Annotated in this window: 36 protein-coding genes; 18 read left to right on the top strand and 18 right to left on the bottom strand. The window is 75.7% G+C overall.

The genetic code is table 11. The features are described 5' to 3' along the window. Positions 1-811 precede the first annotated feature (811 nt). Together POF43_RS29070 and POF43_RS29065 are read right to left on the bottom strand one after the other, a co-directional pair. The gene (locus POF43_RS29070; protein WP_271324220.1) at positions 812-1543 is read right to left on the bottom strand and encodes a maleylpyruvate isomerase family mycothiol-dependent enzyme; all 732 of its coding nucleotides are present in this window, start codon (positions 1541-1543) and stop codon (positions 812-814) included. A gap of 272 nt (positions 1544-1815) precedes the next feature. Then, positions 1816-3111 carry an MFS transporter gene (locus POF43_RS29065; RefSeq protein WP_372516146.1) on the bottom strand — a complete coding sequence of 432 codons (1296 nt, stop codon included), beginning with the start codon at positions 3109-3111 and terminating at the stop codon, positions 1816-1818. A gap of 17 nt (positions 3112-3128) precedes the next feature. Between POF43_RS29065 and POF43_RS29060 the strand changes: the two genes are divergently transcribed. Next, on the top strand, positions 3129-4352 hold the full coding sequence (locus POF43_RS29060; protein ID WP_271314147.1) for an ROK family protein: 1224 nt from the start codon (positions 3129-3131) through the stop codon (positions 4350-4352). 371 nt (positions 4353-4723) lie between these two features. Here POF43_RS29060 and POF43_RS29055 read toward each other — a convergent pair whose 3' ends face one another. Beyond that, complete coding sequence (locus POF43_RS29055) at positions 4724-5242, bottom strand: ATP-binding protein (RefSeq protein WP_271324222.1); 519 nt, start codon at positions 5240-5242, stop codon at positions 4724-4726. A 275-nt stretch (positions 5243-5517) separates the two neighbouring features. Here POF43_RS29055 and POF43_RS29050 point away from each other — a divergent pair, with 275 nt between their 5' ends. Next, positions 5518-6666, top strand: coding sequence for a PLP-dependent cysteine synthase family protein (locus POF43_RS29050; RefSeq protein WP_271314146.1), 1149 nt, complete (start codon positions 5518-5520; stop codon positions 6664-6666). Between the two features lie 56 nt (positions 6667-6722). Here POF43_RS29050 and POF43_RS29045 read toward each other — a convergent pair whose 3' ends face one another. After that, positions 6723-7571, bottom strand: a complete 849-nt coding sequence (locus POF43_RS29045) for a DeoR/GlpR family DNA-binding transcription regulator (RefSeq protein ID WP_271314145.1) — start codon at positions 7569-7571, stop codon at positions 6723-6725. Positions 7572-7864: 293 nt separating this feature from the next. Between POF43_RS29045 and POF43_RS29040 the strand changes: the two genes are divergently transcribed. Continuing rightward, on the top strand, positions 7865-10651 hold the full coding sequence (locus tag POF43_RS29040; protein ID WP_282704840.1) for a hypothetical protein: 2787 nt from the start codon (positions 7865-7867) through the stop codon (positions 10649-10651). Here the strand turns inward: POF43_RS29040 and POF43_RS29035 are convergent. The 4 genes from POF43_RS29035 to POF43_RS29020 form a co-directional block, all read right to left on the bottom strand. Continuing rightward, positions 10621-13068 carry a right-handed parallel beta-helix repeat-containing protein gene (locus POF43_RS29035; RefSeq protein ID WP_271314143.1) on the bottom strand — a complete coding sequence of 816 codons (2448 nt, stop codon included), beginning with the start codon at positions 13066-13068 and terminating at the stop codon, positions 10621-10623. The genes POF43_RS29040 and POF43_RS29035 overlap by 31 nt on opposite strands. Before the next feature lie 230 nt (positions 13069-13298). Continuing rightward, a complete protein-coding gene (locus POF43_RS29030) occupies positions 13299-13901 on the bottom strand; it encodes an Rv1733c family protein (RefSeq protein WP_271324445.1) in 603 nt (200 codons plus the stop codon). A gap of 139 nt (positions 13902-14040) precedes the next feature. Beyond that, a complete protein-coding gene (locus POF43_RS29025; RefSeq protein WP_271314141.1) occupies positions 14041-14871 on the bottom strand; it encodes an MOSC domain-containing protein in 831 nt (276 codons plus the stop codon). 62 nt (positions 14872-14933) lie between these two features. Then, positions 14934-15434 (bottom strand): DUF6643 family protein, encoded by a 501-nt coding sequence (locus POF43_RS29020; RefSeq protein ID WP_271314140.1) that lies wholly within the window; start codon positions 15432-15434, stop codon positions 14934-14936. Positions 15435-15703: 269 nt separating this feature from the next. Between POF43_RS29020 and POF43_RS29015 the strand changes: the two genes are divergently transcribed. Then, complete coding sequence (locus POF43_RS29015; protein ID WP_271324444.1) at positions 15704-16993, top strand: TerD family protein; 1290 nt, start codon at positions 15704-15706, stop codon at positions 16991-16993. A 112-nt stretch (positions 16994-17105) separates the two neighbouring features. Here POF43_RS29015 and POF43_RS29010 read toward each other — a convergent pair whose 3' ends face one another. Beyond that, positions 17106-18314 carry a glycosyltransferase gene (locus tag POF43_RS29010; RefSeq protein WP_271323866.1) on the bottom strand — a complete coding sequence of 403 codons (1209 nt, stop codon included), beginning with the start codon at positions 18312-18314 and terminating at the stop codon, positions 17106-17108. A gap of 211 nt (positions 18315-18525) precedes the next feature. On the opposite strand from POF43_RS29010, the gene POF43_RS29005 reads away from it, so the two are divergent. The 3 genes from POF43_RS29005 (at position 18526) to POF43_RS28995 (ending at position 20790) form a co-directional block, all read left to right on the top strand. Further along, a complete protein-coding gene (locus POF43_RS29005) occupies positions 18526-19341 on the top strand; it encodes a glutamate racemase (RefSeq protein WP_271323867.1) in 816 nt (271 codons plus the stop codon). 169 nt (positions 19342-19510) lie between these two features. Beyond that, positions 19511-20083 (top strand): hypothetical protein, encoded by a 573-nt coding sequence (locus POF43_RS29000; protein WP_271316937.1) that lies wholly within the window; start codon positions 19511-19513, stop codon positions 20081-20083. A gap of 218 nt (positions 20084-20301) precedes the next feature. Further along, positions 20302-20790, top strand: a complete 489-nt coding sequence (locus POF43_RS28995) for an NUDIX hydrolase (protein ID WP_271316936.1) — start codon at positions 20302-20304, stop codon at positions 20788-20790. A gap of 3 nt (positions 20791-20793) precedes the next feature. Here POF43_RS28995 and POF43_RS28990 read toward each other — a convergent pair whose 3' ends face one another. The 3 genes from POF43_RS28990 to dhaK all read right to left on the bottom strand — a co-directional run bounded on the left by POF43_RS28990 (position 20794) and on the right by dhaK (position 22976). Continuing rightward, a complete protein-coding gene (locus tag POF43_RS28990) occupies positions 20794-21198 on the bottom strand; it encodes a PTS-dependent dihydroxyacetone kinase phosphotransferase subunit DhaM (RefSeq protein ID WP_271323868.1) in 405 nt (134 codons plus the stop codon). Then, on the bottom strand, positions 21195-21899 hold the full coding sequence (dhaL, locus tag POF43_RS28985; RefSeq protein ID WP_271323869.1) for a dihydroxyacetone kinase subunit DhaL: 705 nt from the start codon (positions 21897-21899) through the stop codon (positions 21195-21197). Before dhaL ends, POF43_RS28990 begins: the two co-directional genes overlap by 4 nt. Before the next feature lie 84 nt (positions 21900-21983). Beyond that, a complete protein-coding gene (dhaK, locus tag POF43_RS28980) occupies positions 21984-22976 on the bottom strand; it encodes a dihydroxyacetone kinase subunit DhaK (RefSeq protein WP_271316933.1) in 993 nt (330 codons plus the stop codon). 992 nt (positions 22977-23968) lie between these two features. Between dhaK and POF43_RS28975 the strand changes: the two genes are divergently transcribed. The 4 genes from POF43_RS28975 (at position 23969) to POF43_RS28960 (ending at position 28079) form a co-directional block, all read left to right on the top strand. After that, a complete protein-coding gene (locus POF43_RS28975) occupies positions 23969-26266 on the top strand; it encodes a serine/threonine-protein kinase (RefSeq protein ID WP_271323870.1) in 2298 nt (765 codons plus the stop codon). Positions 26267-26380: 114 nt separating this feature from the next. Beyond that, positions 26381-27106, top strand: coding sequence for a chorismate mutase (locus POF43_RS28970; protein ID WP_271323871.1), 726 nt, complete (start codon positions 26381-26383; stop codon positions 27104-27106). Positions 27107-27208: 102 nt separating this feature from the next. Then, the gene (locus tag POF43_RS28965; RefSeq protein ID WP_271318819.1) at positions 27209-27451 is read left to right on the top strand and encodes a DUF397 domain-containing protein; all 243 of its coding nucleotides are present in this window, start codon (positions 27209-27211) and stop codon (positions 27449-27451) included. Positions 27452-27581: 130 nt separating this feature from the next. Then, positions 27582-28079 carry a hypothetical protein gene (locus tag POF43_RS28960; RefSeq protein WP_271316216.1) on the top strand — a complete coding sequence of 166 codons (498 nt, stop codon included), beginning with the start codon at positions 27582-27584 and terminating at the stop codon, positions 28077-28079. A gap of 69 nt (positions 28080-28148) precedes the next feature. Here the strand turns inward: POF43_RS28960 and POF43_RS28955 are convergent, their stop codons facing one another. Then, positions 28149-29312, bottom strand: coding sequence for an aminoglycoside phosphotransferase family protein (locus POF43_RS28955; RefSeq protein WP_271324473.1), 1164 nt, complete (start codon positions 29310-29312; stop codon positions 28149-28151). Positions 29313-29733: 421 nt separating this feature from the next. Here POF43_RS28955 and POF43_RS28950 point away from each other — a divergent pair, with 421 nt between their 5' ends. Next, a complete protein-coding gene (locus tag POF43_RS28950) occupies positions 29734-31218 on the top strand; it encodes a DNA-binding protein NsdB (protein WP_271324472.1) in 1485 nt (494 codons plus the stop codon). A 126-nt stretch (positions 31219-31344) separates the two neighbouring features. Here POF43_RS28950 and POF43_RS28945 read toward each other — a convergent pair whose 3' ends face one another. Then, positions 31345-33096 (bottom strand): PP2C family protein-serine/threonine phosphatase, encoded by a 1752-nt coding sequence (locus POF43_RS28945; RefSeq protein ID WP_271324471.1) that lies wholly within the window; start codon positions 33094-33096, stop codon positions 31345-31347. 480 nt (positions 33097-33576) lie between these two features. On the opposite strand from POF43_RS28945, the gene POF43_RS28940 reads away from it, so the two are divergent. Beyond that, positions 33577-34995 carry a serine/threonine-protein kinase gene (locus POF43_RS28940; protein WP_271324470.1) on the top strand — a complete coding sequence of 473 codons (1419 nt, stop codon included), beginning with the start codon at positions 33577-33579 and terminating at the stop codon, positions 34993-34995. 133 nt (positions 34996-35128) lie between these two features. On the opposite strand, the gene POF43_RS28935 is transcribed toward POF43_RS28940, so the two are convergent. From POF43_RS28935 to POF43_RS28925, 3 genes are read right to left on the bottom strand one after another with little or no spacing between them, the layout of a single operon-like run. Next, positions 35129-36085, bottom strand: a complete 957-nt coding sequence (locus POF43_RS28935; RefSeq protein WP_282704839.1) for a 5-oxoprolinase subunit C family protein — start codon at positions 36083-36085, stop codon at positions 35129-35131. Then, on the bottom strand, positions 36082-36840 hold the full coding sequence (locus tag POF43_RS28930) for a 5-oxoprolinase subunit B family protein (RefSeq protein ID WP_271325452.1): 759 nt from the start codon (positions 36838-36840) through the stop codon (positions 36082-36084). The genes POF43_RS28935 and POF43_RS28930 overlap by 4 nt, the downstream gene beginning before the upstream one ends. Then, positions 36837-37589 carry a LamB/YcsF family protein gene (locus POF43_RS28925; protein WP_271325454.1) on the bottom strand — a complete coding sequence of 251 codons (753 nt, stop codon included), beginning with the start codon at positions 37587-37589 and terminating at the stop codon, positions 36837-36839. The genes POF43_RS28930 and POF43_RS28925 overlap by 4 nt, the downstream gene beginning before the upstream one ends. Before the next feature lie 363 nt (positions 37590-37952). Here POF43_RS28925 and pcp point away from each other — a divergent pair, with 363 nt between their 5' ends. The 4 genes from pcp to POF43_RS28905 all read left to right on the top strand — a co-directional run bounded on the left by pcp (position 37953) and on the right by POF43_RS28905 (position 46122). Continuing rightward, positions 37953-38597, top strand: a complete 645-nt coding sequence (pcp, locus tag POF43_RS28920; RefSeq protein ID WP_271325453.1) for a pyroglutamyl-peptidase I — start codon at positions 37953-37955, stop codon at positions 38595-38597. 73 nt (positions 38598-38670) lie between these two features. Further along, complete coding sequence (locus tag POF43_RS28915) at positions 38671-40404, top strand: hypothetical protein (protein ID WP_282704841.1); 1734 nt, start codon at positions 38671-38673, stop codon at positions 40402-40404. Next, positions 40401-41288, top strand: coding sequence for a hypothetical protein (locus POF43_RS28910; protein WP_271325739.1), 888 nt, complete (start codon positions 40401-40403; stop codon positions 41286-41288). The genes POF43_RS28915 and POF43_RS28910 overlap by 4 nt, the downstream gene beginning before the upstream one ends. 178 nt (positions 41289-41466) lie before the next feature. Beyond that, on the top strand, positions 41467-46122 hold the full coding sequence (locus POF43_RS28905; RefSeq protein ID WP_282704838.1) for a hypothetical protein: 4656 nt from the start codon (positions 41467-41469) through the stop codon (positions 46120-46122). Positions 46123-46561: 439 nt separating this feature from the next. Here the strand turns inward: POF43_RS28905 and POF43_RS28900 are convergent, their stop codons facing one another. After that, positions 46562-46969, bottom strand: a complete 408-nt coding sequence (locus tag POF43_RS28900; protein ID WP_271316742.1) for a hypothetical protein — start codon at positions 46967-46969, stop codon at positions 46562-46564. Positions 46970-47389: 420 nt separating this feature from the next. Between POF43_RS28900 and POF43_RS28895 the strand changes: the two genes are divergently transcribed. Then, positions 47390-49718 (top strand): sensor histidine kinase (locus POF43_RS28895; protein WP_308217777.1); only part of this gene is annotated, 2329 nt, incomplete at its 3' end.

Genomic DNA, 49718 nt, shown 5'->3' with positions numbered 1-49718 from the left:
CCGTCGTCGTGCGCGGCGCCGCCTGGGTCTGTCGGGCGGCTGCGTTCTCCGCCGGAGGGTGCCCCTTCTCCTCCGCCGGCCGACTGTCGGAGGCTCCGCCGTCCGCGATGTCCGGTGAGCCGCCCGGATCGCGGTGGCCGTGCTCTGCGGTGGGCTCCGGACGCGCGTGCAAGGGTTGCCGCCGCACTGGACGGCGACCCCGGACGATTGCCCGAGCAGGACGTCGCCACCGTGAGACGTCCGACCTCAACGGATCGCTCCGGCGGGCTCGTTGAGGCGGTGCGCCCCAACGAGCATTCGGCCGACGGAGGTTCGGACACCTGCCTACGACTGTCGCCGCGCTGAGGCGGGTTGACGCCAGTCGGCGTCACCTCTCCGGAGGTTGCCGTGCTCCGGGCAGGCGTCACCGTGCAGCCCGTTGACGCCGAGCGGCTTCACGGCGCGGAGGCTCGTCTCCGGTGAACGTCACGTCGAGCCCCGCCCCACGGAGGCCCCCGCCTCGACGGACGCTGCCCCGGAGCTTGTTGACGTCAGGCCCTGCCCCACCTCCGCAGGCCGCACTGTCACCGTCGAGCCCCACTCCCGCAGCCCCCCGTCAAGCCCCCTCCGCAGCGCAGCCCTCACCGGCGGACGTCGCCCCGCTTCCCGCAGCCCGTTGACGTCAGCCCGCCTCCGCTCCCGCAGCCCGCACCGTCAGCCCCGCCTCCGCCCCCGCGGCGCAGCCCCCTCCCTCGCCCCGACGCCCTCACCCCGCCCCCGCGACGCAGGCCCCTCCGTCGCCCTGACCTCGTCCCCGCAGCCCCCTCTGTCCTCAAACGGCCGCCAGCGTGGACCACTGATCGACCAGCGACGTGTCACCGGTGACGTCCAGCTCCTTGAAGCCCGAGCGGTTCCACAGGGCGGCGTAGAGGGCGTCGGCGGTGCCGCTCACCGTGCAGTCGGCGGGAGCGGGGTCGTCGTTGTGGACGCGCGGCGGATCGTTGGAGAGCCGCAGCAGCCAGGAACGGCCCCCGGCGTCGGTGGGCCGCACCCGTATCGCGTGCGGGGAGCCGGAGCGCAGGGTGCCCTGGGGGCGGCTGAGGGCGCCGTGCAGCAGTTCGTCGATGCCGTCGGCGGCGAAGGAGGCGCCGAACGGCAGGTGTTCCGCGCCGGCGGCCAACTCGGCGTCGATCCGGTGCACCGCCATCTCGTGGGCCTGGCGGCGCGTCCAGAAGGCGAGGGGCGAGGCGGCCGGTACGAACGTCCAGCACTCCAGGTCCGCCGGAGCGTTGCTGAGGGCGTCCACCAGCGCGGCGTGCCCCGCGCGGTACCAGCCGTCCAGCTCCGCGTCCGCCGGCGCCTCCCAGTCGCCGCGTACCGGCTCGGTCGCACCCGCCACGTAGAGCGCCACCCGCCGGTGCACGTTGCCGAGGTGCGCCACCAGATCCCGGGTGTGCCAGCCCGGGCAGGACGGCACCTCGGCGTCCCAGCCGGCCCGGTCCGCGAGGACGGCCAGCGTCTCGCCCTCGGTCCGCAGTACCTCGATGAACTCAGCAGTTTCCATAGCTGACATCGTGTCACCCGCCTCGGACAATCCGGCCCCGATCGCACGGTCGGCCCGTCGAGCGGTCGGCGTCGCGACCGCGAAGGCGATGAGGGCGGCTACTGCGGGCCGGCGCCGCGACTGTCGTCAGGGTCACCGGCATCCCGGCTCCCGCGCGGCGAAGCCGTTGGCGGTCCGCCCTCCGGCGTGCGGCCGGCGCCACCCCGCGGCCACCGCCGTCACCGTGGCCAGCACCACCGGCAGCCCACCCCCCGAGGCGGCCCCGATCGCGGTCAGCCCTCCGGCGTGCGCGCGGCGCCACCACCGCGGCCAACACCCCCACCACGGTCGGCGCCGCGTACCGCGAAGGCGATGAGGGCGGCCACCGCGGCCAGTGCCGCGACCGTGGTCAGGGCCACCGGAAGCCCGGCCCCCTGGGCGATGAAGCCGATCGCCGGCGGACCGAGCAGCATGCCGCCGTAGCCGAAGGTCGACGCGAGGGCGACGCCGTTCGCTCCGCCGAGGGTGCCGGCCCGGGCGATGGCGGCCGGGAATATGTTGGCGATGCCCAGGCCGGTGACGGCGTACCCGGCGATCACCAGCCAGGTCACCGGGGCGAGGGCGGCGACCAGCATGCCGGCCGACGCCGCCAGCGCGCCGACCACGAGGACCCGGGTGCGGCCGAAGCGTTCCAGGGCCGCGGAACCCGCCAGCCGGCCGATCGCCATCGCCAGCGCGAAAACCGCGTACCCGGCGGCCGCGAGACCCGCGCCGGCCCCCAGGTCGCCGCTGAGATGCAGCGTTCCCCAGTCCGCCATCGCGCCCTCGCCGTAGGAGTCGCACATCGCGACCAGTCCCAGCGTCACCACCAGCCACCGCACGTTCCGCCACGCCTCACCGCCATCGGTACGTGTACGCGGGCCGTCGGGGGCGGCGGCCGGCGCCGGACCGGCGGCAGGCAGCGGGTGCCGCAGCAGGACCCGGCCGGCGGCCACGGTGATCGCCAGCGCCACGGCGGCGAGCAGCAGCAGGTGCCGTTCCGGCGACAGGTGCGGCGCGAGCAGGCCGCCGAGCGCGGCGCCGGCCAGCCCGCCGAAGCTGTACGCGGCGTGGAACCCCGGCATCACCGGCCGCCGCAGCGCCACCACCAGGTCGACGGCGGCGGCGTTCATCGCGACGTTCAGCCCGCCGTATCCCGCCCCGAAGACCAGCAGGACGCAGCCCAGCGCTGCCGCCGAGTGGGTCAGCGGCGGCAGGGCCACGCCGAGGGCCAGGACCAGGCCGCAGCCGATGGTCACCGGATGGTTGCCGAAGCGCCGGCACAGCCGGCCCGTTACCGTCATCGTGGCGACCGCGCCGCCGGAGACACCCAGCAGCGCGAGTCCCAGCGCGGCCGGCGCGGCGCCGACCTGGGCCTTCACCTCGGGGATGCGGACCACCCAGCCGGCGAAGACGAAACCGTCCATCGCGAAGAAGGCGGTGACAGCGACACGCAGCACGGTCAGGGACCCCGCCGGCCCCGGTCCGCCGGGCCGGCGCCAGTCGGAGAAACGACTCCGTGCCGTCCGTATTTTGTTCATAGTCGGCACAAAGTGAGAATAGGACCGTGACGCAGACTCGGACAAGGCTTGAACGGGGACGGGGAGCGCTGGGCCCCGCGCTGACGCTCGTGCATACCGGGCGGGCGCCGACCCGGGCGGTGCTCACCTCCGGACTCGGGGTGACCCGCGCGACCGCGGGGGCGGTGGCCGCGGAACTGGAGGCCATGGGACTGATCCGGGTGGACACCCGGCCCACGGTGGTCACCGGCGCCCAGGGCCGCCCCTCGCACCGGCTCACCGTCGACCCGGACGGACCGGTCGTGCTGGCCGCCCAGGTGCACGCCGACGGCTTCCGCGCGGCCCTCGTCGGCCTCGGCGGCCGCATCGTCGCCACCACCCCCGCCTGCGTCACGGTCCCCGCGGACCCGGCCCAGGTGCTCGGCATGGTGGTCCGCGAGGGCGCCGAACTGCTCAAGGCCACCGGCCGGGTCTGCCTGGGCGCCGGCCTCGCGGTGCCCTCCTCGGTCGCCGAGCCGGACGGCACCGCGCTCAACCCGCTCCACCTGGCCTGGCCGGCCGGGGCCCCGGTGCGCGACGTGTTCGCCGAGCAGATCGCCGCCCACGGCATACGCGCCCCCGGCGGCGGACCGCCTGCCTCCTTCGTGGGCAACGACATCAACGTCGCCGCCCTCGCCGAACACCGGCACGGCGCCGGCCGCACGGCCCAGCACCTGCTGGTCGTCGCCACCGGCCACCGCGGCGTCGGCGGCGCGCTGGTGCTCGACGGCCGCCTGCACACCGGCAGTTCCGGGCTCGCCCTGGAGGTCGGCCACCTCACCGTCAACCCGGACGGGCGCCCGTGCCACTGCGGCAGCCGGGGCTGCCTGGACGTGGAGGTCGATCCGCTCGCCTTCCTCCAGGCGGCCGGCCGGCCCGCGGGGCCCGAGGTGGGGCTGCTGTCGCGGTGCGCGACGCTGCTGCGCGAGGAGTACGACGACCCCGCCGTGCGGACCGCGGCCCGCCTGCTGACCGACCGGCTCGGTCTCGGCCTGGCCGGACTGGTCAACGTCCTCAACCCCGACCGCATCGCGCTCGGCGGCCTGCACCGGTACCTGTTCGAGGCCGACCCGGAACGGCTGCGGGCGGTGGTGGCCGACCGCAGCCTGTGGGGGCGCAGCGGCTCGGTGCCGATCATGAGCTGCTCCCTGGACCACGGCAGCCTGGTCGGCGCGGCCGAACTCGCCTGGCAGCCGGTGCTCGACGACCCGATGGCCGTCCTGGAGTCCTGACCCGCCGCCCCGGCCGGTTCCGGGGGAGGGGGTCGGTCCCCGGGAAGCGGCCGGGAGCGCGCGGTGGGTACGACGGGCCTGCCGTTGATACGACGACGTGCCGGTGACGTTGATATGACGGCTGACCGGTGCCGTTGATACGACGTGCCGGTGAGGTGGCGTGGGGTGTGCGGCGTACCCGGAAGGGCCTGGCGCGTCGAGGGGCGGACGGCTGGGCGCCCCGCCAGGACTTCGGTACGCGTCCGGATGGCGGCCGGTCCGGATCGCCGGGGCGGGGGTCCGCCGTCCGGGTGACGTGACGTGCTGAGTCATCGTCGGTACGTGGCACATCGTGACGTAATACGTCACGATCCGCGGACCGCCGCAGGCCGTCAGGCGAAGGAGACGGCGACGGGCGGTGCGAGGTCGTCCAGGGTTATGGCGGGCACCGGGAGGACGTCGCGGGCCGGCGGATCGGCGGGGACCGCGGCGTCCACCAGGACGGCGGAGACCGGGCCCAGCAGGGTGAACCAGACGGCCTTGCCGGTGCCGTCCTCCGTCGGGCGGCAGCCCCAGCTGTCGCACAGCGCGGCGATCATGGCGAGCCCCCGGCCCCCGGTGTCGAGCGTGTCGGTCCGCAGGCCGACCAGGGCCGGCCGCGGGTCGTGGTCGGCGACCGAGACGGTCAGCAGCCCCGAGTCCAGCGACAGCGTCACCGTGCAGTTCTTGTCGGGTTCGGCGTGCCGGTGGACGTTGGTCAGCAGCTCGGTCACCCCGAGGATCGCGGTGTCGACCACCGGGTCGAGATTCCAGTAGCGAAGTTGAGCAGAAACGATTCTGCGGACCTGTCCGGCCCGGCTTGGCTGCGCTTCCAGTTCCAGGGCGCAGCGCCGGGGCTGTCGGGTCGGGATCACGGCTGCGACTCCCTCCGCGGTGGGGGCCGGCCTCAAGCGGGACCGGGCCCGTGCCGCTCGATTGGGAAAGCCTCTGGTGGCGACACACGGTGACACGATCGGTACTGCGTGTGTGTGACCAGGGTGACTCCGGTGCCCCGGTTCCGCAACTTCCGCCACCCGGGACGCCGAAACCGCAGGTCGCGGTCCGGCTCCGGTATACCGCTGCCTATGATCGGTGCCGTCCCGCCGCGACCGCGCCGGGACCGCGGACAGCACGGGAGGCCGAGCGTATGGACACCGCCGAACGGGACGACCGAGAGCACCGGGCGGCCCCGGCGGTACTGCCCACGGTGGACGTCGACCGCACCGACCCGCAGTACCGCGACTGGCTCAAGGAGGCCGTCCGCAAGGTCCAGGCCGACGCCAACCGCAGCGCCGATACCCACCTGCTGCGCTTCCCGCTCCCCGAGCACTGGGGCATCGACCTCTACCTCAAGGACGAGTCGACCCACCCCACCGGCTCCCTCAAGCACCGGCTGGCCCGCTCGCTGTTCCTCTACGGCCTGTGCAACGGCTGGATCCGCCCCGGCAAGCCCGTCATCGAGGCGTCCAGCGGCTCCACCGCCATCTCCGAGGCGTACTTCGCCCAGCTCATCGGCGTGCCGTTCATCGCCGTCATGCCGCGCACCACCAGCGCCGAGAAGCAGCGGCTGATCGAGTTCCACGGCGGCCGCTGTCACCTGGTGGCCGAGTCGCGGATGATCTACGAGGTCTCCGCCGGGCTGGCCCGGGAGAGCGGCGGCCACTACATGGACCAGTTCACCTACGCCGAACGGGCGACGGACTGGCGCGGCAACAACAACATCGCCGAGTCCATCTACCAGCAGATGCGCCGCGAGCGCTACCCGGAACCCGCCTGGATCGTGGCCACCGCCGGCACCGGCGGCACCTCGGCCACCATCGCCCGCTACGTCCACTACACCCAGTGCGACACCCGCATCTGCGTCGCCGACCCGGAGAACTCCTGCTTCTTCGACGGCTGGGTCGGCAACGACTCCGAGATGCGCTGCGAGTCCGGATCGCGGATCGAGGGCATCGGCCGGCCCCGGATGGAACCCAGTTTCGTGCCCGGCGCCGTCGACCGCATGATGAAGGTCCCCGACGCCGCCTCGGTGGCCGCCGTCCGCGCCCTGGAGAACGCCATCGGCCGCAAGGCCGGCGGTTCCACCGGCACCGGACTGTGGAGCGCCCTGCGGATCGTCGCCGAGATGCTGGCGGCCGGCCGCACCGGATCGGTCGTGACCCTGCTGTGCGACCCGGGCGACCGCTACCTCGACAAGTACTACTCCGACACCTGGCTCGCCGCCGAGGGGCTGGACATCACCCCGTACGCCGCCGCCATCGACACCTTCCTGGCCACCGGCAGCTGGCCGGCCTGACCGGCGCCTCCCGGCCGTCCGCGCGCCGGGAGGCGGTCCGTCGGCGCCCGCCCCGCTCAGGGGCGGTGGGCGGCCGGCGCCGGGTCGGCCACCATCAGGTCGGCGACGTGCTCGGTGATCTCCTCCCGCATGCCCGCCGGTATCCCGGCGTCGGTCACCAGCGTCGAGACCTCCGCCAGGGTGGCGAACGAACTCAGGCCCACCGTGCCCCACTTGGTGTGGTCCGCGATCACCACGACCCGCCGCGCCGACCGCACCAGCCGCCGGTTGGTCTCCGCCTCGGCCAGGTTGGGCGTCGACAGACCCGCCCGCGCCGATAGGCCGTGCACGCCGAGGAAGAGCAGGTCGTAGTGGAGCGACCGGATCGCCCGGTCCGCCACCGGCCCGACCAGCGCGTCCGACGGTGTGCGCACCCCGCCGGTCAGCACCACCGACGCCGCGCCCTCGCGGACCGTCGTGCGCCCGGCCGCGTCGGTGCGGTTGCGCCCGGCGTGGAAGACGTCGGCCACCCGCACCGAGTTGGTCACCACCGTCAGGTCCGCGACGTCCAGCAGCCGCTGGGCCAGCGCGTACGTCGTGGTGCCGCCGGACAGCGCGATGGCGCTGCCGGGCTGGACCAGTGAGGCCGCCGCCCCCGCGATCGCCTCCTTGGCCGACTGCTCAAGACCCGACTTCGCCTCGAACCCCGGCTCGTGGGTGCTGGGTTCGGCCACCGGCACCGCGCCGCCGTGCACCTTCTCCACCACACCCCGGTGGGCCAGCGCGTCCAGGTCCCGGCGGACCGTCATGTCGGACACGTTCAGCCGCCGGGTCAGTTCGTTGACCCGGACCCCGCCGCGCCGCCGGACCTCGTCGAGGATCAGCGCGCGCCGCTGCTCGGCCAGCAGATTCTGTTGATCGGCCACCCGTGCCCCGTCCCTTCCGTTGACCTGTCCCGTCCCCGACGCCCGGCGGTGCGCCCCGGCGACTGCACCCGGCCCCACCACCGCGTTCGCCGCCGGACCGGGCGGTGCGCACATCCTCCCACGTGGCGCCGACAGCGTGGGGCCCGCGGCCGGGCCCAGCGGCCGCGGGTCACGATTTCGGATGACGGCGGGAATGCGCAGGTGTGCCGAGGCGCTCACCGGACAGATCCTGAAAGAGGGTCAGCAACGCGTCCGGTACGGGAGATCGGGCACGGCACGGGGAGGCGGAGCCGATGGAGAACGTCCCGCAGGCGCCGGAGGCGCTGTCACCGCCCGGCGCCGTGGCGGCGGACGGCGCCGGACCGCCGCCCGCCCTGGAACTGCTCGTGCACGGCGTCGGCGGCGTCACCCCGCAGGAGATGCTCGACGACCCCCGGCTGGTGCGCGTCGCCGGTGACGCGACCGCCGGGCTCTACCGGCGCCCGGCCGACCTCGACGCCGAGAGCCGGCCCGCCGCCCGGTCCGGCCGACCGGTGCAGGAGGCGTACTCCTGGTCCGGGTTGACCTCGGGCAACGCCTCCCGCGCCCTGTGGCTGCTCCTGCTGCCGTTCATGATCGTCAACCTGGCGCACTGGATGCACCCGCCGGCGCCGCCGGTCCGCGACGGCGGTCCCGGCACGCGCGAACGCCTCTACGACGTCCTGGTGCGGCTGCTGGCGCTCAGCCTCACCGTGCTGTTCGTGGCCGGCGCCTGCGAGATCGCGATGGACCTGATCGCCTGGCAGTGCGGCGGCAGCCAGGTGTGCTCCGGCCACACCGCCTGGCTCGGCTTCCTGTCCGCCGGCCGGCACGGCTGGTGGAGCACGCCCGGCCGCCGGATCGCGGTCGCCGCCGTCGTACCGGCCGCGCTGGTCGGCCTGATGTGGCTGCTGTCGCACCGCACGTGGAGCGCCTACGAGTGCCAGATACCGCCCGGCACCAACCCGCCCGGCCACCCGCGGGGCGAACCGGCGCTGGCGATGCGCGGCTTCTGGTTCGGCCGCCGGTTCGTCGCGCGCCTTCAGTCCACCCACACGGCGTCCGCGTTCCTCACCGTCGCCACCGCCCTGCTGCTGCCCGCCCTGGACCGCGACCGCCGCACCGGCGCGGCCCTGGGCGTCCCCGGCTGGGCGCTGGCCGCCGCGATCACCGTGACCGCGCTGGTCGCCGTCGTCATCACCTGCCGCCACCGCCGCCACGAGACCGACCTGGACGGCACGCCGGAACACCGGACGGTCCGCGCCCTGCCGTACGTCTCCATGGCGCTCGTGGGCCTGTCCGCGCTGTACGCCGGCTGGCCCCGCCCCGGCTGGGACTCGCACGGCCGGCTGCCCGGCGCGGGCATGTTCGCCGACGTCACCCTGCTCCAGGGCGTCCTGCTGGCCGCCCTGGCCCTCACCGTGCACGGGATGCTCCGGGCGGGACGCGCGGCGGGGGCGCCGTCCGGCGCGGAGGCGGCGTACGGCGTGGGCGCGGCCGACGGGGACATGGCCGACGGGGGCGTGGCCGACGCGCGGACCCCGGCCACGCCGGCAGCGGACCCCGGCCCCGGCGCGGTTGCGGGGGAGGCCGAAGGCGGTGCCTACGCCCCCGGCGGTGCCCACGAACGCGGCGGTGCCCACGCCTCCGGTGCGGCTGCGGAAGCGCCCGAAAGCGGTGCCGAACCCAGCGGTGCCCACGCCCCCATCGGTGCTGACGCCTCCGGCGCAACCGCCACCGGTGCCCACGCCTCCGGCGACGACCACGCCCCCGGCGCAACCCCCACCCCCGGCGCACGCGCAACCCCCACCCCCGGCGCCGTCCCCAAGTCCGGTGGGCGGGTCGCCGCGCGCGGTTACGGGGGGCCGTTGGTCGCCGTGCTGGCCTGCTGGCTGGGCGGGGTCTTCACCGGCGGTACCGCGCAGCGCGTCGCGGACTGGCTCGACGGCGGCGGTACGCCCGGCGCCCGGCACGACGCCCTGCCCGGTCCGCCGGTGCTGCTGTCGTGGCAGGCGGCGGCGATCCCGGTGATCCTGCTGGTGCTGCTGGCGGTCGGGGTGGCCGGGGTGCTGCGGCTGCGGCGCGACAAGCGGGCCGACGCCGCCGAGGTGCGCGCCGCGCACCCCGGGCAGCCGGAGGACGACGCCCGGACCCGGCGGATAGCCGGGGCGCTGGCCATGGCCGGCCTGACCGACACCACGCCCGTCCTGGTGGCCGCGCTGGGCTGCGGCGCGTTCCTGCTGGGCGGGGCGGGGCTGGCCGGTGCCTGGGTGCTGGGCCGTTCACCGGTGGCCGCCGCGGCCGGGGCGCCGCATCCGGTGGCCGACCTCGCCGACACCGCGCAGGCGCTGGGGTCGTGGCTGCTGGGCGCCGCCGCGATGGCGCTGGTCGCCCTGGGCCGCAGCGCCTACGGCAGCCTGGCCGCCCGGCGTACCGTCGGCATCCTGTGGGACGTCGGCACCTACTGGCCGCGTGCCGCCCACCCGTTCGCACCGCCGTGCTACGCCGAACGCGCGGTGCCCGACCTGACCTGGCGGATCGCCACCTGGACCCGGGCGACCGGCGGGCGGCTGGTGCTGTCGGCGCACTCGCAGGGCACCGTGCTGGCCGCCTCCGCCGTCTGGCAGCTGGCCCCCGACACCCGGCGCCGCATCGCGCTGCTCACCTACGGCTCACCGCTGGAACGCCTCTACGGCCGCTGGTTCCCGGCGTACTTCGGACCGCCCGCACTGCTGGCCCTGCACCGCGAGGTGCACGCCTGGCGGAACCTGTGGCGGCGCACCGACCCGATCGGCGGCCCGGTCCGGCTCGAAGGACCGCACGGTGCCGACCGCGGCGTGGACGTCGGCCCGCTGCGGGACCCGGCCGCCTACGGCAGGGACACCGAACACCCGTTGCCCGCGCCGGTGCTGGCGCACTCGGACTACCAGGCCGATCCGGCCTTCGACGCCGAGCGCGCGCAGCTGCTGGCGCAGATCTCCGGCCCGCCCGGCGGCGGCACACCGGGTACCGCCGCGGTCCCCGGCCAGGGTCAGGGCAGGTCGGGCAGGTCCTCGGGGTAGAGCAGCTGGAGGTCCTCGTGGCTGGGGGACTCCAGCTGCGAGACGCGGCCGGCGTGCCGTTCCACCATGGCCTCGAAGGTGAGGCGGGCGGTGCGGCCGTTGCCGAACGAGGCGCCCTTGGGCAGGGCGGTGAAGTACTTCAGCAGCGCCTCGCCGGCGCCCTCGCCCAGCTGGTACTGCTGGTCGTCGGCCTGGGTGCCGACGATGCTCAGCAGTTCCTCCGGGTTGTAGTCGCCGAAGGTGATGGTGCGCGAGAAGCGCGAGGCCACGCCGGGGTTGGACGCCATGAAGCGTTCCATCTCGTTGGTGTAGCCGGCCACGATGACCACGACGGCGTCGCGATGGTCCTCCATCAGCTTCACCAGCGTGTCGATCGCCTCGCGGCCGAAGTCGCGGCCGGAGTCCTCCGGGGCCAGCGCGTAGGCCTCGTCGATGAACAGCAGGCCGCCGCGGGCGCGTTCGAACGCCTCCTGGGTCTTGATGGCCGTCGAGCCGATGTGCTCGCCGACCAGGTCGACCCGGGAGACCTCGACCAGGTGGCCGCTCTCCAGTACTCCGAGGCCGGCCAGGATCTCGCCGTACAGCCGGCCCACGGTCGTCTTGCCGGTACCGGGGGAGCCGGTGAAGACCAGGTGGCGGCGCAGGCCCGGCGCCTTCAGGCCGGCCTCCTGGCGGCGCCGGCCGACCGCGATCAGGTCGATCAGGGCGCGTACCTCGCGCTTGACGCTGTCCAGGCCGACCAGCGCGTCGAGTTCGCCCAGCACGTCCTCCGCCGACCGGACGGGTTCCGCCGCCGGTTCGGCCGGTGCCACCTTCGGTACGCCGCCGAGCAGACCGTAGGACTGGACGGCGGTGGCCCGGGCCGCGGCGGGCGCCGGGTGCGGCGGGAGTACGTCACCGCCGAGTCCGCCGCCGAACCCGCCGGCCGCGGAGACCGGGTCGGAACGGCGCTCGGCGCTGTCGTCGCCGGTGCAGTCGGTCACCAGCGGGCCGGGCTCGGCGAACTCGTAACCGCCGCGCGAGCAGCGCTCGGCGCGGCACTTGGTGAGCGTGGTACGGCAGCCGTCGATGACGTGGAAGCCGTAGCCGCGGCTGCCGGTGACCCGGCAGTTGGTGAAGGTGCCGCGCGCGCCGGCCGAGACGTAGAAGCCGGACTCGGAGGGGTTCTCCACCACGCAGCGGTCGATGGTGGGGTCGGCGCCCTTGGTGACGATGACACCGGTGGCGGCCGACTCCACGGTGCAGTTGGCCAGCGTGCCGCCGCTGCCGTGGTCGCGGAACCAGGCGCCGGTGGCGGCGTCCTTGATCCGGCAGTCGTCCAGCTGCACGGTGGCGCCGTCGCTGACCGACACGGCGGTGTTGCGGACCTGGGATATGTCGGTGTCGACGACGTCGGCGCGCGAACCGCGGTCCAGCACGAACAGCGCGTCCGGCACCTCGCGCACCCGGCAGGACTCCAGCACCGCGGCGGCGCCGTCGCTGATCCACACCGCCGGGTAGTCGCCGGTGCTCTCGTGTATCTCGCACTGGTTGGCGTCCGCGCGGGTGCCCGGGTCCCACACCGACAGGCCGTTGCGGCCGAAACGGCGCACGGCGGAGCGGGTCAGGGTCAGCACCGAGCGCGAACGCAGGTCGATCGCGTTCTCCGGCACGTCGTGGATGTCGCAGTCGGACATCGACAGCACCGCGTCGGTGTCGAGCGTCACCCCGTCGCCGGTGGTGCGGTGCACCTGGCAGTCGGTGAAGTGGCCGGTGGCGCGGGAGGCGACCTGGACGCCGGTGCCCTTGATCTCGTAGACCTCGCAGCCGATCGCCTCGGCGGTGGTGCCCTCACCGGTGAGCGACAGGCCGGAGCCGGTGGAGTGGTGGATGCGGCAGCGTTCCAGCCGGGGGGACGCGCCGCCGCGCACCGCGAAGCCGGACTGGCCGGCGGCGACCACCTCGCACTCCTCGAACAGCCCGCCGGAGCCGTCCAGCACGCTGATGCCGACGCCGGCCGGGTTGTCCACCGTGCAGCCGCGCACCGTCGGACGGGCCGCGCCGCGCACCTCGATGCCGACCGCGGACCGGGTCATCACCCGCAGTCCGCTCAGCTCCGGCGCCGCGTCCTCGACCAGCAGCGCGGCGGCGGAGGTGTCCTGGCCCTCGATGTGCAGGTCCTGCACGACCGCGTCGGCGCGGACGGTGAGCGCGACCCCGCCGGACGGGGCGATGCGCACCGACCCGGGCCCCTCGGCGCCGCGCAGCGTTATCGCCCGCTCCACGACGAGATTCTCCCGGTACGTCCCCGGGGTGACGGCGACCACGTCCCCGTCCCCGGCCGCCTCCAGAGCTGCGGCGAGGGTCTCGTACTCGCCGGTGCGGCGCCGCCACCGGGATGTGCCGGTGTGCGTCACCTGAACCACGCCCTGTGCCATGGTGCTGCCTTGCCCCCACCTCGTACGTTGCGGACCGGAGCACCACGGTAGCGCGCGCCGGGGGCGGCTTCGCACGCCGAACTCCAGGAACCGGTACAGATGGGGGAGTTCGGGTGGATGTGCGGCCGCGCTTTTCCAACCGGCCGTATCACAAGGGGTTTTGTGCATCACCGCACGTCACGGCCGGGCCGTGCGGAACACCCCGGGCGGCGCGGGGCCGGCCGGGCGGGTCAGCCCCCTGCGCCGGCCCGGCCCCAGTCCTGGCCGATACGGGACCAGGCCCGCTCCCAGTCGGCCAGCCGGCGGCGCAGCAGGCGCCAGCCGAGCAGGTTGCGGGCGGCCATCACCAGGGCGGCCAGCGCGGCGGCGGCGCCCACCCCGGCGGCGACGGCGTTGCTGGTGGCCGTGGCGGTGTCCAGCGGCGGGTCGACCGGCCGCTCGTCGCGGTCGATCCACACCGGCAGCGTGGTGCCCGCGGTGTGGCGGCCGACGATGGTGACCAGGGCCTGGTGCGGCTTGCCGTCGGCGCCCTTCCAGCTGATCCGCGCGGTGTGGCTGGTGGCCTGCCCGTCGCTGCTCCGCGGGGCGATCGTCCCCGAACGCGGCCGGGCGGCGGGCAGCACGACGGCCCGCACCTCGTGCCGTTGGGCGCGCTGGGTGGCGGCGGCGTGCCGCAAGGTGGTGTCCACCGCGCGGCCCGCGGCGATCCCGGCGGCGGGCGCGCCGACGACGGTGATGGCCACGGCCGCCAGCCCGGCCCACGCCTCGACGAGGTCGCTGCGGCGCCGCAGCGGGTTGGGCCGCCATCGCCAGTTGCCCGGTATGGATCGCATGTCCGGTATCAGCCGCACAGTCGCGCACCTCCTACGCCCGTCCGTGTGCCGCGCGCGGCACGGCATCCGCCCGGACCCGGTCGTGGGCCGACCGGGTCACGCCGTGCGCGGTGCGCCGCCGGGGCCCGCCGTACGGCCATCACTCCACCACGCTGAACGTGTCACCGACGCGCAAGGTTCCGCCGGACTCGGGAACCAGATTCTGCCCGAACATCAGCCCGCCGCCGAACCGCCGGTGCCGTGCCAGGGTCCGCAGCGGCTCCTTGCCACGTGTCCCGTGCTCCTGGTCGGTGGTGGTGATCACGCAGCGCGCGCACGGTCCGACCACCCGCATCACCACCTCGCCCACCCGCACCCGCCGCCAGTCGTCCTCCACCCACGGCCCGGTCCCGTCGACCACCATGTTCGGACGGAAACGGTTCATGGGCAGCGGGCCGTCCCCGGCGTGGTCCCCGCGCGCGACCAGCCGGTTGAGCGCCGCCAGCGAGGCGGTCGAGGTCAGCAGCAGCGGGTGGCTGTCGGCGAAGCTCACCCGCCCGTCGTCACGGCCGCGGTTGTCGTGCGGCGGAATCGGCCGGCCGCCCGCCGGATCGTCGAGGTGGAACAGCCGCAGGTCGGCGCCGAGGAAGGCGCTCCACCACGCGGCGGCCTCCGGCGCGGCGCCGGCTGCCTCCACGGGGGTGCTGAAGATCCACACCCGCGACGTCCCGCCACCGGTGGGCACGGCGACGGTCAGCGGGGCCGTCCCCGGCGCGCGCAGCACGATTCCCCCGTCGGCCTGCGGCACCGCGACGACCTGCGTCATGCGCGGTGCTTCGCGCTGGGTGACGGCCCTGCCGTCCCCGTTCACCACCACCCACCTGCGGTCGCCGGCCAGCCCCCACGGCTCCACGTCCGCCCGCTCCGGCGCGGCCCCCTGGGCCGACTTGACCGGATAGACGTGGAGTGAGCTCAGTCGCGGCGACGTCATACGCCCATCGTGCCAGCCGCCCCGTCACCGCAGCCGTGAGCTGCGCCACCCCGCCGGTGCGGTCAGTAGCCCTGACCGTTGTAGTTGTTGTACGGGCGGCGGTACGGGTCCTCCGGGTAGCCGCCGGGCGCCGGCTGGCGCGGCGGCACCGGGCGCGGCGGGACCGGGCGGACCGCGTCGTACCCGGTGTTGCCCTGGTACGGCATCTGGCCGGGGGCCTGCGCCGGGTAGCCGTTGCCCTGGTAGCCGCGCGGCGCGTGGGCCTGCTGCGGGATGTAGGGCGCCGGCACCTGCTGCGGGTAGCCCTGCGCCGGGTAGGCGGCCGGCATCTGACCGGGGTAGCCGGCCTGCTGGGGCATCGGCTGGGACGGGCCGGAGGGCAGGGCCGGGAGCGCCGGGAGAGCGGGCAGGTTGCTCACGCTGTCGTAGGACGGCAGGGAGACCCGGATCGGGGCGATCTGGGGCGTGCCGCGCTCGGCGACCAGGCTGTCGTAGATAGGGGTGTCCGGAAAGGAGGATGAGGCGTAGTAGCCGCCACCGTAGGTGCCGCGGGGGGTGGTCATGCTCCATAAGTTAAGCCCACAAACTGTGGTTAGGGGAGTCTGCTAAGCGGGTTGTTTGTGCCCTCCTGGGGCCGCATCGATCCGCAAAACGACTGAACCTGCGAAAATCGCTCTCCAGGAGGCGTTTCGAGCGCGTAAAAACATTCCGGCCGATCATGGGAAGTCCCGTACGGGAACGGGTAGGGACCGGGCAATGCGCCGTCGGACCGCCCGACTTGGGCCCGCCGCAACCGGCCGGCCGTCCCGCTTCCACCCCCGAGGGGGCCGCGATGCCGTTGAGCAAAGGGGCGAATACGCCCATTACCGCCGGGGCGGTGAAGGTGGAAATCGCCCGGCGTACCGGATTCGGTGTTCCGGACACCGACGCGTCCGCGCTGCTGCTGAGCGGTGGACGGGTGCGTTCCGACGCCGATTTCGTCTTCTACAACCAGCCCGTGCACCCGTCCGGCGCGGTCCGGCACGAAGGCAGGCGCAGCGAGGCGACCCGGGTCACCGACGTCCTGCTGCTCGACCTGGACCACCTCGAGCCGGACGTGGAACGCGTCGTGCTGGCCGCCTCCGCCGACGGCGGCACCTTCGGTCAGGTGCCGGGCCTGTCGATCCGCGTCACCGGCGCCCTCGACGGCGCCGAGATCGCCCGCTACGACAGCGCGGGCGCCGGCCCCGAGACCGCCTTCGTGCTCGGCGAGCTGTACCGGCGCGACGGCGGCTGGCGCTTCCGCGCGGTCGGCCAGGGCTACGACAGCGGACTGGCCGGACTGGCCGCCGATTTCGGTATCACCGTGGATGACGCACCGTCAGCGAACCCGCCGGCCCCGGTGCCGCCCGGGCCGCTCGCCCCGCCGTCCTTCCCGGCCTCCCCGCCGGAACGGGCCGTCGCGCAGCCCGCCGGATCGCCCTGGCCGCCCCCGCCGCCGGTGCGGCTGACCAAGGTGACGCTCACCAAACAGGCCCCCTCGGTCTCGCTGACCAAGCAGGGCGGGATCTCGGGGGTGATGCGCGTCAACCTCAACTGGGAGCGGGTGCGCACCCCGCGGCGCGGCGGTTTCCTGCGCAAGCCCACCGGGTCCGACACCGGCGCTGAGCTGGACCTCGACCTGTGCGCACTGTACGAACTCACCGACGGGCGCAAGGGCGTCGTGCAGGCGCTGGGCAACGCTTTCGGGTCGCTGGACCAGCCGCCGTACATCCACCTCGACGGCGACGACCGCACCGGCGGCCTCGTCCAGGGCGAGAACCTCACCCTCAACCTCGACCGCCGCGCGGACTTCCGGCGCGTGCTGGTCTTCGTCACCATCTACGCCGGTGCCACCAGCTTCGCCGGACTGCACGCGGTCACCACGCTGTATCCGCAGTTCGGCGCGCCGGTGGAGTTCGCCCTCGACGAGTGCGTGGAGCCCGCCACCGTCTGCGCCCTCGCCCTGATCGAGAACACCGGCGGCGACCTCGTCGTCCGCCGCGAGGCCCGCTACCTCGTCCCGGCCCGCGGCGTCAGCCCACAGCGCACCATCGACCACGCCTACGGGTGGGGCATGAACTGGTCACCGGGACGAAAATAGGACCGCCCCCGCCACACCGCCCCCGCCCTGCCGCCCGCTGCCCCGCCGCCCGCCGCCACCCGCCCCGCCGACCGCAGCCGCCCCCGCCCCGCCGACCGCAGCCCCGCGCCCCTCACCCCTCCGCGACCCCGTCGTCCTCCGCGTTGCGGGCCGCCGCCAGCTGCGACGCCGACGGCCGGTCGTAGGTGCGGCCCTTCCACGCCGCGCCGCGGCCCCGGTAGTGCTGGACCGCGGAGTCCGCCGTCATCAGCGCGTACAGCCCCGCGGTGAACGGCAGCGTCGGCGCCAGCCACCACGGCTGCCGGTAGTACCGCAGCATCGGCAGATACGTGCCCGCCATCACCGCCCAGGCCGCGAACCCCGCCGCGCACACCCCCGGCGCCCCGGCCGCCGCGCCGGCGATCGCGGCGACCGGCGGCACCAGGTAGATCAGCGCCAGCCCCAGCAGCGTGCCCAGCAGCAGCGCCGGATTGTGCCGCAGCTGGGCGTAGGCGCTGCGCGAGACCATCCGCCACAGCTGCGACAGCCGCGGGTACGGGCGCACGCTGTCCACCCGGGTCGCCAGCCCCAGCCACACGCTCCCGCCGCCGCCCTTGACCGCGCGGGCCAGCGCCACGTCGTCGATCACGGCGTGCCGGATGGAGTCCGGCACCCGGGCTGCCTCCAGCGCCGACCGGCGGATCAGCACGCAGCCGCCGGCCGCCGCGGCGGTCCGGCCCCGGCGGGAGATCCAACGGAACGGGTACAGCTGCGCGAAGAAGTAGACGAAAGCCGGCACGATCAGCCGCTCCCAGCCGGTCTCCACCCGCAACCGCGCCATCTGCGAGACCACGTCGTAGCCGCAGGCGTGCGCGGACGCCACCAGGGCCCGCAGGCTGTCCGGCTCGTGCGCGATGTCCGCGTCCGTCAGCAGCAGATAGTCCGGCGCGGCGTCCGCGGTGGCCCGCCGCACCCCGTGGCGCACCGCCCACAGCTTGCCGGTCCAGCCCTGCGGCGGCTCACCCGGCGACGTCACGGTCAGCGGCACTCCGCCGCCCGACGCCAGCCGGGCCGCCAGCTGCCCGGTGCCGTCCGTGCTGCCGTCGTCCACCAGGAAGACCGAGGCCCGCCCCGGATAGTCCTGCGCCAGCAGCGACGGCAGGCTCACCGGCAGCACCTCCGCCTCGTCGCGGGCCGGCACCACCACCGCCACCGACGGCCACTCCCGCGGTTCCGCGCCGGGCGGCAGCCTGACGTCGGTCCGCCAGAACATGCCCTGCCCCAGCAGCAGCCACAGCCAGCTCAACAGCGACACCACAGCGATCACGGTCCAGTAGCTCACCCCGCGCAGTCTGCCGCACCGCCGCCGGGGGACACCGACCGGCCGCGCCACGCACACCGCGATAAACTCGTCCGGGCCCACCAACCCCGTCCGTACCGGCCGGTGTCGCCGGACCCGCCGCCAGGCGTTCCGCCTCCGGCACGCGATGCGCCGAAGACGCCCGCGGACCGGGACGGCCCGTCGCACCGCCCGCGTCAGAGAGGCCTTCGAAGTGAAGATCGCGCTGCTGGACTCCGGGATCGGCCTGCTGGCGGCGGCCGCCGCACTGCGCCGCCTGCGCCCCGACGCCGACCTGGTGCTCTCCAGCGACCCCGACAGCATGCCCTGGGGGCCGCGCACCCCCGCCGACCTCACCGAACGGGCCCTGGCCTGCGCCGAGGCCGCCGCCGCACACCGCCCGGACGCCCTGGTGGTCGCCTGCAACACCGCCTCCGTGCACGCGTTGTCGGCGCTGCGGGCCCGCCTGGAGCCCGGCATCCCGGTCATCGGCACCGTCCCGGCCATCAAGCCGGCCGCCGCGCAGGGCCGCCCGGCCGCCATCTGGGCCACCCCCGCCACCACCGGCAGCGCCTACCAGCGCCGGCTGATCGCCGACTTCGCGGCCGGCGTCCCGGTCACCGAGGTGGCCTGCCCCGGCCTCGCCGACGCCCTGGAACACGCCGACGCCGCCGCGATCGACGCCGCCGTCGCCACCGCGGCCGCCGCCACCCCGGCCGACGTCACCGTCGTCGTCCTGGGCTGCACCCACTACGAACTCGTGGCCGGCCCCATCCGCGACGCCCTGCGCCCGCGCGGCGACACCCGGCCGCTGAGCCTGTACGGCTCGGCCGGCGCGGTCGCCGCCCAGGTGCTGCGCCGCCTCGGCGCCGAGCCCGAGCCCGGCGCCCCGGCCACCGGCACGCTCGACGTCATACTCGCCGGCCGGCCCGCCGCCCTGCCGTCGGCCGCGCTGACCTACCCCGAGGGCCGCGCGCTCACCGCCGCCCGCCCGCTCGCCGTCCCCGGCGCCCTGCGCGCCGCCGGCTGACACCGCCCGCGGACACCGCCGCCGCGGTGCACACCTGACCGCCGCCGTGCTCCCGGCGGCGCGGCCCGCCGACCCCGCGCGCCGCCCGCCGACCCCGGCGGCGTCACCCGTGTCACCCCGGCGGCGCACGCCGGGTGCCCGTCCGCGACGGCGCGGGTACGCTCCAACCATGGAGGACTCCCGCAGCGACCCGCGCGGCGAAAGGGCCGGTCAGGCCCGTCCGTCCGCGTTGTGGACCGGCCACGCCACCAACCGGGGGCAGTGGCTGCTGGCCGTCGCCGGCGCCGGCTGCGTGGCACTCGGCATCGAACTGGCCGTCGACTCCGCCTGGGTCTCCGGACTGGCCCCCCTGGTGATGTCCGTCGTCGGCTGCCTGGCCGCCGGGCTCCTCGTGCTCTTCGGCACCCTGGCCTTCACCCACGTGCGCGTCCGGGTGGACCACGACTGCCTGGAGGTGCGCTGCGGCCACATCGGGCTGCCGCGCCGCCGCATCCCGCTCGACCAGGTCGACGCCGCCCGCATCGTGCCGTGGATCTCCCCGCGCACCTGGGGCGGCTGGGGGTACCGCTGGCGGCCCGAGATGGGCACCGCCGTCGTCGTGCGGCGCGGCCCCGGGCTCGCCCTCGACCTCGGCGACGGCCGCCGCTTCACCGTCACCGTCGACGACGCGGAGGGCGCGGTCCGCGTCATCACCGCCCGGCTGCGCCCGAACCCCGCCCGCCGCGCCCTCGGCGACGCCTGAGCGCCGCGCCCTCGGCGACGCCCGGGCCGGGACGTGCGCCCGCCGCGGTCCGCGAAGACGGCCGCGGTCCGCGAAGACGGCCGCGGTCCGCGAAGACGGCCGCGATCCGCCGGGACGCCCGCGCCCGCGAGCCGCGCGGGCCCTCCGCCCGTCGCGATCCGCCGCGCCCGGCGCCGCTGTTCGTCCCTCTCGCGAGGCGGGGTTCCTATGCTCGGGGGATGGCCATTCCAGAATTCCTGCGCGAACTGCGGGAGATGATCGGACACCACCCGCTCTTCCTGCCCGGCGTCAACGCCGTCGTCCTCGACGACCGGCAGCGCGTGCTGCTGGTACGGCGGTCCGACAACGGCTGCTGGACCCTGGTGGGCGGCATCCCGGAACCCGGTGAGCAGCCGGCCGAGGCGATGGTCCGCGAGATCCACGAGGAGACGGCCGTCCACGCGGTGGCCGAACGGATCGCCTGCGTGCTGACCGAGGACCCGATCGCCTACCCCAACGGCGACCGGGTCCAGTTCGTCTCCACCACCTTCCGCTGCCGGGCGGTCGGCGGCGAGGCGCAGGTCAACGACGACGAGTCCACCGACGTCGGCTGGTTCGCGCTCGACGCCCTGCCGCCGCTGAGCGACCTGTGCCTGACCCGTATCAAGCTGGCCCTCACCGACGACCCGGTCACCTGGTTCGAGCCCGCCCCGGCCGCCGGCGGCTGACCGTCACACCTTGCGGTACGTGTACGCCTCCTCGGCCGCCGCCACCACGGCGGCCAGGTCGGCGCCCGCCCCCGCGGTCACCACCGCCGCCACCGCGCCCTCCACGAACGGCGCGTCCACCAGCCGGGCGCTGTCGGGCAGCTCACCGTCCTCCAGCAGCGCCTTCACCGTCAGCACCGCGCTGCCCAGGTCCACCAGCACCGCGACCCCGGCACCGGACTCCGCCGACCGCACGGCCGCCGCGATCAGCTCCGCGCTGGTGCCCAGACCGCCGTCCGGCATGCCGCCCGCCGGCCGGACCGCGACCGCCGCGCCGCCGCCGGACAGCCCCACCGCCAGCTCCGCCACCGAGGCGGCCACCGCGGCGCTGTGCGAGACCAGCACCACCCCCACCGTCTGCCCGCTCACGCCGCACTCTCCTCGTCGGTGGCCTCCGCGACCTGGCACAGCGCCGACACCAGCAGCGCCGCCGACGTCGCACCGGGATCCTGGTGGCCGACGCTGCGCGGCCCCAGGTAGCTCGCGCGGCCCTTGCGCGCCTGCAACGGCACCGTGGCCTGCGCGCCCTCGTTGGCCGCGATCCGGGCCGCCGCCAGCGCCGGGACCAGCCCCGCGCCGGACTCCAGCGCCGACGCCAGCGCGTCCACCGCGGGGATCAGCGCGTCCAGCATCGTCTTGTCGCCGGGCGCCGCGCCGCCGAGCCGGCCCACGCCCTCCACCCCGGCCCGCAGCGCCGCGCTCAGCTCCTGCGGCGCGGCCGTCGCGCCGTCGCCCAGCTCCTTGCCGGCGGTGCGCAGCAGCGTGCCGTACAACGGCCCCGACGCGCCGCCGACCGTGCTGATCAGCTGCCGTCCGACCAGGAACAGCACCCCGCCCGGGGTGTCCGGCGGCGCCTTGTCGACGGCGGCCGACGCGGCGGTGAAGCCGCGCCGCAGGTTGGCGCCGTGGTCGGCGTCGCCTATCGCGGAGTCCAGCTCGGTGAGCCGGTCCGCCTCACGGTCGACCGCGTTGGTGGCGGCCGACAGCCAGCGCCGCACGAAGGCGGCGTCTATCACCGGACCGGACGGGCCCGCCGGCGGACCGGCGTCGGGGGTGGCGGATGCGTTCATGGAAGTGCGTACCTCCTGGTGGGCGTACTACGACTGCTGCCGGCGGCCGGACACGGCGGCCGGTGAAGGGCGGAACCGGGCCGGTCAGCAGCCCCAGCGCAGGCCCGGCGTGCTGACCGGCGCGTCCCACAGCCGGACCGTCTCGTCGTCGGCCCGGCACAGGGTCAGCGAGCACCCGGCCATGTCCAGCGAGGTGACGTAGTTGCCGACCAGGGTGCGCACCACCGGCACGTTGCGCTCGGCCAGCGCCCGGTGCACCTCGGCGTTGAAGCCGTACAGCTCCAGCAGCGGCGTGCCGCCCATGCCGTTGACCAGCGCGAGGACCGGGCCGTCCGGCCGCAGGTCCTCCAGCACGGCGTCGACGGCCGCGTCGGCGATCTCGCGGGCCGTCATCATCGCCCGCCGCTCGCGGCCCGGCTCGCCGTGGATGCCGATCCCCAGCTCCAGCTCGCCGGCCGGCAGGTCGAACGTCGGCGATCCCTTGGCCGGGGTGGTCACCGCGGTCAGCGCCACGCCGAAGCTGCGGCTGGCCTCGTTGATCCGCTTGGCCAGGTCGGCGACCGCCTCCAGCGGCGCGCCCTCCTCCGCGAGGGCGCCGGCGATCTTCTCCACGAACAAGGTGGCCCCGGTACCGCGCCGGCCGGCGGTGAAGAGGCTGTCGGTGACCGCGACGTCGTCGTTGATCAGCACGGACGCGATCCGCACGCCCTCGTCCTCGGCCAGCTCGGCGGCCATCTGGAAATTGAGCACGTCACCGGTGTAGTTCTTGACGATGAACAGCACCCCGGCCCCGCTGTCCACCGCGGCGGCGGCCCGCGTCATCTGGTCGGGTACCGGCGAAGTGAAGATCTCCCCGGCGCAGGCGGCGTCCAGCATGCCGCGGCCGACGAAGCCGCCGTGCAGCGGTTCGTGCCCGCTGCCGCCGCCGGAGACCAGCCCGACCTTGCCGGCCACCGGGGCATCACGCCGGACCACCAGGCGGTTGTCCACGTCGACGGTCAGTTCCGGATGGGCGGCGGCCATGCCGCGCAGCCCATCGGCGACCACGGTCTCCGGAACATTGATCAACATCTTCATGTGATCCTCCACGCAGGTGTAAACAAAGGCCGGTCATGTGCTGATGTGGTTATACCCGCGGATGACTCCAGGGTATGAGCACATCGCCCGGCGGGCAGGGGATAACGGGATTTCCCCCAGACAGCGGGCGTACGCCCCGGCGTGCGGCCGCCCCGGACGAGGGGGACGCGGGGATGGCGGTGAACCGCGGGCGGTGGGGCGGGGCGGCCGGGCCGGCGGTGAACCGCGGCGGCGGGACGCGGACGGCGGGAGACCGGCAGTGACCGGGCCCGGGACCGTATCCGCGCGGTGGGGTGCCCGCCGGGGGCAGCCTGACGTGGAGCGGCTGCCTGACGGTGGTGCACTCGCCGGGACATCGTGACGTGGAGCGGCCCGCCGCGCGGTGGCGTGTCCACCGGGGCACCCTGGCACGGACCCGCCCGGTCCACCGACCGGGCACCCTGACGTGGAGTGCCCGTCCGGCCGAGGTGTGCCCGCCGGGGGGCACTCTGACGTGGAGCGGCCTGCCGCGCAGTGGTGTACTCGCCGGGGCGCCCTGGTACGGATCCGCCCGGCGGTGGTCCACCGACCCGAGCACCCTGACGCCGAGCGCCCCGTCCGGCCGAGGTGTGCCCGCCGGGGGGCACCCCGCACACGCAGAGCGGCCCGCCGTGCGGTGGTGTATCCACCGGGGCACCCTGGCACGGACCCGCCCGGTCCACCGACCGAGCACCGTGACGCCGAGCGCCCCGCCCGGCGGTGGCGTACCCACCGGGGGCACCCCGCACACCGAGAGCGGCCCGCCGCTCGGTGATCCACTGACCGAGCACCCCGCACACCCAGAGCGGCCCGCTCCGCGCTGATCCACTCACCGAGCACCCCGCACACCCAGAGCCGCCCGCCCCGCCGGCGGCATACCCACCCGGGGCACCGTGACGCGGAGCGGCCCGCCCGGCCATACTGGTCCGACCACGGGACGACACAAGGCGGCACGACGGGGGCAGCAGCTCACGATGGGGGACGACAACCGGCTGATCAGGGACCGGTACCGGCTGATCGAGCTGATCGGCCGCGGCGGTATGGGCGAGGTGTGGCGCGGCCAGGACGAGGAACTCGGCCGCAAGGTGGCGGTCAAGTGCCTCAAGCAGCTCGGCGGAGGGGGCGACCCGCAGCGGCTGCACATCATGCGCGAGCGCTTCCGGCGCGAGGCCCGGGTGGCCGCCGGGCTCCAGCACCGCGGCATCACCGTCGTGCACGACTTCGGCGCCGACGACGGCCTGCTCTACCTGGTGATGGAACTCCTCCAGGGCCGCACCCTGTCGCAGGTGCTGGAGGACGAGCAGGGCGTGGCGCTGCCGCTGCCGGACCTCGCCGACATCGGCGAGCAGGTCGCCGCAGCCCTGGCCTACACCCACGCCCAGGGCGTGGTGCACCGCGACCTGAAGCCCGCCAACATCCTGCGGCTGTCCGACGGCACCGTGAAGATCTGCGACTTCGGCATCGCCCGCCTCGGCCACGACGCCGGCTTCACCTCCCGGCTGACCGGCACCGGCATGGCGATGGGCACCCCGCACTACATGTCGCCCGAGCAGATCGTCGGCGCCGAGGTCGACCACCGCAGCGACCTGTACTCGTTCGGCTGCGTGCTGTACGAACTCGCCACCGGCGCACCGCCGTTCGACCTGGACGACGCGTGGGCGGTGCTCATCCGGCACCGCACCGTCGCCCCCGACCCGCCGAGCACCAAGCGGCCCGAACTCCCGGCGGCGCTCGACCGGTTGATCCTGGAACTGCTCGCGAAGGAGGCCGACGACCGCCCGCAGGACGCCGCCGCCATCGGCCGACGGCTGGCCGCCATCCGGATCGAGCTGGACCGCGGCAGCGAACTTCCGCCGTGGGCCAAGGGGTTGAGCACCGGCGCGGAGTCCGTCGCGGTCCGCAGGGTGCGTCCGTACCGGCCGGAGGCCATCTCGCTCACCGGCACCTGGTTCACCGGCACCGCGCCGATCGCCTCCCCGGTCCGCCCCGCGCCCGCCCCGCACACGCCGCCCGCCGCGCACACCGTGGCGCAGTACACCGCGCCGCTGCCGGCGCCGACCGGCCCGGCCGCGCCGGGGAGCCGGCCCGCCCCGCCGCCCGCCTCCGCCGTTCGCGGCGCGACCCCGCCGACCGTGCCGCAGTCCGCGGCCGCCGCGCGGTTCGCCGCCCGGCAGCGCGTGGCGATGGAGCTGAGCGCGGCCGGCCGCTGGGCCGAGGCGGTCGACGCCTTCCGCGCGCTGATCGCCGAACGCGAGCGGGTGCTGGGCGCCGACCACCCCGACGCCCTCGCCGGGCGGTACGAACTCGGCTTCGCCCTGGGCCGGTCGGGCCGTTCGCGCGAGGCGCTGACCGAGTACGAACGGGTGGCCGCCGGCCGTCCCGCCGACCATCCGGAGGCGCTGGCCGCTCGCCAGGAGACCGCGCACGTCCTCGGCCAGCTCGGCCGGCACGAGGAGGCGCACCGCGTCTACCAGGAGGTCCTGGCCGCCCGCGAACGGCTGATGGGCGCCGACCACCCCGACACGCTGCGCTGCCGGCACAACCTCGCCTACAACCTGGGCCGCCTCGGCCGGGTCGAGGACGCCTACCGCACCGCCGCCGAGGTGTACGCGGCCCGGGCCCGGGTGCTCGGCCCCGACCACCCCGACACCCTGGTCACCCGCTTCGAACTCGCCTACGCCCTCAGCCGGTTGGGGCACTGGGAACCCGCACTCGACCAGTACCGCCAGGTCCGCCGGGCCCGCGCCGCGCTCCTGGGGCCCGACCACCCCGACACCCTCGCCGCCGGGTACGAGGTCGGCATCTGCCTCGGCCGGCTCGGCCGCTACCCCGAAGCCCTCGACACCTACCGGGAGTTGGCCGCCGCGCACCGCAGGACCGGCGGACCGGACGACCCGCAGGCCCTGCGGGCCCGGCACGGCTACGGCGTCAACCTCGGCCGCCTCGGCCGCTGGGAGGAGGCGCTGGTCGAGGCCCGCGAGGTGTGCGCCCTGCGCTCCCGGGTGCTCGGCGCCGACCACCCCGACACCCTCGTCAGCCGCCGCGAGGTCGCCACCGCCCTCGGCTGGCTGACCCGCTGGGACCAGGCGCTGGGCGAGTACCGCGCCGTCGCCGCCTCCCGGGCCCGCACGCTCGGCACCCGGCACGCCGACACCCTCGCCGCCCGCGAGGACGAGGCGCAGTGCCTGCAACGGCTCGGCCGCACCGATGAGGCGGACGAACTCACCCGCGAGATCGCCACGTTGCGCGGCAACCCGGAGCCCACCACCTGACCCGATGAGGTGATGCGACGTCAAGGGCGGCCCATGGCGGCCGTGTTGCCGTTGCGCGGGCGGCGCCGCAGTGGTTGTGATGGCCGCGAGAGCCGCCCGACAGAAAGGCCCCTCGTGCGTCCGCGTACCCCACTGCGCCCGATCACCCTGCTCAGCGCCGCCGTCCTGCTCGCCGCCGCCGCCCCGGCCGCCGCCGCCCCGGGCGGTACCGCCTCCCGGCCCTTCGCACCCGCGGCGCCGTCGCCCGGCTACGCACTGCCCGGCCCGCTCGGCCCGCTCGGCCGGCCGGCCGGCGACCCGCCGCCGCCCGCCGACCGCGCCGCCGCCACCCCGGCCGGCCACGAGACCGCGGCCCCCGGCCACGGTCCGCTCGACCCGGTGGTCCGGCTGGCCGCCCAGCGGCTGCTGGTCGCCGACGAGGTCGCCGCCGCCAAGCGCCTCACCGGCGCCCCGGCCGACGACCCGGCCCGCGACCGGGCGGTACTGGCCGCGGGCGCCGGCGAGGCCCGCGCCCTGGGCGCCGACCCGGCGGCGGCCTCCCGGCTGCTCGGCGACCAGATCGCCGCCGCCACCCTGGTGGAACGCGCCCTGCTGGCCGGCTGGGCCGCCGACCCCGGCCGGGCACCCGCCGTCGCCCCGCCGCTGACCACGCTGCGGGCCACCCTCGACGACCTCGACAGCCGCCTGGTCGCCGCCTGGAACGACGCCGCCGACCACCGCGCCGCCCCCGGCTGCGGTGCCGCGTTGGCCGCCGAAGTCACCTCCATGGCGCCCGAGTTGGGCCTGGACGAGCTGCATTCCACCGCGCTGGCACGGGCGTTGGCCTCGGTCTGCCGGTGACACCCTGTGCCCGGATCGGTGCGCAGAGCGCCGATCGGGGTGTCGGCGGGCGTCGCGCTCGCTAGGCTGGGACCGTTCGTCAACGCCAGAAGGAGAGCGGACGTGGCAGAGGGTACCGTCGGGCAATCGCAGGCGGCTGCGGGCAGTAAACCGCAGCTCGACCTCACAGGAGCCGAGTGGCTGTCGAGCGACAAGGGGTCCGGCGACGTCCAGATCGCCTTCGTCGAGGGGTACATCGCCATGCGCGACGGCCGTGACCCGGACGGGCCCGCGCTGATCTTCACCCCCGCCGAATGGCGGGCCTTCGTGCTCGGCGCCCGCGACGGCGAGTTCGACCTGAGCTGACCGGCCCGCCGGGCGGGCGGACGCACCCCGCGCCGCCCGCCCGGCGCCCCCGCGCCGGCCCCGGCCCGGCCCGCCCGGCCGTTACGGCGCCCCGGGGCCGGGCGCCCGCACGGACCCGTACGATGTGCGCATGTCCTTCCTCCGCCGCCGCAGCGCCATGCCCTCCGGGCCGGACTTCGACGTTCTGGCCATGGACCCGGGCGACTGGCCGGGACTGCTGGGCGCCGGAGTGATCCCCGGGCCGGACGGCAGCTGTCAGGGCGTCTTCCTGCGCTACGACCTGTTCGGCGGCCGCGGCCCCGCCATGCTGATCGGCAACCTGCCGGAGGGCTCGCCGGCCCGCGCGGCCACCGAGGGCGACGTGCCGTTCGAGGTGGCCCAGCTGCTGGCCGCCCTCGGCAACGACGAGCCGGTCCACGAGGTCTCCCGCGAGGACATCCCGGTCATGCACGGCGACAGCCTGCTGATCGTGCGCCGGATCAAGATCAGCGAAGGCCGCGTCTCCTGCGCCCAGTTCGACCGCAGCGACGGTGTCCAGGTCACCATCGCCACCTGGGACCGGCCGATCACCGACGACCTCTACCAGCTGCTCAAGCCCCTGTCCGCCGACCTGTTCCGGCAGGGCTGACCCACCCGGCCCACCGCGGGCTGTCGGCCCGTGCCGGACCTCCGGCACGGGCGGGCCCCGACCCGGCGGTCAGCGCGTCCCCACCGCAGCACGCACCGCCCGGCGCACCATCGCGCAGTCGTCGTGCAGCCGCCGCAGCAGCAGCCGCTGCGCCTCTGCCGGGTCCGCCGCCCCCGCCGGCCCGGTCGGCGCCGCCCCGTCGAGGGTATGCCGCAGCACCAGTTCGTACCGCTTGATCTCCCGCGTCGTGATCAGCATCAGGTTCACCAGGAACGCGTCCCGCGCCACCGGACGCCCGGTCTGCGCCAGCATGCTGATCCGCCGCCGCGCCACCGGGTCCTCGCCCAGCACCGACCACAGCGTCGCCAGGTCGTAGCCCGGCAGGTACCAGCCCGCGTTCTCCCAGTCCAGCATCACCGCCCCGGCCGGCGACAGCAGCATGTTCGACAGCAGCGCGTCACCGTGGCAGAACTGCCAGGGGCCGGTGTCGCCGCACTCGTTGACCGCGCCGCGCAGCAGCTTCTCCAGGTCGTCGCGGTCCCGGTCGGTCAGCAGCCCCAGCCGGTGGAAGAACGAGATCCGCTCGCCGTAGCGCAGCCGCGGCCGGGAGCCGAACGCCTCGGCGGGCGGCTGCCAGCCCTCACCGCCGTTGACCCGCAGCACCGCGCAGAGCACCGCGTCCAGATCCGTCTTCAGCAGCGCCTGGACGGGGTGCCGCGCCATGCCCGCCACCCGCCCCGACAGCCGTTCCAGCACCAGCGTCCCGCTGTCGGGGTCGGCGGCGATCAGCTTCGGCACCCGCACCGGCGGCCGGGTGCGCACGAACGCCCGGTAGGCCGCTATCTCGCGCCGGAAGCTCTCCTGGTACTCGGCGGTCGGCTCCAGCAGGCACTTGGCCACCGCCGGTAATCGGCCGACCGAACCCAGCAGCAGCACCGACCGGCCGCTGCGCCGCAGCACCTGGACCGGGGTGAAGTCCGGGCAGATCCGGCGCACCGAGGCCAGCGCGGCCTTCAGCGGTGCCCCGTGCGGCCCGGTCACGTCCAGTCTGCCGCCGGCCGGATGGGGCGGCCCGGCCGGCCGCCGCGTGGTCAGGCCGCGCCCCCGGGCGGCCGGGTGGGCCGGTTCCGGGAACGGCTCGGGCGGCGCGGTGCGGGGACGGACGGCCACCGCCGGACCGCGGTGGGTGGTCGGGCGGAGCGGGGCGGAGACGGGGAAGGATGCGGGGTGCATGAGAGGTGGAAAGTTCCCTTCGTGAGCCGGGGCGCGCTCAGCCCCCGGGGTTGCGGGGGCACGCCCCCTGGTGCGCGGGGGGACCGGCCTGCCGTGCGCTGCGGCGGTCGCTGCCGTCGCTGCTGCGGCACCGGCGCATGGACCGACGGGTACCGGTCCGGGGCCCGCACCCTGGGGGAATGCGGTCACCGGACCGGTACCGGCCGTCCACGCGCCGTGCGCCCCGCTCCGCAGGAATGCTGACGTAACGTCAAACTCCTTGGCGGAACCGGCTGTTGCCGGGCCGGGTGGCGCGTTCCTACACCACACCCGGCCGGCGGTGGCAGACCATCTGGCGAAGCCTGGCGAAGCCTGGCGAATGCTCGCTCAGCGTCGACCGTCCCACTACTGTCAGCAGTGTCGAGGAACCTGGGGGCTCTAAGTGACAAGGGAAGCCAACGCGCGGCTCGCGGACCTGTTCGGCCTGACCGGCTGGTCCAAGGGTGAGCTGGCGAGGTTGGTCAACCGGCAGGCGGCGGCCATGGGCCACCCGCAACTGTCGACCGACACCTCACGCGTGCGCCGCTGGGTCGAGACCGGCGAGCGCCCGCGCGAACCGGTGCCGACCGTACTGGCCGCCCTGTTCACCGAGCGCCTCGGCCGTGTCGTGACCATCGAGGATCTCGGGTTCGACCGGCACCGGCGCGCGGGAAGGAAGCGGGCCGGCGACGGCCTGCCGTGGACGCCGGAACGAACCGCCGCGGTCCTCACCGAATTCACGGGAATGGACCTCATGTTCAACCGACGCGGTCAGGCGGGCACCGACTCCGTGCTCACCTCCGGCTCCACCCTCAGCACCGCCATGCACCAGTGGCTGCACACCGACCCGGTCCTGGCGGCCGACGGACCGGTGCTCGACGACCCGCTGCGGCCGCCGGACCCACTGCCCGGCTCCGACCGCTACGAGTCGGCGCCGGTCGGCTCCGAGGAGATGGCCGCCCTGGAGCACTCCGTGGAGGTCTTCCGCGCCTGGGACGCCTCCCGCGGCGGCGGCCTGCAGCGCAAGGCGGTCGTGGGCCAGCTCAACGAGGTCGGCGGCATGCTGGCCTTCCGCCATCCCCAGGACCTGCAACGGCGGTTGTGGGCGGTGGCGGCCAACCTCGCCGGGCTGGCCGGCTGGATGTCCCACGACGTCGGCCTGGAACCCACCGCGCAGCGCTACTTCCTGATCGCCGCGCACGCCGCACGCGAGGGCTGCGACCGCCCCCGGGCCGGCGAGGCGCTCTCCCGCGCCGCCCGCCAGATGATCCACCTGGGACGGCCGCAGGACGCGCTGGACCTGATGAAGCTCGCCGTCTCCGGCTCCGGCGACGACGCGGCGCCGCGCAACCGCGCCATGCTGTGCACCATCGAGGCCTGGGCGCTGGCCGCGCTCGGCCGCGGCCAGGCGGTCCGCCGCTGCCTGGGCCGGGCCGAGGACCTCTTCGTGCGCGCCGACGGCGGTGCCGAACCGCCCGCGTGGATGCAGAACTTCGACGAGGCCGACCTGCACGGCATGCAGGCGCTGGCCTACCGCGTGCTGGCCGACCACGACCCCTCCGCCGCCCGCACCGCCCAGTTCCACGCCCAACAGGCCCTGGATCTGCGGCAGTCCGGTCACGAACGGTCCAGCACCTTCGACCGGCTGTCGATGGCCTCGGCCTGCTTCATCGACGACGACCCCGAACAGGGCGAGCGGCACGCCCGGTTGGCGATGCGCACCATCCGCCAGACCTCCTCGCACCGCACCTGGGACCGGCTGGGCGAGATGTACCGGCTCACCGGCCGCTACGCGGACAACGAACCGGTCAGCGCCCTGCGCGAGGAGATCCGGGCCGCCATGCCCGGCGGACCGCCGCGCCGCGACGACGGCGTCACGCCTGCCTGAGCCGCCCGCCGAGGGCTCGTATCCACCGCCGGCCCTACCGGCCGGCCCGGTGGACCGTACGGGCCCACGCCCGCCACCGACCGCGGGTGGCGGGCGGCGGTACCGGCACCCGGCGCGGGCCGCCCCTCAGCGGACCCGGGCGATGAGGACGCAGGCGTCGTCGTCGCGTTCGGGGGTGCCCAGCTCCTCGACGACCGCCCGTACGCACTCCTGCGCGTCGCGGGCGGCGGCGAACCGCGGGCCGAGCGCCAGCAGGGCCGCCGGCCCGGCGTCCTGCGCGCCGCCGGGGCAGGACGGGTCCGGGTACGCCGCCCCGGAAGCCAGCCGCGGCACCAGGCCGTCGGTGTGCAGCAGCAGCACGTCACCGGCGCGCAGCCGCTCGGTACGCCGGCCGTACTCGGTGCCGTGGCCGGCGCCCAGCAGCATGCCGCCGGGACGGTCCAGCACCCGGCCCACGCCGCCGCGGAACAGCAGCGGCGCCGGATGCCCCGCCTGCGACCAGCTCAGCGTGCGGTCGTCCGGGTCGTAACGGCAGCACAGCGCACTGGCCAGCGCGGGCTCCGCGGCCCGGTCCAGCAGCTCGTTGAGCCGGCACATCAAGGTGTCCGGCTCGATGCCGGCCAGCGCCAGGCCGCGGACGGCGCCGAGCAGCATCGCCATCCGGGTGGTCGCCGTGACGCCCTGTCCGGTGAGGTCGCCGACCGTCAACAAGGTCGCGCCGTCCGGCAGTTGCATCGCGTCGTACCAGTCGCCGCCGACCAGCGCGGTGGTGCCGCACGGCAGGTAGTGCGCGGCCAGGTCCAGGGCGGGCCGGCCGCCGCCGGGCGGGAACCACAACGGCTCGCGCCACGGCGGCAGCAGCGACTCCTGGAGCTCCACCGCGATCCGGTGCTCGGTGCGTTCGGTGCGCCGCCGCCGGTCCAGCGACTCCCGCGACTCGCGCAACACCTCCTGGGTGCGCCGCAGTTCACTGACATCGCGCAGCACGGCCCACAAGGACGCGGTGCCGCCGTCGCTGTCGGGCACCGGCTCGCCCACCATGTGCACCGCGCGGACCGCGCCGTCCGGCCGGACGATGCGGAACTCGCCGTTGATCGGCCGCCCGTCCACCAGGCAGCCGGTGACCATCCCGGTCAGCGTCTCCTGGTCGTCGGCGTACAGCCAGGACGGCAACTCGTCCAGCGTCAGCGGCCCGTCGCCCAGCGTGCGCCCGAAGATCCGGTACAGCTCCGGCGACCAGCGCACCTCGTCGGTCAGCAGGTTCCACTCCGCCGACCCCGACCGCGCGCACATCCGCTCGCCGTCCCCGGCCGCCGTCCCCGGCGCACCGCCGTCCGCCGCGAAGGGCGAGCGCGGGCGGTAGGGGGAGGAGTACGCCGCGAAGGAGGCGCCCGGGCCGTAGGAGGAGCCGAGGACGTCGTCCACCCGGGCGGCGGACTCCGGCCCGGCGGCGGACCAAAGGGCGCCCGGGCCGCGGGCGCCGCTGGCACCGCGGCGAGCGCCGCCGGACGCGGACGGGAACGCGTCCCGGTCGCATCGGCCGGCGCTGTCGGGGCTGTCGTCGTCATCGGTGCCGCCGGCCGGGCCCGCGCCCGGCCGGAAACCGTCCACGGGCGTGCCGGCGGCCGGGTCCGGCACGGGGTCGAGGTCGTCGCGCAACTGGCCGAGCTGGGCGCCGACCTCGTCGAGCCGGCGCAGCGCGAACTCGTACAGCGCCCGGTGCCAGCGGGCCTGGTCGTCGGGATCGTCCGGCACCGCGTCCCGGCGCACCGCCGCCACCCGCCCGCGCAGCCGGTGGGTCTGCCGGATCAGTGAGTCGACGACCTCGGGTTCCCCGGGGGGTACGGCGGCGTGGTCCGCTTGCGGATGGGACGGCATGACAGTCTCCGAACGTTCTCAGATGACAGGCGTCCAGGACGCGGGCGGCATATCGAGCCTGTGACGACTGTTGCACACAGCGCGATGCACTGTAAGGGTTTCGGCAATACCCGATCCGGTGATGCTTGGGGCATATTCCGTCGGGATGGCAGCGGTTCGTCCGCCGTTTTCCCACCGTACGACCGCTTCTGTCGGCCGCGGCCGAGCCCGCCCCGGCCCCTTCCCGGTATGCTGCGGCGCTTGTGAGCCCCGTGTCACGCCAGGCACGGACGCCGTATCTCGCACGGTCCCCGCACGGACGACCTCGCGGGGGCACGAACGGCTGGCCCGAGCTGGGCCACGAAGGCGGCCGGAGCGTGCCCGCACGGGGGGCGCCACGCCGGGAGCAAGGCTTAGCGCCCGCCTCCAGCGGTAAGGATGCGGGCGACGGCTACGGAAATCCCGTTGCCACCGTGACCCTCCGCACCGGATGCTGACCTCATGTTCGACCCAGACATAGCGCCCAGTGGCACTCTTCTCGGCCTCCTCCAGCGAGGACGTGGAGACGGGACACTGCACGCCCTCACGGAGCAGCGGGCCCCGGCCCTCGCCGCGCTGGAGCAGTGCGTTCTTCGTGACCCCCGCGGCGACTGGCAGGTCGAGGCGCGCTCCCTCTATTACGCGCGGCTGTATTCCGAGCTCGAAGGCGGGCTGGACGGCATCGAGCAGCACCTCTTCGCCCCCGAGGACCTGTTCGACACCGACGAGCACCGCACCGGTCTCGCGCTGTCCGTCCTCGGCCACCTCGCCGGCTACGGCCGCGGTGACGCCCTGCGACTGTTGCGGGCCTACGCCGCCCGCGGCGGCAACTGGGAGTGGGCGCTGGACGAACTCGCCCTGCGCGACGACGACGCCGGCCTGCGCGCCCTCGCGCCCGCCGTCCTCGGCCGCTTCCCCGCCACCGAGGACGGCGACGCCGAACTGGCCCGCGCCCTGCGCGAGGCCTACGAACCGCGCCCCTGGCGCCTGTGGGCCGAGGACCCGGTCCACGGCCCGCGCGTACGCGCCGCCCGCGAGCAGCAGAGCTTCGACCGCTGGCAGCGCCAGCTGCGCCCGGCCGGCCCCGCGCCCGGCTGGAGCGTGCGCGACGTACTGACCTGGGCCCAGGACGGCCTGGAGGCCCACCCGCCGGTCCACCGCGACGCCCCGGCCGCCCGCTGCCTCGCCGCCGTGGCCGGCCCCGAGGACCGCCCCGAACTGCTGGCCGCCGCCCTGCGAGGTCCCGAGGCGGCCCGCGCCGCCGCCCTGCGCCACCTCGCCGACCGGTCCGACCCCGGCGTGTACCCCCTCATCGAGGCCGCCGCCGACGACCCCTCCCGGCTGGTCTCCCGCGCCGCCCTGGACTCCTTCTCCCGCATGCGCACCCCGGACGCGCTGACCCGGGCCCGGGTCTGGGCCCGCCGCGACGACGGCCTCGGCGCCGCCGCCGCCCGGATGCTCGCCCTGCTCGGCGGCCCCGGCGACGCCGACGCCGTGCTCGCCGCGCTGCGCCGGGTGGTACGCACCGACGGTCCCGACGCCGACGGCCTGGACGTTCTCGTCGAAGGCATCGGCCGACTCACCATCCGCTGCGCCGCGCCCGTCCTGCGCCACCTCTACCGCGAGACGTCCTCCTCCCACCTGCGCGGCGTCGCGGCCCGGTCGCTGGCGGCCACCGACCCCAAGTTCGGCCAGGGCTTCGCCATCGAATGCCTGTGGGACTGCGAGGAGTCCACCCGGGAACTCGCCGCCCACCACGCCGCCACCAAGGACGTCCGCGTCCTCGCCCAACTGCGCCGCCTCGCCGCCGATCCCGCCGAGGAGGCCGAGGTCCAGACCGCGGTCCGCGGCCGGCTCAGCACGCCGGAACCGCACGTATAGGTCCGGAGGCGGGCCGCTCCGCGGGGTGCCGCGCGGTGGGTGCGGTTGCCGGGGGGCGGTGCGGCGCGGTGGGGGGCGGTTGCCGGGGGCGCTGCGGTGGGCGTGCGGTCGCCGGTCATCTCGGCTGCTCGTCCTAGGAACGGCCACGACCCGGCAGGTCGCGTACCGGCACGCCGCCCACCGGCACGCCCCGCAACGCAATGCCCCGCAACGCAATGCCGTGCGACGGAACGAAGCGCACCGGTGTGCCCGGCGCCGCCTGTGCGGCGGCCGACAGGGCCTCCGGGGGCACCACGCCGATCACCGGGTAACCGCCGGTCGTCGGATGATCGGCCAGGAAGAGCATCGGGCGGCCGTGCGGCGGCACTTGCAGCGCACCGGTGACCATGCCCTCGCTGGCCAGCTCATCGGTACGAATCCGGGGCAGCGCCGGGCCCTCGGTACGCAGCGCGATCCGGTTGCTGTCCGCCGCCACCCGGAAGCCGCCGCCCGCCAGCACGGCCGGCGCGTGCGGTGCGAACCAGTCGGCGCGCGGCCCGGGCAGCACCGGGAGCACCAGCACCGAAGGCGGCCCCGGCAGCACCGCGGCCCCCACCGGCGGCACCGCGCCGCCCGCCACCCCCAGCGGCAGCACGTCCCCGTCCCGCAACGGCGCCGGCCCCAGGCCCGACAGCAGGTCCGCCGACCGGCTGCCCAGCACCGGTTCCACCGCGACGCCGCCTGCCACCGCCAGGTAGCACCGCACCCCGTGCGTGGCGGGACCGACGTCCAGCACCGCGCCGGCCGGCACCCGCAACGCCGTGCCCCAGGCCGCCGGACGGCCGTCGACCCGTACCGCGCAGGGCGCCCCGGTGACCGCGACGACCAGCGGGACCGACGGGCGCAGCGCGCAGCCGGTGAGCGTGGTCTCCAGGGTGGCCGCATCCGGGGGGTTGCCGACCAGCCGGTTCGCCGCGTGGTGCGCGGGCAGGTCGAGCGCGCCGGACCCCGGTACGCCCAGGTGCGCCTGCCCGGCGCGTCCCAGGTCCTGCACCGTCGTCAGCGCCCCGGCCCGCGTCACCTCCACGACGCGGGTCCCGGCGGCGTTCACCGCGCGCCCCTCTGGCCGGACGGTGGTACGTCCGACGTGTCCTCCGCGGCCCGTTCCGCACCGGAGCCGTCGTCCCCGGGTGCGTCGGCACCGTCACCGTCACCGTCACCGGCGTCGGCACCGTCACCGGCGTCGGCGTCGGCGTCGGCGTCGGTGAACCGTACGCGGGTGCCCGGTGCCAGCAGGGCCGCCGGGTCGCGGGCGGGGTCCCACAGGACGGCGTCGGTGGTGCCGATCAACTGCCAGCCGCCGGGGGAGGAGCGCGGATACACCCCGGTGTACGGGCCCGCCAGCGCCACGGACCCGGCCGGCACCGCGGTACGCGGCACCTCGCGGCGCGGCACGCGCAGGTGGTCGCCGAGGCCGGTCAGATAGCCGAAGCCCGGCGCGAACCCGCAGAAGGCGACGCGGAACCCGGTGCCGGTGTGGGTCGCGACCACCTCGCGCGGCGTCATGTCCCACAGCCGGGCGACCTCCGCGAGGTCCGGCCCGTCGTACCGCACCGCGATCCGTACCAGCGTGCCGGTGCGCGGCGGGGCCGGCGGCACCCGCCAGGAGGCCAGCTCCCGTGCCGTGCGCGCCGGATCGGGCAGGCCGGTCAGCAGCACGGTCCGGGCGGCCGGTACGACGTCGCGGGCGGCGGGGAACTCCCCGGCGGCCGTGCGGCGCAGCACCTCCGCGTAGAACGCCTCGACCTCATCGGTGCCGCCCAGTTCCACCAGCAGCCCGTCCCGGCCGGCCGGCAGCGTCCTCACGCGAACGCCGCCACGCGCACGCCGGCCGCGGTCAGCGCTCCGCGGACCCGTACGGCGATGCCGGCCGCGCCCGGGGTGTCGCCGTGCAGACACAACGACCGTGCGCGGACCGCCACTTCGGAGCCGTCCAGCGACTCCACCCGCCCCTCGCGGGCGATCCGCAGCGAGCGGGCCACGATCGCGTCGGAGTCGGTGACCACCGCCCCGGGTGTCGTGCGCGGTACCAGCGTGGCCTGCCCGGTGTAGGCCCGGTCGGCGAACGCCTCGGTCACCACGGGGAGTCCGACCGCCCGCGCCGCCGTGTGCATCGCCGAGCCGGGCAGCCCCAGCACCGGCGTGCTCCCGCCGGCCAGCAGGATTCCGGCGGCCACCGCGGTGGCCTGCCCGGTGTCGCGCACCACGCGGTTGTACAGCGCGCCGTGCGGTTTGACGTACGCCACCACGCCGCCCGCCGCTTCGGCGAACACCCGCAGCGCGCCGATCTGGTAGGCGATCTCGTCGGCCAGTTCGTCCGGCGGCACGTCCATCGTCCGGCGGCCGAACCCGGCCAGGTCCCGGTAGGAGACCTGCGCGCCGATCCGCACCCCGCGTTCCACCGCCGTCGCGCACACCCGGCGCATGGTGCTGGGGTCGCCGGCGTGGAAGCCGCAGGCCACGTTGGCGCTGGTGACCACCGACAGCAGCTGGTCGTCGTCGGTGAGCGTCCAGCGGCCGAACCCCTCGCCGAGGTCCGCGTTGAGATCGATCACCGGCTGCGCGCCGGACAAAGGGGCCTGTGACGTCATGATCAGACGCTACTGATCCTCCGTGCGATCCGCCAAGCAGCCGCCGCCGGAACGGGGAGAGCGGCGCCGGGCGGCGTCTCCTTGGTACCGTCCGGGGGCCGGCACCCGGCGTCGGGGCCGACGCCGGCCCCCGCACCGCGGCGGGCCGACACCCCGGTCCGGCACCGTACCGGGGCCGGAACCGCACCGGAGCCCGCAGCGACCGCCGCTCCGCGTGACCGCGTGACCGCGTGACCGCGTGACCGGCGGAGCCGACCGGTGCAATAACATGATCATCTCGGTCGCCCCCGCGGCGGCCGGACGCCCCCAGGAGAGGAGCCCCCGGCCGTGACCCGTGTCCTGCTCACCGGATTCGAACCGTTCGGCGGCGAACGCGTCAACCCGTCCTGGGAGGCCGTCCAGCAGGTCGCCGCGGCGCCCCCCGACGGGCTCACCGTGCGGATCGCCCGGCTCAGCTGCGTCTTCGGCACCGCGCTGGACGAGCTGCGCGCCGCGGTCGGGGCCACCGCGCCCGACCTGGTGCTCTGCGTCGGGCAGGCCGGCGGCCGCAGCGGGCTGTCCGTCGAACGCGTCGCGGTCAACGTCGACGACGCCGCCATCGCGGACAACGCCGGCGAGGCCCCCGTCGACCGGCCGGTCGTGGCCGGCGGACCCGTCGCCTACTTCGCCGCGCTGCCGGTCAAGGCCTGCGTGGCCGCCGCCCGCGCGGCCGGCGTGCCCGCGTCGGTCTCCCAGACGGCCGGCACCTACCTGTGCAACCACGTCTTCTACGGCCTGATGCACCTGATCGCCACCGAACGCCCGGCCCTGCGCGGCGGATTCGTGCACATACCCTACGAACCCGGTCAGGTCCTGGGCCGTGACGCGCCGTCGCTGCCCGTCGAACTGGCCGCCACCGGACTGCGCGCCGTGCTGACGGCCGCCGCGGGCCGCACCGGCGACATCGCGCTGGCCGGCGGCGCGCTGCACTGACCGGGTGCGCACCCGGCGCGGGGTCGCCGGCACAGGTGCGGACGCACCGCCGCCAACCGTGCCGTTTCGAACGATGTCCGTGAGACCGCCTAGGGTGTCCGTCGTGACCGCTCCACCCGCGCAGAGCGCGCCGTACCGAACGACCGGGGCCGGACGCCCCGTCGCGCCCGGCCCCGCGGCCGACGAGGGCCTGGCCCGCCGGCTCAAGGCGCTGGCCTGCACCGCGCCGCTGCACGACCTGGACGTCCGCAAGGCCAACCTGGCCGGCGAGTACTCCCGATACGCCATGGCCGAGGTCGCGCTGGCCGCCATCGACCTGGTCACCCTCAGCATGGACTTCGACACCGGCGCCGACCACGAGCAGATAGTGGCCAGGATCCAGCCCCGCGTCGCCGCCCAGGCACCCGCCCGCCCCGGTGAGGAACACCAGCGCGTCGCCCGCTGGGTGCTGGAGAACCTCATCAACGTCGGCAGCGTCGACCGCGGATTCCGCGCCGTCTACGGCACGTTCGGCCCCGACGGCGCCTACGTGCGGCGCGACTACGACTTCAAGCTCATCGAGGAGGTCCAGGGCCCCGGCGGCGGACTGTACCTGCGCACCACCGACGAGGCGGTCAACGTCCTGGTCGGCGCGCTCGACACCGACGTCACCAGCGCCCAGATCGCCGCCGAGGTCAAGCTGGAGGTGCTGATCAACCGCGGCCGGCTGGCCGACGCCCAACTCGCCGCCGAGCAGGCCCGTTACCGCACCGTCCAGTACGCCGAGACGCTGCGCCGCGCCCTGGAGGCCACCCGGCGCGACGTGCGGGCCGTCGACTGGCTGGAGACCGTGCCGGACCTGATCAACGAGGCGCTGGACCACGTCGCCGACCGGTACCGGCACGAGAACGCCATCCTCACCAACATCCGCCGGGCCCGCGACGAGGCGTCCGACCCCGACCACAAGCGCCGCGCCGCCGAGCTGGTCGACATCGTCAAGGACTGCATCCGCCGCCACACCCAGCTCCAGTCCCGGCTGCTGGAGGCCGGACCGCTCTTCCGCGCCGAGCAGGACCGGCAGGCCTTCGCCACCCCCGCCGCCCGCGCCGGACTCGACCTGTACGGCCAACTCGTCGCCCCCGTACTGCCGTTGCCGGTGGACAAGGCCGGCCGGGTCACCGCCGCCTTCTTCGCCCGGGGCACCGGGCCGCGCACCCCGGCCGCCGTCCGGATCGGCGACCTGGTCGACGCGCTGCTCACCCCGCCGGTGGAACGAGACCACCTGGGCGCCGAGATGCCCGAACCCGACCTGGTCGCCACCCCGGAGGACAGCCGCTTCAGCGACGAACAGCTGGAAGCGGCCCTGGAGTTGCTCGACCTGCCGCACGACGCGCCCCGCCGGCTGTCCGGCCTGCTCGCCGACGCGCGCCGCCGCGACCTCGAACTGCCCTACCTGGTCGCCCTGCTCGCCGTGCACGCGGCCAGCCCCCCGGTCGGCACCGCCTACCGGCAGGGCGAACGGCGGCTGTTGTTCGCCGTCGACGACGGCACCGTGCTGGAGGACCCGGAGTTCGGCGGCGCGGACCTCATCGTCGGCGCCGCCCTGCTCGACGCGGCCGGCATGGCGGCGGAACGCGGCGTCGACCCCTCCCGCGCCGACCGCCGCCCGTCCGGCCGCTGCCGCCCCGACCGCCGGTCCCCGGACCACCGCCGCCCCGACCGCCCGGCCTCCGATCCCGGCCCGGACGGACGGCCGGCACCGGACCACCGCCGCGACGACCACCCGGCACCCGACGGGCGCACCACGAAGGAGGAGCAGCGCAGGTGAGCGAGGCAGAGTACGCGACCGGACGCGACCCGGAGCAGGACCGCCCGGCGGCCTCCGGCGCCGCCGTCACCCCGGCCGACGCCGCCGACGCCGCACGGCTGGTCGCGTTCGGCCTCCAGCCCAAGCTGCTGCCGGCCCGCGACGCGGAGTACGGCGAACTGCTGCGCCGGCACCGCGAGGACCCGGCGTTCGCCCGGCTCGCCGACGCCGTCGCGGCCGGCCTCGGACTGATCGTCCTGGAGGTCTCGCCGCGGGCCGGCATGGCGGTCGCCGCCGCCGAGGACTCGGTCTTCGCCGTGCGGATGGGCGACTACTCGCGCCGCGCCGCCTCCGACTCCACCGACCGCTTCCTGCACGGCCTGGCCCACCTCGCCGTCGCCGCCCTCGCCTTCCCCCGCCCCGCCGACCTCGCCGACGACGGCTACGTCGGCCGCGTCACCGTCAACGGAGTGGAGGGCTTCGTCCGCCAGGCGTGCCGGCGCCTGGAGGAACGCGCGGAGGCCGAGGGCGAGAACACCGACCCGGTCACCGACGCCCCCGGTCTGGAGGCCGCCTGGCGGGTCTACACCCGGCGCAGCGCCACCGGCGCCACCAAGGACGCCCGCCGGCTGGCCGGGTCCACCACCGGCATCATCGGCAAGGCGGTCGCCTTCCTGGTGGACACCGGCTTCCTCCAGCGCACCGGCGACGAGGCCGGCGGCACCTACCGCACCACCGCCCGCTACCAGTTGCAGGTCCGCGACATGGCCGGCAGCGCGGCGATGGCCGAACTGCTGGAACTCGGCGTGGTCCCGGTCGCCGACGGCACCGCCACCCTGCTGCCGCCCGAGCAGGACGCGGCGGACCTCGCCACCGGCGCCGGCCTGCCCTTCCACGCCCTCTGACCCCGCCGCCCGTTCCCCTCCCACCGCACCACTCCTGCGCCAACGACAACCCGGCAGCCCCGCCGGTCCGGCAGTCCCGCCACTACCACCGCCCTTCGAGTTCCGACCGTCCCGCCGGCCGCCCCACCGCGGCCCGCCCCCGCCGCACCATGACCGCGTTGAACGACTGAGAGCCGCCATGTACGAGCTGTCCCGGGTCCGCCTCTACTCCATCGGTCCGGCCGGTGCCCGCTACGCCGACACCGTGCTGGACCTGCGCGGAGTCGGTGACCCGGTGCCGCAGCCCGCGCCCGCGCAGGGCGACTTCTTCGAGAACGAGCCGGCCGGACCGCCGCGCCGGCCGGCGCCGGCCGGTGTGCTCTTCCTGGAGAACGGCGGCGGCAAGTCCGTCCTGCTCAAGCTGATCTTCTCGGTCATGCTCCCCGGCCACCGCAACACCCTCGGCGGCGCCAGCTCCGGCGTGCTGCGCAAGTTCCTGCTGGCCGAGGACTGCGGCCACGTCGCCCTGGAGTGGCAGCACACCCGCACCGGCGAACTGGTCGTGGTCGGCAAGGTCAGCGAATGGCGCGGCCGCCAGGTCTCCTCCGACCCGCGCCGGTTCGCCGAGGCCTGGTACTCCTTCCGCCCCGGCCCCGGGCTGTCGCTGGACTCGCTGCCGGTCGCCGAGACCTCCGCCGTCCGGCCGGCCGCCGAAGGCGTCTCCGGTGCCCGCGGCCGCCGCCGCACCATGAAGGGCTTCCGCGACGCGCTCACCGACGCCGGCAAGTTCTACACGCACCTCGACGTGGTCTGGGAGGAGATCCACGACCGCTGGAACGAACACCTCACCGACCTCGGCCTGGACCCCGAACTCTTCCGCTACCAGCGGGAGATGAACGCCGACGAGGGCGAGGCCGCCGGGCTGTTCGCGGTCAAGAAGGACTCCGACTTCACCGACCTGCTGCTGCGCGCCGTCACCGACACCCGCGACACCGACGGCCTGGCCGACCTGGTGCACGGCTTCGCCGGCAAACTCGGCCGCCGCGCCGAACTCACCGCGGAACGCGACTTCACCGCCGGCTCGCTGGAACACCTCGAACGCATCGTCACCACCGCCGGCCGCCGCGACCACGCCCGCGGCGTGCACACCGGCAGCGAGCGCCGCACCCGGGAGCTGGCCCGGCGCCTGTCCGCCCGCGCCGGCCTGGAACGCGCCCGGGCCGCCGACCTGGGCCGGCAGGTCGTCGACGCCGCCCACGCGGTCACCGACGCCGACGCCCGCCGGGCCGGCACCTCCCGCATCAGCGCCGAACTCGCCTACCGGCACGCCTCGCTCAGCCTGGCGGCCACCGAGAAGGACGCCGCCGCGCTGCGCCGCGAACTGGTCGACGCCCGCACCCTGCACTCCGCCTGGCAGGCCGCCGAGACCGTGCTGCGCCAGCGGGCCGCCGCCGACCGCTCCGCCCGGGTGGCCGCCGCCATCCTGGAGGCCGAACGCGACGCCGCCCCCGCCCTCGCCGCCCGGGCCCGCGCCGCCGGCCACCTGGTGCGCGCCCTGGCGCTCGCGGCCGACGAGGCCGAACGGCACGCCGACCACGAGGAGGAGCTGTCCGACGCCCTCCAGGCCGCCTCCGACAGCGCCCACCGCGACGCCACCGCGGCCGCCACCGCCGCGCAGCGGGCCCGCAGCGAGATCGGCCACCTCCAGCAGCGCCTCGCCGAGGTCGAGCAGGAGACCGCAGAAGCGGTCAGCGCCGGCTGGCTGGACGACGCCACCCCCGACGCCGACCCGGCCCGCGCCGCGCTGGCCGCCAGCGACGCGGAGAAGACCGCCGTCGCCGCCTGGGAGAGCGCCCGCGACACCGCCCGCGCCGCCGCCGACCGGGCCCGGGAGGCCGCCGCCGACGAGGCCCGCGCCGACCTCGCCGCCCACCGGGCCGCCGACGCGCTGGCCGGCGCCGAGTCCGCGCACACCGCCGAACTGCGCACCGCCGGCGCCCTGGCCGCCGAAGGCCGCTTCGCCGAACTCCTCAGCCTGCCCCCGGCCCCGCCCGCCGCGACCGCCGACATCCCCGCCCCGCGCGCGGACGGCGCCGCCGCGCCCGAGCGCCGCCGCACCACGCGCCGCGCCGCCGAAGGACCGCTGACCGTCGAGGAGCTGGACCGCGAGGCCGACGGACTGCGGGAACTGCTCGACGGCCTGGTCACCCGCGCCGAACGCCAGCTGTTCGACCTGCGCACCGAGGCCGCCGACGACTCCCGCATCCTGGCCGCGCTCGGCGACGGCGGTCTGCTGCCGCCAGGACCCGACGTCCTCGCCACCGTCGAACACCTCGGCGAGCACGGCGTACCCGCGCTGCCCGGCTGGCGCTACCTCGCCCAGGCCGTGAGCCCCGCCGACCACGCCGCCGTCCTCGCCGCCCGCCCCGAACTCGTCGACGGCGTGGTCATCACCGACCCCGACACCTACCAGCGGGCCCGCGAGGTGCTGGCCGACGCCGCCCTGCTGCCGCGTTCCACGGTGGCCGTCGGCACCTGCGCCGCCCTGCTGGCCCCGCCGCCGACCGGGCAGAGCGACAGCGACGTCTTCCTCGTCACCCCCAACCCCGCCATGCACGACGAGCAGGCCGCCGACGGCGAACGGCACGCACTGCGCGAGCGGGCCGGCGCCCGCGACGAGGAGATCCGCAAGCTCGCCGCCCGCCTCGGCCACGACCGGGAACTCGCCGCCCGCCTGCGTTCCTGGCGCGCCGCCTGCCCGGCCGGCCGGGTCACCGAACTCGCCGAAGCGGTCGCCGCCGCGGTGGCCGCCGCCACCGCCGCCACGCAGGCGCTCGCCGACGCCAGGACCCGGCGCGCCGTCGCCGACGAGGAGGCCGCCGAGGCCGCCGCCGCCCGCGACGAGCAGCAGGACGCCGCCCAGCGCGCCCGCCGCCGCGCCGACGCCCTCGCCGGCCTCGCCCACCGGCTGCGCCAGCGCGCCGCCTGGCAGCGCGCCGCCCGCGAACTCGCCGAGGAGGCCGCCGAGGCCGAGGACCGCGCCGGGACCTGCCTGGAGCGGGCCCGCTCCGGCGACGAGGACCGGCGTGCCGCCCAGCGGTCCGCCGACGACGCCCGCCGCACCGTGCGGGCCCTGCGCGCCGAACGCGCCGAGATCGCCGGCGCCCCCGACACCGACCCGGCGGACGAGGCACCGGACGGGGTGCCGCTGCCCGCGCTCCGCGAGGCGTACCGGGCCGCCTCCCAGCTGTACGAGAAGGTGGGCGTCGGCGCCGACCTGCGCGCCGAACAGGCCCGCGCCGAGACCGAGGAGAGCGCCACCGTCGCCGAACTCGACCGGCTGACCAACAAGGTCCGCACCCGGGCCGCCACCCTGCTCGAAGGCACCGACGGCGCCGACGGCCCGTCCCGCCAGGCGGCCGCCGCCCGCGCCGAGGCCCTGGTCCACCGCATCGAGTCGCGGTCGGCCACCGCCAGCGAACTGCTCGGCCGGCTGCGCGGCGAGGCCGAACGGCTGGCCCCCGCCGACGGCGAGTCGCACACCGGCCTGCCGGACCGCCTGGTGCCCGGCGACGCCGAGCAGGCCCAGGCGCTGCTGCGCGGCGTCACCACCGAACTCGCCGCCGACACCGACGCGCTGGAGGCCGCCCGCGAACGGCACGCCGAACTCCAGCACGCGCACCGGGCCGCCGAGGACGCCCAGGCGGCCTTCGACGAGACCGCGGCACTGCTGCGCGACCTGCTGCGCGACAACACCCCCGCCGACGGCGAGGAGGACGAGCCGCAGCCCTACCCCGGCACCCCGGCCGAGGCCCGGCAGACCGCCGCCGAGGCTCGGCGGGCGCTGCGCGGCTGCGCCGCCGACCTGTCGGCCGCCGACTCCCAGTTGCGCGACGCCGCCGACCTGCTGGTCCGGCACGCCAACTCCACCCGCTACGAGCAGGTGCGCACCCCGGCCCGCCAGCAGATCCGCGAACTGCCGCCGGCCGCCCTGCCCGAGCCCGCCGCCGCCTGGGCCACCGCCTTCGCCCCCCGGCTGCGGGTGCTCACCGACGAGCTCGACCAGCTGGAACGCAACCGCGACATCATCGTCGACCGGCTGCGCGGCCTGGTCGAGGCGTCGCTGGCCACCCTGCGGTCCGCCCAGCGGCTCTCGCGGCTGCCGGAGGGGCTGGGGGAGTGGTCGGGCCAGGAGTTCCTGCGCATCCGCTTCGAGGACCCCGACCACGCCCGGCTGACCGAGCAGCTCGGCGGCGTCATCGACGAGGCCACCCGGGCCGCCGTCCGCAAGAACTCCGACCTGCGCCGCGACGGCATGACACTGCTGCTGCGCGGTGTGCAGGCCGCGCTGGAGCCGCGCGGTATCGCGGTGGAGATCCTCAAGCCGGACGCCGTGCTGCGCGCCGAGCGGGTGCCGGTCGGCCAGATGGGCGACGTCTTCTCCGGCGGCCAGCTGCTGACCGCCGCCATCGCCCTGTACTGCACGATGGCCGCGCTGCGCAGCAACGACAGCGGCCGGGACCGCAGCCGGCACGCCGGCACGCTCTTCCTCGACAACCCGATCGGCCGGGCCAACGCCACGTACCTGCTGGAGCTCCAGCGGGCGGTGGCCGACGCGCTGGGGGTGCAGCTGATCTACACCACCGGCCTGTTCGACACCACGGCGCTGGCCGAGTTCCCGCTGGTGGTCCGGCTGCGCAACGACGCCGACCTGCGGGCGGGCCTGAAGTACATCAGCGTCGAGGAGCACCTGCGCCCCGGTCTGCCGCAGCAGGACCCGGACGGCGAGCAGGTGCACGGCGAGATCACCGCGACCCGGATGTTCCGGCGGCCGGCCGAGCCCGCGACGACGTGAGCGGGTGGGGACGCGGAGCGGCGGGGCGGCGGCGACGTGAATGCCAAGGCGGCGACGACCCGACCGCCGAGGGTGCGACGACCTGGCCGCCGGGGCTGCGACCACGTGAGCGGCTGGGCGGCGACGACCTGAACGGCGTGGTTGCGACGCCGAGCGGCGGGGGCGACCACGTGAGCGGCTGGGCCGCGCCGACCCGCCCGCCGAGGTCGCGCCCCCCGCCACGACCCGGCTGACGGCGTAAGGGCAGGCACCCGCGACGGCGTCCGGGCGGGCGCCCGCAGTCGCCGTGGCGGTCCCGGAGAGCGGTTCGGCGCTGGCCCGCAGGCCGTCCCGGTGCCGTCCCCACGCCCGCCCCGACGCCCGTCCCGACGCCCTCCCGGCGCCGTCCCCACGCCGTGCCGCGGCCGATGCCCGGGCGCGGCCCGGGCATCGGCGGGTGTCACGCCCGGGGTATCAGGCGCCCGTGCCCGGCTCCGTGCAGGTCGGCGCGTTCGGCCTCCCGGGCGGCCCGGCGGCGCTGGCGGCGGCTTTCCCGCACGGCGCTGCTGGGGCTGGAGACCACCCCGGCGCGCTGGGCCCAGGTCTGCCGGGTCACCAGGACGTCGACCATCGCCCAGGTGGTGACGACGGTGGCGACTATCGCGGTCAGGACGGCCGGCCCGGCGAACCAGGTGCCGGCGACCACGGCCATCAGCGCGACCATCGCGACGACCAGGGTGACCGAGGCGATCAGCCCGGCCCGTACCGCGGACCCGCGGACCGGGTCGGGCAGTCGCCGCCTGCCGCGCGGCACGTCCCGCCACAGCGGGCGTTCCGTCCGCGACCGGCTGTCCACGGCGTCGTCCATCGCGTATCCGCTCCCCTCCCGGCCCGCGGACCGGTGTTCGACTGTTGGGGGTCCGTCCGGTTCAGGTGTGAACTGCCCGTTTTTCCCACGGGTATTCCGGAAGGTCCTCCCGATCTGTCTCACGGACGGCGGACCTGCGTGGTTCCCGGCCGGCCGGACTTTTCCAGCCGGACCACAGTTGGCCGGAAAACGCCGGTTACGTTCAGGGGGACGGTGCCGTACTGTGGCGCTGAAATAGCCCTATGTGACGGTACATCCGGATATCGGCCGCCGATCCCGGCTCACAACAGCATGGACTGGCTTTCGAGTTGGTCACCCGACAGTAGTAGGCTCGCGCCGTTTCACGGTTCATCGCCCCCTGCCGGGGCCGACGTTGGGGAGGCCATGCGCTTTCGCGGGAAATCGATCCGCCGGAAGATCGTGGCATTGCTGCTGGTGCCGCTGGTGTCGCTTTTCGCGATCTGGGCCTTCGCCGCGCTGATCACCGGTGACGGCGTCTTCGGCCTGGTGAACGTCAAGCACGTCTCCGCCCGGGTCGGACTCCCGGCGCAGGACACGGTCGACGCGCTGTCCGCCGAACGCCGCGCGGTCCTGGTCCACCTGGCCGAGCCGACCGACGCCACCGCCGAGGCCGACCTGCGCCGCGCGGAAGCGAGCACCGACAAGCGGATCGCCGCCGAAAGCGCCGCCGACACCGACAGCACGGTCCGCGGCGATCTCGACCCCGCCTCCCGCACCCGGCTCGACGCGCTCGTCAAGCAGGCCGGCGGCCTGTCCGACCTGCGCCGCCAGGTGGGCGAGGGAGAGCTGACGGGCGCCCGCGCCTACACCGCGTACAACGCGCTCATCGACCCGTACTACTGCTTCTTCCTCGGCCTCGACCCGGTGCAGAGCGTCGGGCTCGACCGGCAGTCGCGCATCCTGGTGGAGATGACCCGGGCGCGCGAGGCCATCTCCCGCGAGGACGCGCTGTTCGCCTCGGCGCAGGCGGCCGGCGGCATGACCCGGGCCGAACAGCGCGAGTTCGCCGACGCCGTCTCCCAGCAGCGCACCGCCTACGCCACCTACCCCCCGCTGCTGCCCGCCCCGGACAGCACCGGCGTGGCCGACTTCTGGCGCGACAACACCGACGCCCGCGCCCTGCACCGCGACGAGGAACGCATCCTCGACGCGGCACCGCAGGACGCCGTCCGCCAGGTCTCCGCCAGCGACTGGCAGCACACCACCGCGGCCGTCATCGACGCCACCGGCCGGCTGGACCACCAGGCCATGGACGCCTACCTCAACCGGGTTCGGCCCTACGCGCTCGACGTGCTGATCAAGGCGGCCGTCGCCGGCGGCTTCGGCCTGCTGGCCGTCCTGCTGTCGGTGGCCGTCTCGCTGCGCGTCGGCCGCGGTCTGGTGCGCGACCTGTCGGCGCTGCGCAAGGAGGCCCAGGAGGCGTCCGGCACCCGGCTGCCGCGGGTCATGCGCCGGCTGGCGGCCGGTGAGGACGTTGACATCGATGCCGAAGTGCCGGCCACGCAGTACGCCGACGACGAGATCGGCGCCGTCGGCAAGGCCCTCGACACCCTCCAGCGCGCCGCCGTCGAGGCCGCCGTCCGCCAGGCGGACATGCGCCGCGGCGTCTCGGACGTCTTCGTCAACCTGGCACGCCGCAACCAGGTCCTGCTGCACCGCCAGCTGATGCTGCTGGACGCGATGGAACGCCGCACCGAGGCCGCCGACGAGCTCGCCGACCTCTTCCGGCTCGACCACATGACCACCCGTATGCGCCGGCACGCCGAGGGCCTGGTGATCCTCTCCGGCGCCGCGCCGTCCCGGCAGTGGCGCCGGCCCGTGCGGCTGATCGACGTGGTGCGCGCCGCCGTCGCCGAGGTCGAGGACTACGAGCGCGTCGAGGTGCGCCGCCTGCCGCGGCTGGCGGTCGCAGGCAACGCCGTCGCCGACGTCACCCACCTGCTCGCCGAACTCATCGAGAACGGCACGGTCTTCTCGCCCCCGCACAGCACCGTGCAGGTGCACGGCGAGCGGGTCGCCAACGGCTACCTGCTGGAGATCGACGACCGCGGCCTGGGCATGCCGCCGGAGACGCTGCTCGACGCCAACCTGCGGCTGGCGGAGACCCCGGAGTTCGAGCTGTCGGACACCGACCGCCTCGGGCTGTTCGTGGTCTCCCGCCTCGCCCAGCGCACCGGCGTCCGCGTCTCGGTCAGGCCGTCGCCGTACGGCGGCACCACCGCCGTCGTGCTGCTGCCGAACGCGCTGCTCACCGACACCACCGGCGAGGAGGACGCGGACAGCGGCGAGTACCTCGTCCCCGGCGCGAGCGGCACCACCGGCGCCGGCGGCAAGGGCGGCCCCGGTGGTACCGGCGGCCCCGGCATCCCGCGCGCCGTTCCGACGCCGCTGCCGGACGAGATCACCGTCCCGGTCGACCAGGACACCGCGCACCAGGCGTTCCGCGACTGGGGCATCGTGCCCAGCGCCGCGGCCGCCGAGGACTTCGTGGCCGACGCCAGGCGCCGGCGTGCCAGGCCGCTGCGCCAGTTCGACCTGCCCGAGCGGTCGCAGCACCAGCAGGCCCCCGAACTCCCCGAGCCCGCCCGCCCGACGGCCTCCGGTCACACGGAGACCGGACCCGGCGGTACCGACGAGAACGCGCCATTGCCGCGCCGTCGCCGTGCCGCCTCCCCGGTCATCGGAGCCGCCCCGGGCGCCCACCGCGCCCCCGACCGCCCGGCACGTC

It is taken from the genome of Streptantibioticus silvisoli, from assembly GCF_027947535.2.
GTDB lineage: Bacteria > Actinomycetota > Actinomycetes > Streptomycetales > Streptomycetaceae > Streptantibioticus_C > Streptantibioticus_C silvisoli.
The sequence above is the reverse complement of the archived record's forward strand: the minus strand, read 5'-3'. Positions and strand labels throughout refer to the sequence as shown.

Bases quoted from the DNA above. Each gene is read 5' to 3' on its own strand.
- POF43_RS29070 (WP_271324220.1), bottom strand. From the start codon at position 1,543: ATGGAAACTGCTGAGTTCATCGAGGTACTGCGGACCGAGGGCGAGACG.
- POF43_RS29050 (WP_271314146.1), top strand. From the start codon at position 5,518: ATGGACACCGCCGAACGGGACGACCGAGAGCACCGGGCGGCCCCGGCG.
- POF43_RS29040 (WP_282704840.1), top strand. From the start codon at position 7,865: ATGGAGAACGTCCCGCAGGCGCCGGAGGCGCTGTCACCGCCCGGCGCC.
- POF43_RS29035 (WP_271314143.1), bottom strand. From the start codon at position 13,068: ATGGCACAGGGCGTGGTTCAGGTGACGCACACCGGCACATCCCGGTGG.
- POF43_RS29030 (WP_271324445.1), bottom strand. From the start codon at position 13,901: ATGCGATCCATACCGGGCAACTGGCGATGGCGGCCCAACCCGCTGCGG.
- POF43_RS29025 (WP_271314141.1), bottom strand. From the start codon at position 14,871: ATGACGTCGCCGCGACTGAGCTCACTCCACGTCTATCCGGTCAAGTCG.
- POF43_RS29020 (WP_271314140.1), bottom strand. From the start codon at position 15,434: ATGACCACCCCCCGCGGCACCTACGGTGGCGGCTACTACGCCTCATCC.
- POF43_RS29015 (WP_271324444.1), top strand. From the start codon at position 15,704: ATGCCGTTGAGCAAAGGGGCGAATACGCCCATTACCGCCGGGGCGGTG.
- POF43_RS29000 (WP_271316937.1), top strand. From the start codon at position 19,511: ATGGAGGACTCCCGCAGCGACCCGCGCGGCGAAAGGGCCGGTCAGGCC.
- POF43_RS28995 (WP_271316936.1), top strand. From the start codon at position 20,302: ATGGCCATTCCAGAATTCCTGCGCGAACTGCGGGAGATGATCGGACAC.
- dhaL (WP_271323869.1), bottom strand. From the start codon at position 21,899: ATGAACGCATCCGCCACCCCCGACGCCGGTCCGCCGGCGGGCCCGTCC.
- dhaK (WP_271316933.1), bottom strand. From the start codon at position 22,976: ATGAAGATGTTGATCAATGTTCCGGAGACCGTGGTCGCCGATGGGCTG.
- POF43_RS28975 (WP_271323870.1), top strand. From the start codon at position 23,969: ATGGGGGACGACAACCGGCTGATCAGGGACCGGTACCGGCTGATCGAG.
- POF43_RS28960 (WP_271316216.1), top strand. From the start codon at position 27,582: ATGTCCTTCCTCCGCCGCCGCAGCGCCATGCCCTCCGGGCCGGACTTC.
- POF43_RS28955 (WP_271324473.1), bottom strand. From the start codon at position 29,312: ATGCACCCCGCATCCTTCCCCGTCTCCGCCCCGCTCCGCCCGACCACC.
- POF43_RS28945 (WP_271324471.1), bottom strand. From the start codon at position 33,096: ATGCCGTCCCATCCGCAAGCGGACCACGCCGCCGTACCCCCCGGGGAA.
- POF43_RS28940 (WP_271324470.1), top strand. From the start codon at position 33,577: ATGTTCGACCCAGACATAGCGCCCAGTGGCACTCTTCTCGGCCTCCTC.
- POF43_RS28915 (WP_282704841.1), top strand. From the start codon at position 38,671: ATGTCCGTGAGACCGCCTAGGGTGTCCGTCGTGACCGCTCCACCCGCG.
- POF43_RS28905 (WP_282704838.1), top strand. From the start codon at position 41,467: ATGTACGAGCTGTCCCGGGTCCGCCTCTACTCCATCGGTCCGGCCGGT.
- POF43_RS28900 (WP_271316742.1), bottom strand. From the start codon at position 46,969: ATGGACGACGCCGTGGACAGCCGGTCGCGGACGGAACGCCCGCTGTGG.